Annotated in this window: 47 protein-coding genes and 2 tRNA genes (2 of these 49 running past the window's edge); 23 read left to right on the forward strand and 26 right to left on the reverse strand. The window is 64.3% G+C overall.

What is annotated here, in order from left to right:
* The 3 genes from ntrX to hflX all read left to right on the forward strand — a co-directional run.
* Window positions 1–709, forward strand: partial view of a nitrogen assimilation response regulator NtrX gene (gene ntrX / locus IR187_RS01715; protein WP_194952965.1) — the 3' portion only. It extends 671 nt beyond the left edge of the window; the window shows 709 of its 1,380 coding nt (coding positions 672–1,380); the start codon falls outside the window, past its left edge; it ends in the stop codon at window positions 707–709.
* A gap of 84 nt (window positions 710–793) precedes the next feature.
* Complete coding sequence (gene hfq, locus IR187_RS01720) at window positions 794–1,330, forward strand: RNA chaperone Hfq (RefSeq protein ID WP_194953040.1); 537 nt, start codon at window positions 794–796, stop codon at window positions 1,328–1,330.
* Window positions 1,331–1,338: 8 nt separating this feature from the next.
* The gene (gene hflX / locus IR187_RS01725) at window positions 1,339–2,679 is read left to right on the forward strand and encodes a GTPase HflX (RefSeq protein ID WP_194953041.1); all 1,341 of its coding nucleotides are present in this window, start codon (window positions 1,339–1,341) and stop codon (window positions 2,677–2,679) included.
* Here hflX and mazG read toward each other — a convergent pair.
* The 10 genes from mazG to IR187_RS01775 form a co-directional block, all read right to left on the reverse strand.
* Window positions 2,654–3,382 carry a nucleoside triphosphate pyrophosphohydrolase gene (gene mazG / locus IR187_RS01730; protein ID WP_228765445.1) on the reverse strand — a complete coding sequence of 243 codons (729 nt, stop codon included), beginning with the start codon at window positions 3,380–3,382 and terminating at the stop codon, window positions 2,654–2,656. The two genes, hflX and mazG, sit on opposite strands and share 26 nt — an antisense overlap.
* A gap of 132 nt (window positions 3,383–3,514) precedes the next feature.
* Complete coding sequence (locus IR187_RS01735; protein WP_194952967.1) at window positions 3,515–3,691, reverse strand: hypothetical protein; 177 nt, start codon at window positions 3,689–3,691, stop codon at window positions 3,515–3,517.
* The gene (locus IR187_RS01740) at window positions 3,688–4,452 is read right to left on the reverse strand and encodes an MBL fold metallo-hydrolase (RefSeq protein ID WP_194952968.1); all 765 of its coding nucleotides are present in this window, start codon (window positions 4,450–4,452) and stop codon (window positions 3,688–3,690) included. The genes IR187_RS01735 and IR187_RS01740 overlap by 4 nt, the downstream gene beginning before the upstream one ends.
* A gap of 13 nt (window positions 4,453–4,465) precedes the next feature.
* Window positions 4,466–5,242: a TatD family hydrolase gene (locus IR187_RS01745; RefSeq protein WP_194952969.1), complete on the reverse strand. Its 777-nt coding sequence runs from the start codon at window positions 5,240–5,242 to the stop codon at window positions 4,466–4,468.
* Window positions 5,242–6,819, reverse strand: a complete 1,578-nt coding sequence (gene metG, locus IR187_RS01750) for a methionine--tRNA ligase (RefSeq protein WP_194952970.1) — start codon at window positions 6,817–6,819, stop codon at window positions 5,242–5,244. The genes IR187_RS01745 and metG overlap by 1 nt, the downstream gene beginning before the upstream one ends.
* Window positions 6,820–6,873: 54 nt before the next feature.
* Entirely contained in the window at window positions 6,874–7,860 is a 987-nt protein-coding gene (locus IR187_RS01755; protein WP_228765446.1) for a DNA polymerase III subunit delta', read from the reverse strand.
* Entirely contained in the window at window positions 7,851–8,471 is a 621-nt protein-coding gene (gene tmk, locus IR187_RS01760) for a dTMP kinase (RefSeq protein ID WP_194952971.1), read from the reverse strand. The genes IR187_RS01755 and tmk overlap by 10 nt, the downstream gene beginning before the upstream one ends.
* A gap of 109 nt (window positions 8,472–8,580) precedes the next feature.
* Entirely contained in the window at window positions 8,581–9,459 is an 879-nt protein-coding gene (locus tag IR187_RS01765; protein WP_324187623.1) for a D-alanyl-D-alanine carboxypeptidase family protein, read from the reverse strand.
* Window positions 9,460–9,525: 66 nt separating this feature from the next.
* Window positions 9,526–10,485, reverse strand: a complete 960-nt coding sequence (locus tag IR187_RS01770; protein ID WP_194952973.1) for a septal ring lytic transglycosylase RlpA family protein — start codon at window positions 10,483–10,485, stop codon at window positions 9,526–9,528.
* Window positions 10,469–11,533, reverse strand: a complete 1,065-nt coding sequence (locus IR187_RS01775) for a lytic murein transglycosylase (RefSeq protein WP_194952974.1) — start codon at window positions 11,531–11,533, stop codon at window positions 10,469–10,471. The genes IR187_RS01770 and IR187_RS01775 overlap by 17 nt, the downstream gene beginning before the upstream one ends.
* A 145-nt stretch (window positions 11,534–11,678) precedes the next feature.
* On the opposite strand from IR187_RS01775, the gene IR187_RS01780 reads away from it, so the two are divergent.
* Window positions 11,679–11,768: transfer RNA gene (locus tag IR187_RS01780), tRNA-Ser, on the forward strand.
* 13 nt (window positions 11,769–11,781) lie between these two features.
* On the opposite strand, the gene IR187_RS01785 is transcribed toward IR187_RS01780, so the two are convergent.
* The gene (locus IR187_RS01785; RefSeq protein WP_194952975.1) at window positions 11,782–13,431 is read right to left on the reverse strand and encodes an N-acyl-D-amino-acid deacylase family protein; all 1,650 of its coding nucleotides are present in this window, start codon (window positions 13,429–13,431) and stop codon (window positions 11,782–11,784) included.
* Between the two features lie 241 nt (window positions 13,432–13,672).
* On the opposite strand from IR187_RS01785, the gene IR187_RS01790 reads away from it, so the two are divergent.
* From IR187_RS01790 to dacB, 6 genes are all read left to right on the forward strand, one after another.
* Window positions 13,673–14,557 carry a LysR family transcriptional regulator gene (locus IR187_RS01790; RefSeq protein WP_194952976.1) on the forward strand — a complete coding sequence of 295 codons (885 nt, stop codon included), beginning with the start codon at window positions 13,673–13,675 and terminating at the stop codon, window positions 14,555–14,557.
* 94 nt (window positions 14,558–14,651) lie between these two features.
* Complete coding sequence (dgcN, locus tag IR187_RS01795; protein WP_194952977.1) at window positions 14,652–15,686, forward strand: N-acetyltransferase DgcN; 1,035 nt, start codon at window positions 14,652–14,654, stop codon at window positions 15,684–15,686.
* Window positions 15,687–15,695: 9 nt separating this feature from the next.
* Window positions 15,696–16,688 carry an N-acetyl-D-Glu racemase DgcA gene (dgcA, locus tag IR187_RS01800; protein WP_194952978.1) on the forward strand — a complete coding sequence of 331 codons (993 nt, stop codon included), beginning with the start codon at window positions 15,696–15,698 and terminating at the stop codon, window positions 16,686–16,688.
* A gap of 22 nt (window positions 16,689–16,710) precedes the next feature.
* The gene (locus IR187_RS01805; protein WP_194952979.1) at window positions 16,711–17,976 is read left to right on the forward strand and encodes a dicarboxylate/amino acid:cation symporter; all 1,266 of its coding nucleotides are present in this window, start codon (window positions 16,711–16,713) and stop codon (window positions 17,974–17,976) included.
* Entirely contained in the window at window positions 17,973–19,001 is a 1,029-nt protein-coding gene (locus IR187_RS01810; RefSeq protein ID WP_194952980.1) for a serine hydrolase domain-containing protein, read from the forward strand. Before IR187_RS01805 ends, IR187_RS01810 begins: the two co-directional genes overlap by 4 nt.
* A complete protein-coding gene (gene dacB / locus IR187_RS01815; RefSeq protein WP_228765447.1) occupies window positions 18,998–20,473 on the forward strand; it encodes a D-alanyl-D-alanine carboxypeptidase/D-alanyl-D-alanine endopeptidase in 1,476 nt (491 codons plus the stop codon). Before IR187_RS01810 ends, dacB begins: the two co-directional genes overlap by 4 nt.
* Here the strand turns inward: dacB and IR187_RS01820 are convergent.
* A complete protein-coding gene (locus IR187_RS01820) occupies window positions 20,468–22,762 on the reverse strand; it encodes a penicillin acylase family protein (RefSeq protein WP_324187624.1) in 2,295 nt (764 codons plus the stop codon). The genes dacB and IR187_RS01820 overlap by 6 nt on opposite strands.
* 497 nt (window positions 22,763–23,259) lie before the next feature.
* Here IR187_RS01820 and IR187_RS01825 point away from each other — a divergent pair, with 497 nt between their 5' ends.
* The 5 genes from IR187_RS01825 (at window position 23,260) to IR187_RS01845 (ending at window position 33,897) form a co-directional block, all read left to right on the forward strand.
* Window positions 23,260–26,301 (forward strand): TonB-dependent receptor plug domain-containing protein, encoded by a 3,042-nt coding sequence (locus IR187_RS01825; RefSeq protein ID WP_228765448.1) that lies wholly within the window; start codon window positions 23,260–23,262, stop codon window positions 26,299–26,301.
* A 204-nt stretch (window positions 26,302–26,505) separates the two neighbouring features.
* Entirely contained in the window at window positions 26,506–29,721 is a 3,216-nt protein-coding gene (locus tag IR187_RS01830) for an autotransporter outer membrane beta-barrel domain-containing protein (RefSeq protein ID WP_194952982.1), read from the forward strand.
* A gap of 141 nt (window positions 29,722–29,862) precedes the next feature.
* Window positions 29,863–30,477, forward strand: coding sequence for an RNA polymerase sigma factor (locus tag IR187_RS01835; protein WP_407699059.1), 615 nt, complete (start codon window positions 29,863–29,865; stop codon window positions 30,475–30,477).
* The gene (locus IR187_RS01840; RefSeq protein WP_194952983.1) at window positions 30,467–31,414 is read left to right on the forward strand and encodes a FecR family protein; all 948 of its coding nucleotides are present in this window, start codon (window positions 30,467–30,469) and stop codon (window positions 31,412–31,414) included. The genes IR187_RS01835 and IR187_RS01840 overlap by 11 nt, the downstream gene beginning before the upstream one ends.
* A gap of 2 nt (window positions 31,415–31,416) precedes the next feature.
* Window positions 31,417–33,897 (forward strand): TonB-dependent receptor domain-containing protein, encoded by a 2,481-nt coding sequence (locus IR187_RS01845; RefSeq protein WP_194952984.1) that lies wholly within the window; start codon window positions 31,417–31,419, stop codon window positions 33,895–33,897.
* A 41-nt stretch (window positions 33,898–33,938) separates the two neighbouring features.
* Here IR187_RS01845 and IR187_RS01850 read toward each other — a convergent pair whose 3' ends face one another.
* Window positions 33,939–35,078, reverse strand: coding sequence for an acyl-CoA dehydrogenase family protein (locus IR187_RS01850; RefSeq protein WP_194952985.1), 1,140 nt, complete (start codon window positions 35,076–35,078; stop codon window positions 33,939–33,941).
* Between the two features lie 111 nt (window positions 35,079–35,189).
* On the reverse strand, window positions 35,190–36,383 hold the full coding sequence (locus IR187_RS01855; RefSeq protein WP_194952986.1) for an acyl-CoA dehydrogenase family protein: 1,194 nt from the start codon (window positions 36,381–36,383) through the stop codon (window positions 35,190–35,192).
* A gap of 160 nt (window positions 36,384–36,543) precedes the next feature.
* On the opposite strand from IR187_RS01855, the gene IR187_RS01860 reads away from it, so the two are divergent.
* The gene (locus tag IR187_RS01860) at window positions 36,544–37,620 is read left to right on the forward strand and encodes an MBL fold metallo-hydrolase (protein ID WP_194952987.1); all 1,077 of its coding nucleotides are present in this window, start codon (window positions 36,544–36,546) and stop codon (window positions 37,618–37,620) included.
* Here IR187_RS01860 and IR187_RS01865 read toward each other — a convergent pair.
* From IR187_RS01865 to IR187_RS01885, 5 genes are all read right to left on the reverse strand, one after another.
* Complete coding sequence (locus IR187_RS01865) at window positions 37,617–38,513, reverse strand: PAS domain-containing protein (RefSeq protein WP_194952988.1); 897 nt, start codon at window positions 38,511–38,513, stop codon at window positions 37,617–37,619. The genes IR187_RS01860 and IR187_RS01865 overlap by 4 nt on opposite strands.
* Window positions 38,514–38,610: 97 nt before the next feature.
* Complete coding sequence (locus IR187_RS01870) at window positions 38,611–40,239, reverse strand: TadG family pilus assembly protein (RefSeq protein ID WP_267463745.1); 1,629 nt, start codon at window positions 40,237–40,239, stop codon at window positions 38,611–38,613.
* A gap of 2 nt (window positions 40,240–40,241) precedes the next feature.
* The gene (locus IR187_RS01875; protein WP_228765449.1) at window positions 40,242–40,652 is read right to left on the reverse strand and encodes a TadE/TadG family type IV pilus assembly protein; all 411 of its coding nucleotides are present in this window, start codon (window positions 40,650–40,652) and stop codon (window positions 40,242–40,244) included.
* Window positions 40,653–40,863: 211 nt separating this feature from the next.
* Window positions 40,864–41,739 carry a glutathione-dependent disulfide-bond oxidoreductase gene (gene yghU, locus IR187_RS01880; protein ID WP_194952991.1) on the reverse strand — a complete coding sequence of 292 codons (876 nt, stop codon included), beginning with the start codon at window positions 41,737–41,739 and terminating at the stop codon, window positions 40,864–40,866.
* A 75-nt stretch (window positions 41,740–41,814) separates the two neighbouring features.
* Complete coding sequence (locus IR187_RS01885; protein WP_194952992.1) at window positions 41,815–42,993, reverse strand: CaiB/BaiF CoA transferase family protein; 1,179 nt, start codon at window positions 42,991–42,993, stop codon at window positions 41,815–41,817.
* A gap of 141 nt (window positions 42,994–43,134) precedes the next feature.
* Between IR187_RS01885 and IR187_RS01890 the strand changes: the two genes are divergently transcribed.
* Both IR187_RS01890 and IR187_RS01895 read left to right on the forward strand, forming a co-directional pair.
* Window positions 43,135–46,374: an amidohydrolase family protein gene (locus tag IR187_RS01890; RefSeq protein WP_194952993.1), complete on the forward strand. Its 3,240-nt coding sequence runs from the start codon at window positions 43,135–43,137 to the stop codon at window positions 46,372–46,374.
* 91 nt (window positions 46,375–46,465) lie between these two features.
* A tRNA-Ser gene (locus IR187_RS01895) sits at window positions 46,466–46,555 on the forward strand.
* A 65-nt stretch (window positions 46,556–46,620) separates the two neighbouring features.
* Here the strand turns inward: IR187_RS01895 and IR187_RS01900 are convergent.
* Window positions 46,621–47,256 (reverse strand): Yip1 family protein, encoded by a 636-nt coding sequence (locus tag IR187_RS01900; protein ID WP_194952994.1) that lies wholly within the window; start codon window positions 47,254–47,256, stop codon window positions 46,621–46,623.
* Window positions 47,257–47,435: 179 nt separating this feature from the next.
* Here IR187_RS01900 and hspQ point away from each other — a divergent pair, with 179 nt between their 5' ends.
* Complete coding sequence (gene hspQ, locus IR187_RS01905; protein WP_194952995.1) at window positions 47,436–47,816, forward strand: heat shock protein HspQ; 381 nt, start codon at window positions 47,436–47,438, stop codon at window positions 47,814–47,816.
* A 26-nt stretch (window positions 47,817–47,842) separates the two neighbouring features.
* Here hspQ and IR187_RS01910 read toward each other — a convergent pair whose 3' ends face one another.
* The gene (locus IR187_RS01910; RefSeq protein WP_194952996.1) at window positions 47,843–48,715 is read right to left on the reverse strand and encodes an ABC transporter permease; all 873 of its coding nucleotides are present in this window, start codon (window positions 48,713–48,715) and stop codon (window positions 47,843–47,845) included.
* 118 nt (window positions 48,716–48,833) lie between these two features.
* Between IR187_RS01910 and IR187_RS01915 the strand changes: the two genes are divergently transcribed.
* On the forward strand, window positions 48,834–49,529 hold the full coding sequence (locus tag IR187_RS01915) for a GcrA family cell cycle regulator (protein ID WP_194952997.1): 696 nt from the start codon (window positions 48,834–48,836) through the stop codon (window positions 49,527–49,529).
* Window positions 49,530–49,539: 10 nt separating this feature from the next.
* Window positions 49,540–49,938, forward strand: a complete 399-nt coding sequence (locus IR187_RS01920) for a PaaI family thioesterase (RefSeq protein ID WP_194952998.1) — start codon at window positions 49,540–49,542, stop codon at window positions 49,936–49,938.
* 57 nt (window positions 49,939–49,995) lie between these two features.
* Here the strand turns inward: IR187_RS01920 and IR187_RS01925 are convergent, their stop codons facing one another.
* Window positions 49,996–50,826, reverse strand: a complete 831-nt coding sequence (locus IR187_RS01925; RefSeq protein WP_194952999.1) for an outer membrane protein — start codon at window positions 50,824–50,826, stop codon at window positions 49,996–49,998.
* 168 nt (window positions 50,827–50,994) lie between these two features.
* Between IR187_RS01925 and parE the strand changes: the two genes are divergently transcribed.
* Window positions 50,995–52,974: a DNA topoisomerase IV subunit B gene (gene parE, locus IR187_RS01930; protein WP_194953000.1), complete on the forward strand. Its 1,980-nt coding sequence runs from the start codon at window positions 50,995–50,997 to the stop codon at window positions 52,972–52,974.
* A gap of 29 nt (window positions 52,975–53,003) precedes the next feature.
* On the forward strand, window positions 53,004–54,314 hold the full coding sequence (locus IR187_RS01935; protein ID WP_194953001.1) for a serine hydrolase: 1,311 nt from the start codon (window positions 53,004–53,006) through the stop codon (window positions 54,312–54,314).
* An 18-nt stretch (window positions 54,315–54,332) separates the two neighbouring features.
* Here IR187_RS01935 and IR187_RS01940 read toward each other — a convergent pair whose 3' ends face one another.
* The 4 genes in view from IR187_RS01940 to leuB are tightly spaced (at most 17 nt apart) and all read right to left on the reverse strand, a layout consistent with a single transcriptional unit that may run on beyond the window.
* On the reverse strand, window positions 54,333–55,124 hold the full coding sequence (locus tag IR187_RS01940; protein ID WP_194953002.1) for a LysR family transcriptional regulator: 792 nt from the start codon (window positions 55,122–55,124) through the stop codon (window positions 54,333–54,335).
* On the reverse strand, window positions 55,121–55,522 hold the full coding sequence (gene apaG / locus IR187_RS01945) for a Co2+/Mg2+ efflux protein ApaG (protein WP_194953003.1): 402 nt from the start codon (window positions 55,520–55,522) through the stop codon (window positions 55,121–55,123). The genes IR187_RS01940 and apaG overlap by 4 nt, the downstream gene beginning before the upstream one ends.
* A 17-nt stretch (window positions 55,523–55,539) precedes the next feature.
* A complete protein-coding gene (locus IR187_RS01950) occupies window positions 55,540–56,745 on the reverse strand; it encodes a trans-sulfuration enzyme family protein (protein WP_194953004.1) in 1,206 nt (401 codons plus the stop codon).
* 5 nt (window positions 56,746–56,750) lie between these two features.
* Window positions 56,751–57,671: the 3' portion of a 3-isopropylmalate dehydrogenase gene (gene leuB, locus IR187_RS01955; protein ID WP_194953005.1), read on the reverse strand. Its footprint extends 126 nt past the window's final position; only the last 921 of its 1,047 coding nucleotides appear in the window; its start codon lies off the right edge, out of view; its stop codon occupies window positions 56,751–56,753.

A 57,671-nucleotide genomic window follows, 5' to 3' on the forward strand; every position in this document is an offset into this window, starting at 1 on the left:
ACTGCTCGAACAGGCGCACGGTGGCACGCTTTTCCTCGACGAAGTGGCGGACATGCCGCTGACCACGCAGGGCAAGATCCTGCGCGTCCTGACCGACCAGAGCTTTACCCGCGTCGGCGGCCGCACGATGATTCGCGTCGATGTGCGGATCATTTCGGGCTCGGCGCGCGATCTGATGGCCGAAATCGCCGATGGCCGCTTTCGCGAAGATCTCTATTACCGGCTCAATGTCGTGCCGGTCCATATCCCGCCGCTCCGCGAGCGCCGCGACGACATCGCCAGCCTGTGCGACCATTATGTTCGGCGCTACGCCGCCGACCGCCGCGTGCAACCTCCCGAGATCAGCGCTGAGGCGATGGCGGCGCTGCAGGCGCATGAATGGCCAGGCAATGTCCGCGAATTGCGCAATGTGATCGAACGCGTGATGATCCTCGCACCCAGCGACCGGCTGGCGCGCATCGACGCCGACATGTTGCCCGGCGAGCTCGTAAGGGGCGGCACCGATATTCTGCCCAATTCAGAATCGATCACCGCGATCCCGCTGAAAGAGGCGCGCGAGAATTTCGAGCGCGAATATCTGCGAATCCAGATCAACCGCTTTTCTGGCAACATCTCGCGCACCGCGGCGTTCATCGGCATGGAGCGATCGGCGCTTCACCGTAAGCTGAAACTATTGGGGCTGACCGAGAGTTCGGAGGGGGAAGGGTAAGGCTTTGCGCTAGACGTGCCGCACGCTTTGCCGCATATTGAGGGCGTCACGACGAATTTCGGAGCCGGAAAAACCGGTGCGTAACTGCGGCCCGGCCGCCAAAAACAGGAGGCAAATGTGTCCGATAAGAACCAGAATCTCCAAGATATTTTTTTGAATGCTCTACGCAAGAGCAAAACGCCGGTGACGATGTTCCTCGTCAAGGGGGTCAAGCTTCAGGGTATCATCACCTGGTTTGACAATTTTTCGCTGCTGCTTCGCCGCGACGGCCAGTCGCAGCTCGTGTACAAGCACGCCATTTCGACGGTGATGCCGTCGCATGATTTTGACCTGTCGCTGCTCGGCGGCAATATGCGCGATGCGCCCGCGAGCAAGGGCAAGGCCTTGCAGGACGTCTTCCTCAACGCCGTCCGCCGCTCGGACGAATCGGTCACGATGTTTCTCGTCAACGGTGTGATGTTGCAGGGCGATATTGTTGCTTTCGACCTTTTCTGCATGCTCTTGGAGCGCGAGCGGCAGGTACAGCTGGTCTACAAACATGCGATCTCGACCGTGCAACCGAACGGCCCGATCAACCTCACCGATAACGGCGAGGGTGACGGCGAAGCGGACGACGCCTGATCGCCACGATTATCGACAGCCCGGAAGAGGTGACGCGCGGCGCGGCGGCGCTGATCGTCGTGCCCGAATGGCATAGCCAGCGGTTGCCGCGCGACCTCGATGCGCGCGCGGAGGAGGCGCGCGGGCTCGCATTGGCGATCGGGCTGAACGTCGTGGCCGTCCACACGCTACGTCTGCGCCAAACGCGCGCCGCCACCTTGCTCGGCGTCGGCCAGATCGAGGCGATCACCCCCGATATCGAGAAATTCGGCGTCCAGCTGGTGGTCGTCGACGCGGCGCTCAGTCCGATCCAGCAGCGCAATCTCGAAACCGCCTTTGGTACCAAGGTGATCGACCGGACCGGCCTGATCCTGGAAATTTTCGGAGAGCGCGCGGCGACCGCCGAGGGGCGGTTGCAGGTCGAGCTGGCCCACCTCGATTATCAGGCGGGCCGCCTGGTGCGCAGCTGGACCCACCTCGAGCGCCAACGCGGCGGCTTCGGCTTCCTCGGCGGCCCCGGCGAAACGCAGATCGAGGCCGACCGGCGGATGATCCGTAACCGGATGGCGCGCATTCGCCGTAGCCTTGAAGATGCAAGGCGAACGCGGCAGCTTCAGCGCGCGAAACGACAGCGCGCGCCGTGGCCGGTGATCGCGCTGGTTGGCTATACCAACGCCGGTAAATCAACCTTTTTCAATCGCTTGACAGGAAGTGACGTCATGGCGGAAGACCTGTTGTTCGCCACGCTCGACCCGACGATGCGCGAAATCCGCCTGCCAGGGATCGACAAGGCGATCCTCTCCGACACGGTCGGCTTTGTGTCCGACCTGCCCACCGAGTTGGTGGCGGCGTTTCGCGCCACGCTGGAGGAGGTGACGACTGCGGACCTGATCGTCCATGTCCGCGATATCGTCCATCCGGACAGCGACGCCCAATATGACGACGTCAAGGCGATTTTAGACTCGTTGGGCGTCAACGGCCCGCAGGACGAGGGGGAAGGGGATGCGGCACCGGTTGTGGCGCAGATCGAAATCTGGAACAAGATCGATCTCGCCGACGATGAGCAGCGCGCGGTGATCGAGGAATTGGCGGCCCGCCGCGACGACGTGGCGGTAACCTCCGCCGAGACAGGCGAGGGCGTGGAAGCCGCGCGGACGCTGATGGCGGCCCGGCTGACCGCACTCCACCAGGTGCAGCGAATCTATGTCGCTTATCATGAAGGCGAAGCGGCGGCCTGGCTGCACGCCCGCGGCGAAGTGCTTGCCGACGAACCCGACGGCGACGGGCATGTCCTGACGGTCCGGCTCGACCCTGCCGACGCGGCGCGGTTTGCCCGGCAATGGCCTAGGAAACCGCCTCCGACGCCTTGACCGCGAGCCAATGCGCTTCCTGCTCCTCCAGCGACAGGCCGGCCAGGCTCCCTCCCGCGCGATCCTCCATCGCCGCAAAACGGCGGACGAATTTCATATTGGCATCGCGCAGCGCGCCTTCGGCGTCGATCTTCAAATGGCGAGCGTAGTTGACGACCGCGAACAACAGGTCGCCGACCTCCTCGTGCCGGGCGGCGTCATCGGGTGCCGCCGTGACTTCAGCGATCTCCTCGGCGATCTTGGCGCGCGGACCGTCGGTGTTCGGCCAGTCGAAACCAACGCGCGCGGCGCGCGACTGCAATTTCTGCGCACGCAGCAGGGCGGGCAATGACTGTGCGACGCTCGCCAAGGCGCTTTTCGCCCCGTCCGCGGCCCGTTCGTCGGCCTTGATTTGTTCCCATTGTTGACGAACGTCGTCGGTCGTCTTGTCACCGAAAATATGCGGGTGGCGACGCTCCATCTTGTCGGCGATCGCCGTGGCGACGTCGTCGAAGCCGAACAAGCCTTCGTCGCGGGCAATCTGGCTGTGAAAGACGACCTGCAGCAACAGGTCGCCAAGTTCGTCGCGAATGCCGGCCGGATCGCCGATGGCGATCGCGTCGGCGACCTCATAGGCTTCCTCGATCGTGTAGGGGACGATGCTGGCGAAATCCTGCGCCAGATCCCATTCGCATCCACCGTCGGGGTCACGGAGCCGAGCCATGATAGCGAGCAGGCGGTCGATGGGGGATTGCGGCGGGTTCACGACAGCTATTTATCCGATAATATATATTATGTTAAATTATGAGTCTTATGCAGGGTGGGGGTGATCCCCCGGCAATTGCAGCAAGGCCGATTACGTCACCATCTGCCAGGTCCGGATAACCAGAAACACCAACCCAAAGATCGCCACCCACGCCAGCGCCATCTTGAACCAGTCCGCCATGGGCAATCGCCGCGCGAGCAAGGAGCTCAGCACCAGCGTAAAGGCACCGACGAACCACAGCAATTGAACCGTCGTGTCACCGCTCATAATTGCACCTCCAGCCCGTCATAGCCCGGTTCGACACCCGGCGGCAATTCGGCCGCCAGATCGTCATAATCCATCGTGTTGTCCATGTGGGTGATAATCGCGCGGGGATTGCCGCATTTTTCGAGCGCTTCCAACGTCATCGCCAGATGCGGATGCGTCGGGTGCGGATAGCGGCGCAGCGCATCAATCACGAACAGGTCGACGCCTTGAAAAAAGTCCACCATTTCGTCCGTAAACTTCGAGAAATCAGTGGCATACCCAATTTTATGGACACCGTCGCTAAAGATCAGTCCGCTCGCTTTGATGGGACCGTGCGGCATTTCGATCGCAGAAACCTCGATCGGCCCGATCGATTGGTGATCCAGCAAGTCGATTGGATCGACCAGTGCCGGATAACCGGCATTTCCGGCAAAGGCATAGGTGAACCGCCATTTGAGCGTGTCAAGCACATGGCCGCGGGCATAGGCGGGTACCAGCGAACCGCGCAGGTGCATGATTTGGCGCAAATCGTCGAGACCGTGGCAATGGTCGGCATGCTCGTGCGTCCAGATGATGCCGTCGATGACGCCGACCCGGGCGTCGAGCAGCTGGAGCCGCATGTCGGGGCTGCTGTCGACGAGCAAGCGAAAGCCGCCGAGCGAGATCAGGATCGACGCGCGGCTGCGCAAATTGCGCGGATTGTCGGGGTCGCACTGCCCCCAGTCATTGCCGATGCGCGGAACGCCGGACGACGTCCCGCAGCCGAGAATACGGACCTTCATGGACACGGTGACGTCACGGCGCCGCCTTGTCGAACAGCCGATAGAAGTTTTCGCTGGTCGCCGCCGCCAATGCGCCTTCGTCCTCGCCGCGAAGCGCGGCCAGGTAAGCCAGCGTATCGGCAACGAATGCCGGCTCTCCCGTCTTGCCGCGGTGCGGCACGGGCGCGAGAAAAGGGGAGTCGGTTTCGATCAGCAGCCGCGCTTGCGGCAGCCATTTCGCGGTCGCCTGCAGGTCGGCGGCGCTTTTGAACGTCACAATACCCGACAGTGATATGAACAGACCAAGGTCGAGCGCCTTGCGCGCAAAGTCGTCGCTGGCGGTGAAGCAGTGGATGACCCCGGTAAAGGCCGCCCTCGCCATTTCCTCGCCGAGTATTGCCAGCGTATCGGCCTCGGCATCGCGGGTGTGGACGATGACCGGCAGCCCGGTGGCCTGCGACGCATGGATATGCCGACGAAAGCTGTCCTGTTGCCGCCCGCGGTCGCTCTTGTCGTAATAATAGTCGAGCCCCGTTTCACCGATGCCGACAACCCGCGGGTGCGCCGCGCGTTCGATCAGCTTGGCCGTATCGACGTCGGGATGATGGTCGGCGTCGTGCGGATGGATCCCGACACTCGCCCACACATCCGAATTGGCTTCCGCGGCCGCGAGCACGTCGTCCCATTCGCTTTCGCGTGTGGCGATGTTGAGCATTGCGGTCACACCGCGCGCCCGCGCACGCCCCAGCACCTCATCCTGCTGCTCGGCCAACCCTTTGTAATTGAGGTGACAGTGCGAATCGACGAGCATTACGCCTCCCCCGCTCCTTCGGGCAATTCGAGACGCGGAAACAGCGGGACCGGCTGGCCGACCGTGAAGCCGCTCGCGGCGAGCGCCGCAAACCAGTCCGCCTCCTCCAATGCGTCAAAGTCGCGCGCATCCGGAGCAACCCCCATCTGGTCAAGCAGCTTGTCCGCCGCGGCGGGAACCACCGGACGGATGGCGATCGCCAGCGCGCGCACCGCCTGGAACAGCGTCATCAGCACGGCGCGCATCCGTTCGGGGTCGCTCTTGCGCAGAGCCCAGGGTGCCTGCGTGTCGACATAGTGATTGCAGGCAAAGACGGCGCGCAGCCACTCTTCGATGCCGACCGAGAAAGCGAGCTGTTCGAACTCGCGCGGCAGCAGGGTGCGGCAGGCGTCGTCGACGATCGCCATCAACGCGCGATCATCCTCGTGCGACGCATAATCGCTCGACACAACGCCGTCCAGATTCTTGAAAATCATTGATAAACTGCGTTGCGCCAGATTGCCGAAACTATTGGCAAGGTCGGCATTGGCGGTGCGGACGATCGCTTCGGCGGAATAGGTGCCATCCTGCCCGAAGCTGACCTCGCGCAGCAGATAATAGCGCAGCGGGTCGACCCCGAACTGTTCGGCCAGCGCCATCGGATCGACGACATTGCCGAGCGACTTCGACATTTTTTCGCCGCGATTTAGGAGGAAGCCGTGCCCGAACACTTGCTTTGGCAGCGGCAAGCCGGCGCTCATCAGGAAGGCCGGCCAATACACCGTGTGAAAGCGCACGATATCCTTGCCGATCATGTGGATGTTGGCCGGCCAGAATTTGCCGAAATCGCCGTCCGTATCGGGATAGCCGAGCCCGGAGAGATAGGTCGTCAACGCATCGACCCACACATACATCACGTGACCGGGCGATCCCGGCACCGGCACCCCCCAGTCGAAACTGGTGCGCGAAACGCTGAGATCCTTCAGCCCGCCCTCGACGAACCGCAACACCTCGTTGCGACGGCTTTCGGGGCGGATGAAATCGGGTTGATCGCGGTAAAGCGCGAGCAGCCGGTCCTGATAGACGGACAGGCGAAAGAACCAGCTTTCCTCGACGGTCCATTCGACCGGGGTGCCCTGGGGCGAGAGGCGTATGCCCCCTTCCCCCTCCGCCAGCTCGCTCTCGTCGTAAAAGGCTTCGTCGCGCACCGAATACCAGCCTTCGTAGCGGTCGAGATACAGGTCGCCATTGGCTTCCATCGCGCGCCAGATCGCCTGCGAAGCCGCGTGATGCGCGGCGTCGGACGTCCGCATGAAATTGTCATAGCTGATATTCAGCTTGGCATACATCTCACGGAAATATTCGGACATTTCATCGGCGAGATCGATCGTCGCCCGGCCCTGATCGCGGGCGGTCTGGAACATCTTCAGCCCGTGCTCGTCGGTGCCCGTGACCATCCGGACATCGCGGCCGCGAGAACGCTGGAACCGCGCCATGACGTCGGTGGCGATCGCTTCATAGGCATGGCCGATATGCGGGCGGCCGTTGGGATAGCTGATCGCCGTGGTGATATAGAAGGGAGCTTTGTTTTCGGACATGGCCGCGCCTTAGCCGCTGCAGCGCGGCAGGGGAAGTATTCTCCCCCTCCCCTGTCAGCGCAATGGTTCCCGTGTGCGCGGGGCCAGTTCGGCAAGGCAATTTCCGATCTCGAACCCCACCATCGCTCCGTCATACGAGCCGCGGATCGCATCGCGGACCGTGCGCTGGACGCGCTCCCACTGCGCCAGCACCGGCGCGACATCGCTGGCAGATCGTTCGCGTGCGATGCGGGCAAGCAAGCCCGGGACGATGTCGATGACCAGTTCCAGGCGGGGGCGATTGCTGGTGCCGCCAACCTCGCGCGCCAACGCTTCGCGAAGGCGGTTTTCGGGATCGCCGCTCGCCGCAATCGCGAGCAGCTTCTTTTCCATCGCGGCGACATCGCTGTCGACCAGCGCCAGCGCCTTGCCGGGGACACCCCCTGCCGCCGCGACGATCGCGCGCACGTCGGCGATATCGAGCATCGGCCGCAATGCGTGCAGCCATGCGGTCATGACGTCATGCTCAACGGGTTGAAATCGCAGGATTCGGCATCGCGACCGGATCGTCGGCAACAACCGACCCTGCGAATGGCTGACCAGCAGGAACAGCGTCTTTGCCGGCGGCTCCTCCAGCGTTTTGAGCAACGCGTTGGCAGCGTCGGTTTCCAGATCGTCGATCGCATCGACAATGATAACCCGCCACTCGCCCAGCGACAGCGACAGGTGCAGGCGGCGGATCATTTGCCGCACCTGCTCTATCGTGATGTTACGCGCCAGATCCTTGCCCTTTTCCTTCACTTGCCGCTCGAGACGAAGGATTTCGGGATGGTTGCCGGCATCGACCAGTCGCGCCGCGATTTCGTCGCCGGGATCGTCGAGCGTGGTAACAGCTCCGGCGGCGCCCGCACGATGGGTGACGAGGAAACGCGCCGCGCGCGCGGCAAATGCCGCCTTGCCCATCCCCTGCGGACCCGCGAGCAGCCAGGCATGATGCAGCCGACCGCTGCGCCAGCCGTCGAGAAACGCGGCTTCGGGGCCCTGATGCCCGATCATAGCCATTCGGCCAGCTCCGCCATGATGGCCGCGGTCACGTCTGAGGCCGGCAAATCGGCATCGACCAGCCGCCACCGATCGGGTTCGGCGCGGGCCATTTCGGCAAAGCGGGTGGCCAAACGCTCCTGATAGTCGGCGGGTTTGCTGCCCATCCGGTCGGTTTCGCCGCGTTCGGTGACGCGGCGCGCGGCCTCGGCAGTGCTGACGGTCAGCAAGAACGTCCGGTCGGGGAGCAATCCCTGCGATCCGACACGGTGCAGCGCCATGACATCGGCATCGGTCAATCCGCCGCCGCCGCCCTGATAGGCGCGGCTGGAATCGACGAACCGGTCACACAGCACCCAGGCGCCGCGGGCAAGCGCGGGCACGATCGTGCGCGCCACATGGTCGGCGCGCGCGGCGGCGAAGAGCAACGCTTCGCTACGCGCATTCCAGCGGTCGTCGCTGCCTTCCATGAGCAGTGTACGGATCGCCTCAGCACCGGCGCTGCCGCCCGGCTCGCGCGTTGCCACCACCTCGATGCCGTGCGCCGCGATAGCGGCGGCGAGCGCGCGCAGCTGGGTCGATTTGCCGACCCCTTCTCCGCCCTCCAGCGAAACAAAGCGTCCGCGCGTCACGCCCGAGGCTCCTGCGTAACAGCGTTGGCGTTGATGTGGCGCATGATAGTGCGGTAGCCGCCCCGACGCGCTTTGTCATCACGGCGCCGCGCAGCAGCGCACCGATGCTTTACTTTGCGGCGCTGCGACCCCGGCTCGCCGCCGGGGTCGAAAATCCCCAGCGGAACAGGCGTTCTGCCTCTTCGCGCCGTGCTTTTTCGCTGGGCAGTCCGGCGATGATGACAATCAGTCGGCGGCTGTCGCGTTTGGCGGACCCCAGCAAGCAATAGCCCGCCTCGGCGGTGTAGCCGGTTTTCAGCCCGTCGGCGCCCGCGACACGACCCAGGATCGGATTGCGGTTCGGCTGGACAATCGGCTTGCCGTCGGGCGAAGTCCCGTGTTGGAGCCTTGGCATCCCGAAATAGCGCGCATAATCTGACGGATGGTCGCGAATCAGCCGTTCGGCCAGCAATAGCATATCGTTGGCGCTGACTTTCGTGACTCCCCCGTCCGGCCAGCCGCTGGCGGTCCCGAACCGGCTCGACGTCATCCCCAACCTTGCTGCTATATCGTTCATTCTTTTGACAAAGGCCTGTTCGCTTCCATCGATACCGACGGCGAGCGTCGAGGCCGCGTCATTTCCGGAAACAGTTATCAGCCCTTTCAGCAGGTCATCGACCGAAACCCGCTCCCCCGCGCGAAGGAACATTTTCGAAGCGCGCTCCCGCGCGGACCACGTCTTCCATGTCGCCTCGCTGACCGTGAAACGCCGGTCGCGCGTCAGTTCACCGCGCTTCACCATGTCGAGTACGACATAGGCGGTCATCACCTTGACCATCGAAGCCGGGGCAAACCGTTTGTCGGCACCGCGCGCGAAAAGCACTTCACCCGAACCCATATCTTTGATCATGACCACCGGGGCGTCGGTTACAAAGGATGGAGCGGACGCCGCCGGAGGCTTGTTTGGCGATTGCGCCGAAGCGGCGCCCGATGTCGCGATCGACATCATGACGGCGGCTGCTAACAGCAGGCAGCACGCGGTTGATATTGTGCGTTCTTCAGTCACCCTCGGGCGTTAGCGTTCGCGCTGGAGCATGGCGTCGCGGAAACCCTTGCCACGGGCCTGGGCGAGCGCCGTGCGCGCCTCGGCCTCGCTGGCGAACGGCCCCATGCGAACCCGCCACAGCTTTCCAGCCGGACTTACGGTGCCGCCGACGGTTTGTGCCACGCTATTGGCGCGGGCTTCGCTGCTGAACGCTCCGACCTGAACGGCGAACTTGCCGCCCGCCGCCGGTGCCGCGGGCGGGACTGTTTTCGCCGGTGCTGCGCCGCGAACCTCCATTCGGTCGTCGCCCGGTTTCGCCTTGCCCGATGCCACCGGCGCGGCGGGCTGGTTCGTGACCGGCGCAGCTTCGGCGGATTTGGGTGCCGGCAAAGCCTTGAGCTTGGTGCGCAGGATCGACAGCAGCGAATCGGGCGTCACGATGCGTTCGGGAACCGGACGACCGGCACGCAACTGTGCGCGCTCGGCGGCCGGCGGGTTGGTGCGCCGCACCCGGACGGCCGAGAGCCCCTCGGTCAGCCCAAGCTGTTCGGCGGCGCCGCGCGACAGGTCGATCAGCCGATCGCCGGCCATCGGACCACGGTCGTTGACACGGACGAGGATGGTGCGTCCGGTATCGAGCGCGGTCACTTCGACATAGCTAGGCAGCGGAAGCGTCTTGTGCGCGGCGCTGATGGCATCGGGATTGAAGATTTCGCCGTTTGCAGTCGGTCGCCCGGCGAGCTCGTCGCCGTACCAGCTGGCATAGCCGACATCGTCATAATCGGCGACGTCGGCGGGCGTATAGGTCACGCCGCCGATCGTATAGGGCTCGCCGATCTTGACCGGCGTATCGCTAACCCCGGTGACCGCCTCGGCCGGCGGCGCGGCCGGGACCGCCCGTCCCTCGCCGCGCCCCTCGATACCACCGCAACCGGTCAGGATCAGTGCAGACCCGGCCCAAAGCGCGCTGTTCTTAACGATCGATTTCATCCGCCAGCAGCCCCACTGATAGTGCGTAAAAATTGGAACAATTATAGTCCAATATCGCACGATAGTTACCGGTCAGCAAATAAGCGGTCCGGCCGGGGCCGTCGGGTTCGAGCAGCACGGCCTGAATCTGGCCGTCGGGCCAGCGGCCACCGACGGGCTGGATGCCGTCGGCGCGCCATTCGGCCATCGAGCGCCAGCGACTGTGGCGCGCAAAGACGCGCGGGCAGCGTGTCGGGCTGAGGCGGCTTGCGACGCGGCTGCGGTCGAAACCGCCGGGGACGGTGACGGCCACGCCCCATGGCTGCCCCGCGCGCCAACCGGCGCGGCGGAGATAGGCGCCGATCGATTCGATTGCATCGGCTTCGCTCGACCAGATTTCGGCGCGCCCGTCGCCGTCGCCGTCCTCGGCCACCGCCAGATACACCGAAGGCAGGAACTGCGGATAACCAAAGGCACCGGCCCAGCTGCCCTTCAACACGCTGCGCGGCACGCCCTTTTCGACCATTTCCAGCGTCGCCAGAAATTCGGGTTCGAACAGGCTACGACGGCGTCCTTCATAGGCGAGGGTCGCGAGCGCTTCGGGCAGGTCGAAACTGCCGGTCACTTGGCCATAGGCCGTTTCATGCCCGTATATCGCGATCATGATACTAGTCGGTACGCCGGTCCGCGCCTCGATCCGCGACAGTAGCGGCAACAGCCGGTCATGGACGCGCCGTCCGCCATTGATCCGCGCCGCGTCGACGTGCCGTGCCTTGTACGGCGCAAAATTCGGAATCGGGGTGTCGGCGGTGGGCGGCGTGCCCAGATTGTCGCGGTCCAAGGCAATCACCCGCGGGTTGTAACGCAGTCCCGCCGTCACCCGGTCAAAAGTCTGGCGCGAAACGCCCCGCGCTTGCGCCTTGGGCCACAGCGATTGCACATAGGCATCGAAGCCGCTGTCGCCGCTCTGCGCGTGAAGCGGCGCCGAGGCGGTGAGCAGCCAGGCCGACAGAACCGCAGATGCGACGCCCAAAAGGCGCCCGAATTTAAGTTTGATAGCGTGCGTCATGACCCCACCCATAGGGCGTGTCTCGCACAGATGCGAGCCACTTGGCTAGGATGCGACAAGACGAGCCGAGTCATTCGCGCGGCAGGTCGAGCCGCCAATGTTTTTCTTGCCGCCCGGCGGCAGCGCGCTATGGCGGCGGGGTCGCGGACAGGTGGCCGAGTGGTTTAAGGCAGCGGTCTTGAAAACCGCCGTGGGTGGAAGCTCACCGTGGGTTCGAATCCCACCCTGTCCGCCAGATATCTTGCAACTCACGACGCCGGTACCGGGCAATTGGCGGGGCGCGGACGCAGCAGGGCGCGACCGGCGGCGACGCCCGTTGCCTGCCCGTTTTCAATCGCCGCCTGGCCGTTCACGAACAGGTGGCGAACTCCGACGGTGAGTTCGCGGGGGCGGAGATAATCGGCGCGCGGGGCATAGCCGGCGGGGTCGAATATCACGACATCGGCGTGATAGCCGGGCCGCAGATAGCCGCGGCGGTCGAGTTTGTAGATGTCGGCCGTCCGCCCTGTTGATTGGCGGATGAAGGTCGCAAGGTTTATGACCTGCCGTTCGCGGACATAGCGGACATATTTTTCCGGGAAGCTGGCGAACATGCGCGGGTGACCCGCCGATCCGTCGGACGAGGTCACCATCCAGGGCTGTTGCATGAACAGGTCGACGTCCGCCTGCGCCATGTTGAACGACGCAATGGCGGTGCCACCGCCGCGTTCGCCGCGCAGTTTCTCGTTCACGCTCTGCCGGATGATCCGCAGCGCGGCATCGCGGCTGTCGAGTTTCCATTCGTCGGCGACCTCCTCCAGCGTTTTTCCGACCCAGGGAAATCCCTGGCCGATCAGCAGCAACGCCTTTGCGCCGCCACGTCGCCGCAGATTTTCCTGCATTTCATTGCGGATGCGCGCAAGCATTGCCGGGTCGTCGAGCCGCGCGAGCAGCGCCGCCCCGCCGCCGTCCACCGCCCAGCGCGGCAGCAGTGCGGCGTCGAGATTCGTTCCCGACGCGAGCCACGGATATTGGTCGGCGGTCACCTCGACGCCCTCGGCCCGCGCACGCTCGATTTCGGATATCACCGCTGCGGCCCGGCCGTGAACGTCGATGCCGAGCGCTTTCAGATGCGCGAAATGGACCGGCATGCCGGCCTGGCTGCCGATTTCGATCGCTTCCCTGACCGAACCGAGCAAGCCGATGCTGTAACTCGATTCGTCGCGCTGATGTGTGTCGTAAATGCCGCCGCGGTCCGCGGCTTCGCGCGCGACCGCGATAACTTCGGCGGTCGTCGCAAAGCTTTGCGGCGCATAGAAAAGCCCCGCCGAAAAACCGATCGCGCCCTCGCACATTCCCTTGGCGACCAAGGCCTTCATCTCGCCAAGTTCGGCGTCGGTCGGTGCTCGCGCATCCTGCCCCAGCACGCGCTGCCGCACGGGACCGAAGCCGACGAAAGGAACGACATTGGTGCCGATCCCCGATTGGGTCAGCCGCGCCGCATCGGCGGCAACATCGGGCGTTCCGCCCCCGTCGACCCCGATCATGACCGTGCTGACCCCCTGATAAAGCCACGGCGCGTTCAGCCTTGCCTGTTGCTCCGGTGACCGCAGCAAAGCATCGGCGTGGGTGTGCGGGTCGATAAACCCGGGTGCGACGATCATGCCCGTCGCGTCGATCACGCGCTTGGCCCGCTGGCGGACCGACGGTCCGACCGCGACGATCCGGTCGTCGCGGATCGCCACGTCACCGACGAAAGCGATGCCTTCCCCGCCGTCGTGGATCGTGCCGCCGCGAATGATGACATCGACGGTGTCGCCCGGACTGGCTCCGGCGCCGACCGTGCCCAGAATCGCCGCCAGCGACGACAGAAGAACTAAGGATCGCCTGACGGATGTGGCGTTGAAGGATCTGGGCATTGGCATCACTTTTCGACAAATCGCCGCGTAACAGGGGCACGACCGAATCCGGGCGACCATATTGCCCGTGCATTGCGCGGCCAAGAATGTCCCGAACGACAGGCGGCGGTCCAGACAGGGGTGTTGCCGCGCCCATAACCCGATGGCATAATGTCGGCTGACCGTCACTGTCGGCGGAATTCGTGCGGCGAACGACGAGGTGGGTCGCCACCCGCTCACAGCGATCAGGAACAGCTTTCGAATGAACCTTCGCCAGATCGAGATCTTTCATGCGGTGTTCCTGCACGGGACGGTCAGCGCCGCCGCGCGCGCGCTCAACGTGTCGCAGCCGTCGGTAACGAAGGTGTTGCGTCATGCCGAACGGTCAATCGGGCTGACGCTGTTCGAACGGTCGAAAGGTCGGCTGATCCCGACGCAGGACGCGCACACCTTGTTTGCCGAGGTGTCGGACATTCAGGACCGGGTGCGCTCGCTGCGCCAGGCATGTCAGAATCTGCGGCATGGCCGCGGCGGGTTGCTGCGGATATCGGCGCTGCCTTCGCTCGGCCTTGGAGCGATTCCTGCGGCCGTGGCCCGCTTCCTCGGCGACCATGAAGACGTGATGTTCGATCTGCAGACGTTGCATCACGATGAAATGGTCCGGAAACTCTACGAACATGAAACCGACATCGCGGTCGGGTTCGAAGTGCCGCTGTCGGCGCCCGTCGCGCACCAGGTCATCGGCGAGGGCGAACTGGTCGTCATCTATCGCGAGCTGGACATGCCGGCCGCGCCGCCGCGCCTGCACCTCGACGAGCTGCGCGGTCACAAATTCATCAGTCCGGTTCAGAACGGGCCGATCGGCCGGATGTTGTCGAGCGAGCTCAGCCGGCTGGAAGTCACGCTCGACGAGGTGATCTCGGCGCGTACCTATTATGTCGCTGCCGCGCTCGTCGGGGCCGGCGTCGGCATGGCGATCGTCGATAATTTCACCGCGCATGCCGTGCTGGCGCCAGGTCTGGCGAGCCGCCCGCTTCAGCCTGCGATCACCTTCGACATCAATGCGGTCTATTTGCAGAACCGCCCGCCGTCGAAAACGGCGTCGGCGTTCCTCGACGTGCTGGCGACGGTGATCGAAGGATTATAGCATCAGGCTATAGGATATGAGGCGCTGGATATTGGGCAAGCCGCCGGGCGGGGATAGAAATGGCGCCTTTCCAGTCACGCAGGTTTTGCACGTCATGATTGCTACCCCCTATCTTCTCTATCTGGGCCATTCGACCGATCCCGCCGATATCAAGACTTCGCGCGGGCTCGCGGTGTTTCGGCCGGAAATCTGTGTCGGTGAATATCGGCACGACGATTGTACGCTGACCCTTGACCTGCCGCGCATGGATTTCGCTGCGGCGCGGGCGGCAGGCGCGAAAACGCTCGTGTTGGGGATCGCCAATGCGGGCGGCAAGCTGGGCGATGCGCTGATCGTCGATGCGCTTGCCGCGCTGGAAGCAGGGCTGGACATCGCCTCTGGCCTCCATCAACGCCTGAATGCCGAACCGCGGCTGGCAGAGGCGGCGGCACGGCTGGGCCGCAAGCTGCACGACGTACGCGAACCGCGGCCCGACATTCCGATCGGCAATGGCAAGCCGCGGGCTGGCAGGCGGCTGCTCACGGTCGGCACCGACTGCTCGGTTGGCAAGATGTACACCACGCTCTGCCTTGCCCGCGCGCTCGAAAAACGGGGCGTCACGGCCGATTTCCGCGCGACCGGCCAGACCGGTATCCTGATTGCGGGCGATGGCGTGCCGCTCGACGCGGTGATTGCCGACTTTATCTCGGGCGCGATCGAACAGATTTCGCCCGCGCGCAGCGACGATGGCTGGGATCTGATCGAGGGACAGGGTTCGCTCTATCATCCCTCCTTTGCCGGCGTGTCGATGGGCCTGATCCACGGCGCCCAGCCGGAGGCGCTGGTGCTGTGTCACGACCCCGTGCGGCCGCATATGCGCGGGCTGCCGCACTATAAGCTACCGGGGATCGGCGACTGTATCGAAGCCAATCTTCGTGCGGCGCGGCTCACCAGCGCCAATGTGCGGATGGTCGGAATCGCGCTCAACACATCGGCGATGCCCGAAGCCGAGGCAGCGGCGCTTTGTGCGCGCACCGAGGCCGAGTCCGGGTTGCCAACGAGCGACCCCTATCGTTTCGGTGTCGAGACGATCCTCGACCGGTTGCTGGGCGTCGAAGCCGCGGTGCCCGCCGCTGTGCAAACCGCCTGACGCCTGGCCATGCCCCGCGTCCTTTCGGTATTCGCCGAGACCTTTCCGCTTCATTCGCCCTTCCGTATCTCGCGCGGTACCAAGACGGCTGCCGAGGTGGTGACCGTCATGATTTCGGAGGACGGCGTCATCGGGCGCGGGGAAGGCGTCCCCTACCCGCGCTACGGGGAAAGCGTCGATAGTGCGATCGCAGTCATCGAGGGATTACGGTCGGCGATCGAACGCGGCGCCGATCGGCACGAGATCATGCAATCGATGCCGGCGGGATCGGCGCGCAATGCTGTCGATTGTGCGCTGTGGGATCTGGAATTGCGGCAAGGCGGCGGCGATGTGGCCGCGGCGCTTGATCTGCCGGTGCCGCTCGCTCCCATCGTCACCGCGATGACGGTCGGGCTCGATACGGCGGAAAATATGGCGCGCGCCGCCGCTGCCCTCGCCGCCGCGCCGCTGCTGAAGGTCAAGGTCGACCGCCGCGACCCCGCGTCGCTGATGCGCGCGGTCCGCGCCGCCGCGCCCAAGGCGCGGATGATTGTCGACCCGAACGAAAGCTGGACGATCGACGAGGTCCGCGATCTGCAGCAGTTGATGATCGAGCTCAAAATCGACCTGCTGGAACAGCCGCTGCCCGCCGACGCCGATTGCGATCTCGTCGGCTTTCGGTCCGCGATCCCGATTGCGGCCGATGAAGCGGTGCATGTCGCGACCGATCTCGACGCGCTGCCCGATGGCTATGGCGTGGTGAACATCAAACTCGACAAGACCGGCGGGCTGACCGCGGCGCTCGAACTTGCCGCGGCGGCACGGCAGCGCGGCTTGGGGGTGATGACCGGCTGCATGATCTGTTCGTCGCTGTCGATCGCCCCAGCGTGGGCGGTTGCCGCAAAGAGCGACTTCGTCGACCTTGACGGACCGCTCTGGCTTGCCGAGGATCGGTCGGGCGGCGTCAGGGGTGCCAACGGGCTGTTGTCGCCGCCGCAGCCCGGGTTCTGGGGCGGTATCTGACGACCATGGGAACGGGGGGGCGATGACGGGTTTGATGCGCGGCTGGTTTGCCATTCCGCTTTGGAAGCGGGTGCTGGGCGCGATGGTCATCGGCGTCGCGCTGGGCCTGCTGTGGCCTGCGGCGACCGGCGCCATCGCCTTTATCGGCGACCTGTTCGTCCGCCTGATCCGGATGCTGGTCGTCCCGATCGTGTTCATCAGCATCGCTTCCGGTGTGACCGCGCTTGCCGATCCCCGCAAGCTGGGTTCAGTTGGCGCGCGCACGGTATCGCTGTTCGCGGCCACCACGGCCTGTGCGGTGTCGATCGGCATCGCCGTGGGATTGTTTCTGGAACCGGGCAAAGGAGCTGCGCTCGGCACCGCGGCGCCGCATGCACTGGGCGAGCCCAAATCGCTGTACGACCAACTGATGGGCATCGTCCCGGTCAACATCGTGCAATCGCTGGCCGAAGGGGACATGCTGGCGATCATCTTTTTCGCGATGATGCTCGGGTTCGGCGTCATTCTTGCCGGCGACAAGGGCCGCCCGGTCGCCAATTTGCTGCAATCGGCGGGCGAGGTGATGTTCCACCTCGTCCGTATCATCATGGAAGTCACGCCGTTCGGTGTGCTGGCACTGATCGGCAAGGCCGTCGCCGACAATGGCGTTGCGGTATTTGCCAATGTCGGATGGCTTGCGGTCGGCGTCGCGGCAGGCGTCATTCTCCAGATATTGCTGGTCCACCTCCCCCTCATCGCTTTTGTCGCGCGGCAGCGCGTGCTGCGTTTTTACCGCACCATCGTCGACGCGCTGGCGGTGGCGTTTTCGACTGCGTCGTCCGCCGCCACCTTGCCCGTGGCACTGCGGATCGCCCGCGACGACCTGAAGATCGCGCCGGGCGTCGCCTCGACGGTGCTGCCGATCGGCGCCAGCATCGGCAAGGACGGCACCGCGATGTATGTCGGGCTGCTCAGCATTTTCGGCCTGCAAGCGCTCGGCATCGAACCCGACGCGTCGATGCTCGCGATCGTGCTGCTCACTGGAGCGCTTGCGGCCTTCGGCACCGCACCGATCCCGTCCGCTTCGCTGTTCATGCTCGCCGCGGTACTGGCGTCGGTCGGCGTCTCGCCCGAACAGACCGCCTTGATCGTCGGGTTCATCCTGCCGTTCGACCGGCTACTCGACATGACGCGCACGGTCGCCAGCGCCAGCGCCAACCTGACCGTCACCACGGTGGTCGCGCGCTGGGAAAAGGCGATCGGCGACAGCACCGAGACTGAACCCCTATCGCAGGAGGCGCCACAATGAACCTGCAAGCGGTTTGTGATCGCGGCTTCGAGTCGGCGCTTGCAGCCGTCCAGCGCGGTGACATCCCGGCGGCGGCGCTGGGCGTTGTGACCGCCACGGGCGAGAGTGCCGCATGTCTTGCAGGCATGGCGGCGCTGGAACCCGCGCGCGAGGCACTGACCCGCGACCACTGGTTCGACCTTGCGTCGCTCAGCAAGGTGATCGCAACCACCACGATCATCCTGATGCTGGCCGACCAGGGACGCCTCGACCTTGACCGGCCGCTCACCGACGCGATCCCCGATCTGCGCCAATATGACATTGCGAACGCACCCGAACGGTCGCTGACGTTTCGCGACTGCCTGATGCACCGGACCTTCCTGCCCGCGGTCGAGCCCATCTACACCTATGATGCCGATCCCGCGCGGCTGCGCGCCTTTGTGCTGCAACGCGCATGGCGGCAGGGGCCGCCGGTCTATTCGGACATCAATTTCATCCTGCTCGGGATCGCAATCGAACGCATGACCGGGGTACCGCTCTCCGATTGGCCGCTCGGCAAGGGACTGGGCTATGGTCGCCCGCCCGGCCCGGCGGTTGCGACAGAATTTTGCACTTGGCGCGGCCGCGTCTTGAAGGGCGAGGTCCATGACGAAAACGCCTTTGCGCTCGGCGGTGCAAGCGGTCACGCTGGCGTGTTCGGTACCGTCGACGGGGTGCTGGGCTTTGCGCGCGCGACGCTGGACGGATCACGGCTATCCGAAGCAATGGTGGCCGAAATCCGGACCGCGGGCGAGCGCAACCGGACCTGTGGTTGGCAAAAGGCGTTTTCGGGCTGGCACGGCGGCAGCCGCTGTTCGGCGGAGACTATCGGGCACACGGGCTTTACCGGCACCGGCCTTTGGATCGATTTTGAACGCGGGCTCGCCTGGACGCTGCTGACGAACCGCGTCCACCCGTCGCGGCATCGCGAAAGCGGGATCACGACGCTCCGCCCCGCGGTTGGCGAAGCTCTTGTTGCGGCGTGGGAGGAAACACGAACCACATGACGATGAAATTCCGGCATATCGCCCTTCCCTCACTTTTGGCGCTGTCCTTGTCGCTGGCACCGGCTGCCGCGCGCACCCCCGATACGTCATCGGTTCAGACGATCGCCGAGCAAAAACTGGCCGATCGACCCGCGGGATCGCGCGTCGGTTTGCTGGTGACGACGATGGAGGGCGAAACGCTGGTGTCGATCACCCCCGACCAGCGCTTCATTCCGGCGTCGAACACCAAGATGTTCACGACCGCGATCGGTTACGCGCAGCTCCCCGTGCTTGAAAGCACGGCGAAAGGAACCGGCGTGCGGATCGATCGGTCGAAAAGCGCACCCGACGTCGTGCTCCACGGTCGCGGCGACCCGCGGCTGTCGAGCGCCGACGACTGCGTTCAGAATTGTTTGCAGATGCTCGCCGATGCCATAGCGCGGACCACCCGCCACGTTCGCCACATTATCGGCGACGATAGCTGGCTGCCCGACGAGCGCTGGAGCCCGGGGATGAGCTGGAACAACATCCAGTCGCGATACGGCACCGCGACCTCGGCACTGACGCTCGACGACAATGAACTGGTCGTGATGCTGACCCCCGGCGCCGTCGGTACCGCTCCCCGGCTGGCGTCGTCGGGTTATTATGATATCGAAAACCGCATCGTGACGGTGGCGGGCAAGGACGAGGATGTCGTCGCTGAGCGTATGCCGAACAGCCGGACGCTGCGGCTGACCGGCACGATCGGCGCCGATGCGCCCGCGATGACGCTGCGCTACGGTATCGACGATCCGGCCCATTTTGCCGCCTGGCGACTGCGCGAACTGTTGCGCGCGCGCGGTGTGCGGGTCGATGGCAACATCGACGTGCGCCACCGCCCGCTGACGCCTGCCGACGATCCCAAGCAGCGTGGCACGACCCTGTTCGAGGCTCCGGTCGAACCCGTCATGCTGGCCGAGCTGACGCCGCAACCGCTCGCCGAAAATATGATCCGGATCAACAAGGAGAGCCAGAATCTCCACAGCGAATTGATGCTGCGGCGGGTCGCCCGGCAGAGTGGCAGCGGCTCGATTGCCGACGGGCAGGCGGTGATGCGCCGCGTGATGACCGAGGCAGGGATCGCGGAAACGGGTTATGATTTTTCCGATGGGTCGGGAATGTCAACATACAACCGTATCACGCCGCGCGCGGCGGTCGGCCTGCTGGCCTGGATTGCGCGCCAGCCGTGGGGCGCGGCCTGGCGCGACACGCTGCCGATCGCCGGGCGTGACGGGACCTTGCAGAACCGCTTCAAGGGCACGTTGCTCGAAGGCAAGCTATTCGCCAAGACCGGGTCGCTCAACGCCAGTCGCGCGCTGTCCGGCTATATGGTGACGCGCAGCGGGCGGACGCTGATCTTTTCGGTGCTCGCCAATGATATGCCGAACGGCACCGATAGCCAGGCGACCGCCGCAGTGGACCGGATGCTCGTCGCGATCGCCGAGGCGCTATAGCTTCGGCGTAATCGCCATCCGGCTCACCGCGTGGCGATCGACGGCCGCCTTGCTGAACCACATCGGCTGCATCGCTCCCGCGAGCCACTTTGGGTAGAAGTCGCGATAGCGCGGCGAACGCGGATCGGCCGACTGGCCGGGCAGCAAGAGATACCGGCTGTTGTCCCACGCACCGACGTCGGCGACGAACAGAAAACTCGCGCCGTGCGATACCTGAAAGCCGCGTCGCGAGTTGAAGCCGCGCGCCATCGGCGTGGTACCGTCGCCACCCGACCGGCCGCCTTCGATCTTCGGGAACGCGGCGGCGATCGCTTTGTTCACCGACGCCAGCGGATGCGCGATGTTGACCCGGTGCAGATTGCCCCACTGCCATTTCGCCGGATCATTGCCGCCCAGCTCGACCGCCTTCGCCCAGCCCGCCGCCAGCGCGCCGTCGACCAGCGCATCGCGCGCCGCGGCGGGATCGTCACCGAGGCGCTGGTCGGGTGCCGCGAGGATGCGCAGCATTTCGGACAGATTGACCGTCGGGATCAGGTCGAGCGCCGCGGCGGGCACGATCCGTTCGCGGAAGCTGGCCGATAGCGCCACCATCACCATTTCGAACAACAGCGCCGCGGCGCTGTCGGCCTCGATGCCACAATCCCAGCGGCGCAGCATGGCCGTTGCCGCTGCCGCCGCAGGCGACGGGTTGGCGGGCAGCAGCTGCAAAAGCGCGCGCGCGGGCAGCGACTGGACATCATGTTGCAACGCAATGCTGTCCTCGATCCGGTGCTTCGGCTGGCTTCGCAGCACCTCGGCCACGCGGTTGTAGCGAAAGGGATCGCTCCAGGTGAAACTGATGATCCGCTCGCGGTACGGATAATCGGCGGGCAGGTTCATCTCGTTCGCCGAGGCAAACCAGCCTTCGCGCGGGTTATAGACCGACGGCATATCCTTGACCGGGATCAATCCGGTCCAGTCGTAATCGCCGTCGCCGGGAGCGGGAAACAGACCGTCATGCTTCGATCGACGCGGGGTGAAGCCGATCGTCTGCCAGCCGGTATTGCCGTTGATGTCGGCGTAGTGCAGATTGGTCGGCGACACGTGCAGCTTGAACGCTTCCTGCAATGTCGCCCAGTCCTTGGCCAGATTGATCGCGATGATCGCAAAGCGCTGGTTGGCACCGGGCAACATGCTGACCGTCGCCAGCGCGACGGCGCGGTTGCGCGACGGATCTTGCGAGACGACCGGCCGCCCGTCGGCATAGCGAAACCGTCCGCGCTCGGGCGCCGCCCCTTTGACGGCAATCTCGTCCTCGAAGATTTCGAAGGCCCGCCATTTGCCCTTGTGCCAATATTGGTCGCCATTGCCTTCGCGTGTTTTCAGGACGAACAGGTCGGTCTGGTCGATATGGAAATTGGTGCGGCCAAAGGCAAAGCGGTCGGTGTGCCCCTGCATGATGCCGGGCAGTCCCGGCGCCCCCGCGCCCATCACGTCGAGGCCGGGGGCGGTCAGATGGATCATGTGCCGCGGGCTGGCGCCGCCGATGCCCAAGTGCGGATCGTTGGCCAGGATCGGGCGCCCCGTCGCGCTGCGCGACGCGGCGATCGTCCACGCGTTGCTGCCCAGTGCGAAGCGGTCGCCTTCGGGCTGGTCGGGGCCGGTGCGCGGTTCCTCCAGCGAGTCATAGGGCATCGGCCTGTTTGCCGGGTCGAGCATCCCCAGATCGGCGTCGCGGACCGCGGCGACGTCAAGGCCGTCGGGAACCGAAAAGGACCAGGCGGGACGAAGCGGCATCATCAGCTGTTCGGCGTCGATCAGGCCGCGCGCTTGCAGCTGGGCGCGACGGACCTCGTCATCGGCGTCGCCCATGCCGACGCCGCGGCGCTTGACGAGATCGCGAATGTCCCAGCGGAGCGGTTCAAAACCGAGTATTCCATACTCCAGCGGCATATCCGCCGGATTGTCCGCAAGTTCATCGACCCGCGCATTGACGCCCGCCACATATCCGCGCGCACATTCCAGCACCTCGGCAGGCAGCGCGGCCAATTCGGCGTCGATGTCACCGCGATAGTGGAACAGGCGCGCCGCCCGGTCGGCGGCAACAAATGCTGGTCCGAAAGCTTCCGCCATCCGGCCCATTTCGCGGCGATGGTCGATGTCGAGCTGAAACAGCCGGTCGCGCGCCACCAGATAGCCCTGTGCAAAGAAGGCGTCATGCTTGGACGCTGCGCGCACATGCGGGACCCCCAGTTCGTCCTCGACGATCTCGATCGGCGCCCGCGCTCCCTCCAGTGCGATTCTTTTCACTCCGCCCCGGATCCGGGGCTGGGCCATCAGGCTGCCCGGCAATGCAACAAGTGCGGCGGAGGCGAGCAGGAATGCGCGGCGCTGGATCAAAGGGGCTTCTCCAAGTTGCGACAGGGATATCAAAGCCTATCGCAGCCCATCCGCGTGCCGTTATAACAAGCGCGGTACGCCCTATAAACTCAGGCTATTCGGCGCTCGCCGGACGCGCGCTCCGCTCCATGCCTTATGGCTATAGGTCCATATCGTCAGGGTCAGCGCCAAGCGGTTGACCCCCCGCAGCCACCCTGTAACCTCAATGTCACGGATCGAGCCGTGTGCAGGCAATGCAGGCGAACGGCCGGACCGGCGAAGATCGAAAGTATCAGAACATAATGAGTGCGCCAAAAGGCCACCATCACATCAGGCGGGACGAAACGGGACAGCCAAGCAGCGGATCGACGCTGGTATGCCATCAGGTGATAGGCGGCTGGTCTTTGGCAACGAAGGGGATTGTAACAATGCGTAGAAATGGTCGTAACGGTCGGTTGCTTGGTGGCAAGGCCGGTATCGGAATGGCGATGACCGCTTTGGCGCTGGTTCACAGCGCCCCCGCAATGGCGCAGGACGACAGCGTCAGGCCGACGACGACCAGCGAGTCGTCCTCCGGCGAAACGATTGTCGTGACCGGTACGCGTATTGTTCGCGACGGGTTTCAGGCTCCGACCCCGCTCACCGTTCTCGGCGAAGCGGACATCGACAACAGTTCGCCGACGAACAACATCGCCGACTTCGTCAACACCTTGCCGTCGCTGGCCGGTTCGACCCGTCCGTCGAACTCGCGCCTCAACATCTCGAGCGGCCAGGCGGGCATCAACGCGCTCAACCTTCGCAACCTCGGCGCGGAACGAACGCTGATCCTTGTCAACGGCAAGCGGTCGGTGGGGTCGACGATCACCGGACTGGTCGACATCAACACGATCCCGCAGGCGCTGATTTCGCGGGTCGAGGTCGTAACGGGCGGCGCGTCGGCGGCTTACGGCTCGGACGCGGTTGCCGGCGTCGTGAACTTCATCCTGAACAACAAATATGAAGGGCTGAAGGTCGAGGGGGATGCCGGCATCACCCAGGAAGGCGATGGTTTCAACTATTCGGCCAGCGTCGCGCTCGGTAAGTCGTTCGCGGGCGGACGCGGTCACATCCTGCTCAGCGGTGAACTCGCACACCGTGACGGCATCTTTCAGGTCGATCGCGACTGGAACCAGATCGGCTTCCTTCGCTTCGAGAACCCGGCCTATCTGGCGAACGCCAACTCGGGTGCGCCGCAGTATATTTTCGTGCGCGGTGCGGGGCCGACCAACTCGACCCCCGGCAGCATCATCACCAACTCGGCGGGTGGCACGGCCAACCGGCTGCGCGGCCTTTATTTCGGCGATGGCGGGTCGGTGAACCAGTTTGTCTGGGGCGATCTGACCTTTCCAGCGGTGAGCGGAGCTGCGGTGCCGCTCCGTACCCGCGGCGGCGACTGGCGGGTTAATGACTCGGGGCGCAACATTGGCCTTGATCCACGCGATGACCGTTACGGACTGTTCGGCCGCCTCAGCTACGAGGTCAGCGACAACGTCCAAATCTTCGCCGAAGCCGCGTATAACCGGCAAGAGGTGCTGTTCAATGCGGGGCCCAACTTGCAAACGGGTATCGTGCTGAATGCGACGGGTTGTACGCAGACGCCGGTACCGATCACCTGTAACGCCTTCCTGCTCAACACGCTCGGGGCAGAGGCACTGCAGGGGATCACCAGCGTCACGATCGCCACGACGTCGGCCGACCTGCCGTTCCGCGGCATCAACAACAAGCGCCGGGTGCAACGCTACCTGATCGGAGCGGAAGGTGAATTCGACGCGTTCGGCAAGACGGCACGCTGGGATATCTACGGGCAATATGGCCGCGCCGACCTGCGCGAACAATTGCGTGACATCCAGAACATCGCCCGCATCAACGCCGCGCGCGATGCCGCCTTTGCGCCGGCAGGCAGCGGCTTTCCGACCGGATCGATCCAGTGCCTGATCAACGTCGACGCCAACCCGAACAATAATGACCCGGCGTGCGTTCCGTTGAACCGCCTGGGCCTTGGTGTCGCCGACCCGGCGGCGATCGACTATGTGCTCGGCGATCCCTATCGCAAGCAGGTGCTCGAACAGATGGTTTTCGGCGCGAACTTCTCGTTCACGCCGTTCGCAACCTGGGCGGGCGATGTCAGCATCGCGGTCGGCGGCGAATATCGCAAGGAAGAGATCAAGGGCTTCGTCCCCGACGAATTCCAGCCCGTGCCGACCCGCGACACGAACGGCAACATCATTGGTGCCACCAACCGGTGGTCGGTGGGCAACTATTTGCCGAGCTTTGGCTCCTATAACGTCAAGGAAGCCTATCTGGAAACCGTCGTGCCGCTGGGATTCGGCCTTGAATTCAACGGCGCGGTCCGTGCCACCGATTATTCGCAGGCGGGCTATGTCACCACATGGAAAGCCGGTGCAACCTGGCAGCCCATCGACGACATCCGCCTGCGCGTCACCCGGTCGCGCGATATCCGCGCGCCCAACCTGAACGACCTGTTCCAGGCGGGCACGGCGAACAGCGATTCGGTCAGCAATCCGGGTTTCATCACCGGAACCAGCCCGTCGTTCGTTCCGGCGGGCCAGCCCCCGCAGGCGGGTTACAGCTACTCCGGCTTCGCGACCGGCAATACCGAGCTGGTTCCGGAGAAGTCCGACCAGTGGAATGTCGGTGCAGTTCTAACGCCGCGGTTCCTGCCGGGGTTCAACCTTGCGGTCGACTACTTCGATATCCGGTTGAAGGGCGGGATCGGGTCGTTCACGGCGCAGCAGATCGTCAACCTTTGTTTCCTGGGCGAACAGACCTTCTGTAACGCGATCAGCGTCGATGCCGCGCGGACCCAGAACCCTGCGCAACCTTATCTGGTCATCCTGACGCGTCCTTTCAACGCCGCGAGCCAGAAGAGCCGCGGGATCGACATTGACGCGTCCTATCGGATTCCGATGGCGCAGGGTAATGGGGCGTTTACACTACGCGGCCTTGCTACCCGGTATCTGGAAAACCGGTTCAACAGCGGTGTCCCCAACACGGTCGTACTAAATACCGTTGGTGTGAATGGTGGTCAGTTCAGCACGCCGAAATGGATCTACCGGGTCAGCGCAGCCTATGACGACGATGACTTCAGCCTCACGGCCGTGGGCCGTGGAGTCAGCGCCGGCAAATATGTCGCAAACGGTATCGAATGCCAGACCACCTGCCCGGTATCGACCGTCAACGCGCCGACCTATGAACGAAACCGCGTCAAGGGCGCCTTCTACGTCGACCTGAATTTCACGCAGAAATTCTCGGCATTCAGCGAAGGCAGCGGCGAGTTCTTCATCAATGTGACGAACCTGCTGAACGGCAATCCGATCCTGCTGCCCGAAACCGGCCTGGCCGCGAACAGCACCTATTCGGACCTGCTCGGCCGCAGCTTCCGTTTCGGGGTCCGCATCAAGACCCGCTGACGCGCCGGATCAAGGCGAAAGGAAAGGAGGGTCGGGAACGGCCCTCCTTTTTCTTTGAGCGCCCGGGCCGTGACGTGGGCCTGACCGACGCTCGTACGCACTTTTTTTAACAAAAGTGCGGATCGGGCCAAGGCTGCGCGAGACCCGTTCCGTCTTGTGATTGTCGTCGGGGTGAACCCCGGCTGTGATGACAAGAGGATCCCGATGCGCAAGACCCTGCTGGCCACCACCTGCGTGGCCGCCCTGCTTCCCGTAACCGTTCAAGCCGAAACCACGATCAGCACCGCGATCACGACGCCGGTGCGAACCTCGACGGTTAAATCGGGTACGCCCGACAATATCAAGATCACATCCGCCGGGTCGGTCAAACCCGCAGGCGGCACGGCGGTCACCGTCGACAGCAATCACAGCGTCATCAACGAAGGCGCGATCGAGATCCGCAACGCGGACGGCGCACGCGGAATTGTCGCGGAGGCCGGAACAAGCGGGTCGATCACCAACGCAGCGACGGGCAAGATCATCATCGACGAAAGCTATGCTCCGACCGATATCGACAATGACGGCGATCTGGACGGCCCTTTCGCCATCGGCAGCAACCGTATCGGCATCGCGACCAGCGGTGCCTTTACCGGCAACATCCTCAACAGCGGCACGATCACGATCAAGGGCAATGATTCCGCCGGCATCCGCCTGGGCGGGCCGCTGACCGGCAAATTCACGACCGACGGGACGATCAGCGTTCTCGGCGACCGCGCGGTGGGCGTTGGCTTGCAGGATGTGAACGGCAATGTCCGGCTTGCCGGAACGATTGCGGCAACCGGCGTGGATGCCATCGGCGCGCGGTTGACCGGCAATATCAACGGCGCGCTGGAGATACAGGGAGCGCTGACGGCAACAGGCTATCGCTACACGACGCCTCCCGCCGACCCCTCGAAGCTCGACGCCGACGATCTGTTGCTCGGCGGCCCGGCGCTGTCGGTGGAGGGCAATGTGACCGGAGGCATCATTCTGGCGGTGCCGCCGAAAGACAGCAATCCGAACGACAATGACGAGGACAAGGACGGCATACCCGACGACAAGGAAGGCAGCGCTGCGGTGCGTTCCTTCGGCTCGGCGGCGGCGGTGCGCATCGGTTCGGCCACGCAAAGCGTCACGATCGGGCCGGTAGCAGGGACCGGCACGGGGCTGGGCCTGATCATCGACGGCTCGGTCGTCGGTAATGGCCTTTATGCCGGCAAAGACGGTAACGGCCTGCAAGTCGGTGGCCTCGGCGGCGCGGTTACCATCGCGGGCGGGATCGGCATCGGCGCAAGCGGCAGCGTGGCCGCGCTGTCAAAGGATGTCGCGGCAACCGCGATCCGGATCGGCAGCGGCGCCACGACCCCGGAACTGCGCAACGCGGGCAAGATCGAGGCGACGAGCGCCGGGAATGTTTCCGGCTCGGTCGCTACCGCGGTGCTGGTCGAGGCAGGCGGCAACGTTCCCCTGATCCGCAACAGCGGTACTATCGCGGCAAAGACGGGCGGTGACAATGGCACTGCCCGTGCCATTGTCGATCTGTCGGGGAATGTCGACACGGTCGAGAATAGCGGGACGATCAGCGCCACCGGCGCGCTCGCCAGCTCGGACCGCAATGTCGCGATCGACCTTTCGGCGAACGCGAACGGCGCGACCGTCAAGCAGACCGCGGTCGCCGCAGGCATCGCCGCCCCTGCTATCGTCGGCGACGTTCGCTTCGGCGCTGGCAACGATGTCTTCGACATCGCCGATGGGACGGTCAAAGGGAACAGCTTCTTCGGCGAGGGCAACAACCGCCTCGCGCTGTCGGGGAAGGGCGCCTACACCGGCAATGTTCGCTTTGGCTCCGGCAATGACAGCATGACACTCGCCGGAACGTCGAAGTTCACCGGAGCGGTTGATTTCGGCGGCGGCGCCAATACGCTCAGCATCGGCGGCACCTCGGTATTTTCCGGAACATTGAGCAACGCCCAGGGCTTGGCCGTCGCGGTCAGCGGTGGCACCTTTGACATATCGGGCGCTGCAACCATCGGTTCGCTGGCGGTTACCGACAAGGGTACGCTTGGGGTGCTGCTCGACAAAGGCAATACGGGCACCGCGTTGCAGGTGACCGGCAACGCAAGTTTCGGCGCCGAGTCAAAACTCGCGCTGCGGCTGAACAGCATCGCACAGGCGGAAGGGCGACACATTGTCCTGACCGCGGGATCACTGACCGGAGCGACCAATCTTACGGCATCGCAGACCTTGTTGCCCTTTCTTTACAAGGGCACGCTTTCTTCCAATGCGACCCAGCTCATCGTCGATGTGTCGCGCAAAACGACCGGCGAGCTTGGTCTGAACCGGTCGGAAGCGGGTGCCTTCGATGCCGTGTTCAAAGCGATCCCTGCCGACCAGAAGGTGGAGAAGGTCTTTCTGGGCATCACCGACGGCGAGGCGTTCCGAACCCAATTGGGCCAGATGCTGCCCGAGCATGAAGGCGGCGTCTTCGAAACGGTGACCTCGGGCTCGCGCGCGCTGTCGCGTTATTTGCAGGACCCCAACGCGCCGTTCCAGGACGAAGGCAAATGGGGTTACTGGGTCAACCAGGCGGTATGGGGAACGTCGAAGAGCATCGGCGACACCGCCAGCTATGATGTGAGCGGTTGGGGCATCGGCCTCGGCGCCGAGATCAAGAGCGACATCGGCAGTTTCGGCGGTTCGGTCGCCTTCCTCAGCGGCAAGGACGGAAATGGCAGCAACGCCAACGAGGTGTCGACCAGCCAGTTCGAAGGCGCGCTGCACTGGCGGCTTCGTTCCGACGGGTTCATGGCCAACGCGCGCGTCTCCGGCGCGCCGGTGAAGCTCAAGGGAACACGCGTTTTCCAGGCCAAGGACGGCGCCGACACGATCGAAAAGACGATGAAGGGCAAGTGGGACGGCACTTTATGGTCCGCATCGGGCTCGCTCGCCTATGATGTCGTCAGTGACAGCGGATTGTCGCTTCGCCCGATGATCGCGGTCGATTATTACAAGCTGAAGGAAGACGGCTATCAGGAAACCGGCGGCGGTGATGCGCTCGACCTGACCGTGCTCGGCCGTAACAGCGACGAACTTGCGGTGTCGGGAACCGTCACCGTCGGCCTCGATTTCGGCGGCCGCGACCAATATGACGGCTGGACCCGGTTCGAAATCGAAGGCGGTCGCCGCCAGATTGTTGGCGGTACGCTGGGCGCCACAACCGCCTCGTTCAAGGACGGTACGCCGTTCACCCTTGTTCCCGAAGATCGCACGAGCGGCTGGGTCGGCCGTCTCCGTGGCATCGCTGGCAATTCGGCCTTTCAGGTCGCCGGCGAAGTGTCCGCGGAGGAACAGCAAAGCCGTATCGGCTGGGCGTTCCGTGCGAGCCTGCGGGTCGGCCTCTAGCCCCCCGGCCGATCCCGCGTGCAAGGGGGAAGCGACCTCCCTACCCTCGCTTCCCCCTTGCTTAGCCCGAGTTGAATGACGCACGATATGACCGCCCTGTCCCTTTCCCCTTTTCCGGCACCGCGGTTGCACCGCAGGGGCATGGCGCTATATGACGACAGCATCACAGGGACCTTCCTTACGCGCCGCGGCGGCGCCGCCCGGCGAGACATGGCGTTCCAGAGCAACCAGTTCATGACCCGTTCGACCGATCGAGCCGACCCAGCGCAGGGCATCGAAGGGGTGTTGCTGGCCAACCGCGACCGCATCATCCGCTTCCTGCAGGTGCGCGGTGCCGGCGAGAGCGCTGAAGACCTGTTTCAGGATCTGTGGATGCGGCTCACCGAACGCGCGACCGGTCCGATCGCCGATCCTTTGTCCTATGCGATGCGGGCCGCGAACAATCTGATGCTCGACCGCTATCGTTCGGCGCGCCAGCGCGAACTGCGCGACAAGGCGTGGGGTGAAGCGAGCGACGGCCACGAGCCGTCCGCCGAAGCGTCGCTGATCTCGCGCCAGCAACTCAAACAGGTGCAAGCTGCGATCGCCGCCACCGGCGAACGACCCGCGCATATCTTCCGCCGCTTCCGGGTCGACGGAGCCAGCCAGCGCGATATCGCGCAGGAAATGGGGCTCAGCCTGAGCACGATCGAGGCCGATCTGCGGAAAGTCTATGCGGCGCTCGCCGCGTTGCGGAGGCAATTCGATGCCGGCTGACGCAAATGCCATCGAAGCGCGCGCGATCGACTGGCTGATCCGCCAGCGCGATCCCGATTTCGACGATTGGGACGGCTTTGCCGACTGGTTGGCCGAAGACGGCGAACATGCTGCGGTGTACGATGCGCTGGCCAGCCTCGATCGCGATCTGGGTGCCCTTCCGCGCGACCGCGGCAATGTCCGGATCGCTCCGGCCGCGCCGTCGGATTCCCCCGCTCCGCGGCGACCGTCGCGACGCGCCTGGTTTGGCGGCGCGATGGCGGCCGCGCTGGTCGCCGTCATCGGGGTGTCGACGCTGAATCCTTTCGGCAATGGCACCCGGATCGAAACCGCTGCGGGCGAGCACCGTACCGTTGCGCTCGCCGACGGATCGCTGATCGAGATCAACGGCGGCTCGGTGGTCGAAATCGATCCCGAGCGACCGCGTTTCGCGCGGCTGGAAAGCGGCGAGGCCATGTTCCATGTCGTTCACCGCGAAAAGGATCCGTTCGTGGTCGAGACGGGCGATGCGCGGATTGTCGATCTGGGTACGGCGTTCAACGTGGTCCGCCGCGCGCGGCAGACGTCGGTGGCGGTGTCCGAAGGGATCGTGCTGTACAATCCCGATCGCGACAAGGTGCGCTTGGTCGCGGGGCAGGCCATCGATGCCGGCGACGACGATCGCCGCCCTCCCGCGGTTCGGAGCATCGACGTTAGCAGCGTTGGCGGATGGCGCAGCGGCCTGCTCGTCTACAACGAAGCGCCGCTTGCACTGGTCGCGGAAGACCTGAAACGCACAGCGGGAATCGACGTGCGCATCGCACCTGCGGCGGCCAGCCTGTCGTTTCGCGGCGCGCTGATCATCGATCCCGACCGCAACCGGACGGTTTCCGATCTCGCCGCCCTGTCCGGGACAACAGCCAGGCGGCAAGACAATGGCTGGATATTGACGCGCTGACCATGTTCCCGCGCCTTGCCTTCGCCGCATCAGCGATTGCGCTGAGCCTGCCCGCGCCGGTTCTGGCGGCGGAGGAGCGCGTGTTCGACGTCCCCAAAGGCAGTCTTTCGACGGTCCTGCCGGTGCTGAGCCGCCAGGCCGGGGTCAGCATCAGCGTTACCGACGCGAAACTTTGGCCTGCCCGCGTCAAGCCCGTCCGCGGGCGGATGAGTGTCGAGCAGGCGATCAACCGGCTACTGGGCGGCACCGAAGCCCGCGCGGTCCGCGTCAGCGCAACAAGCTGGCGCATCGAGCACCGTCCGGCGGCGGTACGCGTTGCCCAGCGCCCCCCGCCGCGCACCGTTCCACAACCGCGCGCACGCGAACCGTCGCACAACTATGTCGCCGGGGCGCAGGACGAGATCATCGTCACCGCGTCAAAGGCCGATACCCCCTATTCCCACTTTGCCGGCGTCGTCACCCAGCTGGGTGGCGACGATCTGGCGTTTGGCGGCGAACGCGGGATGGAATCGATCCTGTCGCGCACCGCGACCGTCTCCTCGACCCATCTGGGCTCGGGCCGCAACAAGCTGTTCATCCGCGGCATTGCCGATTCCAGCTTCACCGGCCCCACCCAGTCGACCGTCGGCCAGTATCTCGGCGACGTCCGGCTGAGTTACAACGCGCCCGACCCGGACCTCCGCCTTTACGACATCGACAATGTCGAAATACTCGAAGGACCACAGGGGACGCTGTATGGCGCCGGCTCGCTTGGCGGCATCATCCGCGTGGTGCCGAAAGCGCCCGATCCGCGGGCGATTTCGATCCAGGCGATCGCCGGCGTATCGCTGACCCAGCACGGCGCCCCGGGCGGCGACATCGCCGCCATCGCCAACCTTCCCGTGGGCAACGATGGCTACGCTTTGCGGCTGGTCGGCTATATGCTGACCGACGGCGGCTATATCGACAATCCCTTGCGTGGTCAGAACAACGTGAACCGCATCCATGTCCGCGGCGGCCGCGCGACGATTCGGCTGGAACCCGGCAACGGCTGGACCATCGATCTGGGCGGCGTGTACCAGGCCGTGATATCCGACGACGCGCAATATGCCGATCGCAATGCGCCGCCGCTGACCCGCCGCTCGATGGTCGAGCAGAATGCGTCGACGCGTTACGGGCTGGGTACGGTCGTCGTCATGAAGCGATGGGACGACCTGTTTTTCCAGTCGTCCAACGCCGTCATCGACCACCGGCTGTTCGAACGCTTCGATGCCAGCCTGCCCGCACGGCAACCCGGCAGCGCCGGAGAGGCGGCGGGCAATGTCGATGTCGAACGATTGTTCGCCCCGGTTCCGATTATTCCGCTGAACGATATTCCGCGCGTTCTCGACCAACGCAATGCGACGCGGATGCTGGTGAGCGAGAATCGCCTCTCGCGTCCCTACCACAACGGGCTTGGCTGGGTCGCCGGGCTGGTCGTCACCCGCAATCGGGCGCGGCAGAATCGTGATTATCTTTATGGCTCGCTGAGCACCGCCCTGCCCGGCGTGACCAACCGGGTCACCGAGATTACCGGCTATGCCGAAGCGACCGCAGAAATCCTGCCTGACCTTGTCGCATCGGGCGGACTGCGGCTGTCGCATATGCGGCTGGGCGGCGAGGCGCAGGACGTGGCTTTCGCGCTAGCGCAAGCCGGACGCGCGACGACGGCGTCGCGGCACGAAACCGACCTGCTGCCTTCTCTCTCCCTGCTCGCAACCCCGATCGACAATGTCCGCGTTTATGCCCGGTATCAGGAAGGCTTCCGTCCCGGCGGCCTTGCTGTCGATGGGAATTTCGTGCGGCGGTTCCGCAACGATCAGGTCCAGACTTGGGAAGCAGGGGTCAGACTCGGCGATCGCAACCGGAACCTGTTCGATGCCAGCGTCGCATTGTCGCACAGCCGGTGGCGCAATATCCAGGCCGATTTTATCGACAGCAACGGCTTCCCTACGACCGCGAATATCGGCGATGGCCGGATCACCAGCCTGTCGGGTGCGCTGGCCATGCGGCCGAGCGATGCGCTAACCCTGGAACTCGGCGCAGTTTACAACCACAGCCGCGTTGACGATCTGGCCCTCGAAATTCTGCCGGTGTTCGCTGCGGCGCCCGAGCGGCTGGGCCGAATACCGAATGTCGCCAGCCATGCGGTGCGCGGTTCGGTCAACTATGCCACGATGGTCGGCGACCAGGATGTCCGCATCAACGGCTGGGCCAATTATGTCGGCCCTTCGCGCCTCGGGATCGGGCCGGTGCTCGGCGAAAGCCAGGGCGATTATATCGACACGGGACTGGCGATGCGGATCGGCAGCGACCGGCGCGGCCTGTCGCTTACTGTGACCAACCTGTTCGATTCGCGTGGCAACCGCTTTTCGCTCGGCACGCCTTATGTCGAGGGCAACGCCGGTTTCATGACACCGCTACGTCCCCGCACGATCCGTATCGCGGTCGACGTCGCCTATTGACGGGGCACCTTTCGTCCGAATGACAAAGGGTGCCCTGCCGCTCATTCGGCCAGTGCGAGCCGTTCGTAGCGGTCCATATGATAGTCGGCGGTGCCGAACTGGCCTTCGATCATCGTCGCGCGCTTGAAATAATGGCCGATCGCCAGTTCCTGCGTGATGCCGATGCCGCCGTGGGTCTGGATCGCATTCTGGCCCACGAACTTGGCGCCGCGCGCCACCTTGTTCTTTGCCGCCGATACTGCCGCCATGCGTTCGGTCGCGGGCAGGCCCAGCTTGAGCGTCGCCATGATCGTCATCGAGCGCGCCTGTTCGACCTCCATGAACATGTCGACCATGCGATGCTGGAGCACTTGGAACTTGGCGATCGGCACGCCGAACTGCTTGCGCTGCTGCGTATACTCGAGCGTGCCTTCGTGCAGTTTCTGCATCACGCCCGTGGCTTCGGCGCAGGTGGCCACGGTCGCTTCGTCGACAACCCGTTCGATCAGCGGCAGCGCCGCCCCCTCGCCACCGAGTAGCGCATCGGCGGGGATGGCGACATTTTCGAAATAGATTTCCGACGCGCGGCTGCCGTCGACGGTCGGATAATCGCGGCGGACGATGCCCGGCAGCTTTGCGTCGATCAGGAACAGCGACACGCCGTCGGCGTCGCGCTGTCCGCCGCCCGTGCGCGCGGTGACGAGCAGGTGGGTCGCCCAGGGGGCGACGTAAACAACGCTCTTGTGACCGTTCAGGACATAGCCGCCGCCGTCCTTCTTCGCGCTCGTCTTGAGGTTCGCGAGGTCGTAGCGGCCCTGCGGCTCGGCATAGGCAAAGGCGATGATCGCGTTGCCCGCGATGATTTCGGGGATCATCGCGTCGGCCTGCGCCCCCCCGACGGCCTTGAGCGCGCCGCCCGCGATGACGACGGTCGGCAGATAGGGCTCGATCCCGATGACCTTGCCCATTTCCTCCATGACAATCGCATTTTCGAGCGCGCCGCCGCCGAGACCGCCATGCTCTTCGGCAAAGGCCGCGCCGAGCATGCCCAGTTCCTGCGCCAGCGCGGTCCAGATCGCCGGATCGCGGCCTTCGTCATTGTTGATGAATTTCTGGCGCGTCTCGAAATCATAGGTGTCGGCCAGGAAGCGCGCCAGCGTGTCGCGGATCATGTCCTGCGTTTCAGTGTAGGTGAAATCCATTATCGTAATCCTGATTTTAGTCGTCATCCCGGCGAAGGCCGGGATCTCAACCTCTCGCAAAGAAGCGGCGGCGAGATCCCGGCCTTCGCCGGGATGACGTCAATTATGTGATTAAAGGCCGAGCACCATCTTCGCGATGATGTTGCGCTGAATCTCGTTCGATCCGCCATAGATCGTCGTCTTGCGCATGTTGAAATAGGTCGGCGCAGCACGGTGGGCATAGTCGGGCCCGATCGGATGCTCGTTGTCGCCCTCACCAAACCCACGGAAATAAGGCGCGCCATAGTGACCGACGGCCTCCAGCGTCAGCTCGGTCAACCGCTGCTGGATTTCGCTGCCCTTGATCTTGAGCAGGCTCGATTCCGGTCCCGGCCCCTTGCCTGCATTGGCGCCGGCCAGGCTGCGCAATTCGGTAAATTCAAGCGCGGTCAGATCGACCTCCAGCTCGGCGAGCTTGCGCTTGAAAAAGGCGTTGGCGAGCAGCGGCTTGTCGCCGTCGAGTTCGGTGCGCGCAATCGCCTTCACTTTCTCGATCCCGCGTTTCGACGCGGCGACCCCGGCGATGCCGGTGCGTTCGTGCGCCAGCAAGAACTTCGCGCAGGTCCAGCCCTTGTTTTCCTCGTAAACGCGGTTGGCTACGGGAACGCGGACATCCTCCAGCCATACCTCGTTCACCTCATGCTCGCCGCCCAAGGTAATGATGGGTCGCACCGTGATGCCGGGCGATTTCATGTCGATGAGGAGAAAGCTGATGCCTTCCTGCTGCTTGGCGTCCTTGTCGGTGCGGACGAGGAAGAAGCCCCAGTCGGCATGCTGCGCCAGCGTCGTCCAGGTCTTTTGCCCGTTGACGATATAATCGTCGCCGTCGCGCACCGCCGTCGTGCGCAGCGAGGCAAGGTCGGACCCCGAACCGGGTTCCGAATAACCCTGGCACCACCAATCCTCTCCCGACAGGATGCGGGGAAGGAAATGGGCTTTCTGTTCGGGCGTGCCGAAGGTGTAGATGACGGGACCGACCATCGCGAGGCCGAAGGGCATCAGGCGGATGCAGTCGGCGCGCGCGGTTTCCTCCGACCAGATAAAGCGCTGCGTCGGCGTCCAGCCGGTGCCGCCATATTCGACCGGCCAAGCGGGCGCGATCCAGCCTTTCTTATACAGAATCTTGTGCCAGGCGAGGAAATCCTCCTTAGACAGTTCTTCGCCCTCGTCCTGCTTCCCGCGCAGCTCGGCGGGGTAATTTTCGGCGATGAAATCGCGCACTTCCTGCTGGAAGGCGAGATCTTCGGGGCTGAATTCCATGTCCATCACGAATCTCCCATCGGATAATGGCGCGCTTATACTGCGCGCTCACCTTTACGTAAACGGCAAGTTGCGATTGACAACTTTCCTCGGCGTAATGATTGCGCGTAACTATGCGGCTTGTCCAGCGCGCGCAGCCGCGGCGGACAAAATGGGAGGAAGATCGATGACATGGGCAAAACGGACAGTTCTGTCGGTGGCGGGAGTCTTGGGTGTCGCCGTGGTGGCCGCTTGGATATTCCAGCGGCCAATCGGCCTGTGGCTGTTCGAACGCGCGGTCGAACGCGCCGCGGCGCGCGATACGCTCAAGGATCTGCCCGATGGATTGCACGTCGGTCTGTGCGGCACGGGCTCGCCCCTGCCCAGTCGCGAGCGCGCCGCGTCCTGTACCGTCGTGATCGCAGGCAAGGCGATGTTTGTCGTCGATGCCGGTGAAGGGGCGGCGCGCAATATAGCGCAGATGGGCCTGCCCAATGGCCGCATCAAGGCGATGTTCCTCACCCATTTTCATTCGGACCATATCGACGGCATGGGCCCGATGATGCTGCTCCGCTGGACCGCCAGCGGCAACAGCAGCCCCCTGCCCGTTTATGGGCCACCGGGCGTCGAGCAGGTAATCGTCGGGTTCAATTCCGCCTACGCACTCGATAACGGCTATCGCACCGCGCACCATGGTCAGGCGATAACCCCGCCTGCCGCCGCGGGCGCCACCGCAATGCCCTTCGCGATCCCCGCTGCGCCAACGGTCGTCTATGAAGACGATGGTTTGCGCGTCACCGCGTTTCCTGTCGATCACCGCCCGGTGCAACCGTCGGTCGGCTACCGTTTCGACTATAAGGGACGCAGCGTCGTCGTCAGCGGCGATACGGCGCCGTCAAAATCCCTGGAAGCGGCATCCAAAGGCGCCGACCTGCTGATCCACGAGGCGCTAAACCCCGCGATGGTCAAGACGCTCGCCGCCAATCTCGACAAGGCGGGCCGCGAACAGACCGCACAGATCATGCGCGACATCCTCGATTATCATGCCAGCCCCGCGCAAGCCGCCGACAGCGCGCGTGTTGCCGGGGTTCGGATGTTGGTGTTCAGCCACGTTGTGCCGTCGATGCCCTCCGCCTACCTCAACGCGGCGTTTCTCGACGGCGCCGAAGATCGTTTCGACGGGCCAGTGATCATCGGCGAGGATGGACAATATTTCTCCCTCCCCGCGGGCAGCAAGGCGATCGAACGCGGCAGCTGGTTTTAGGCAGCGCGTCCGGTGACCAGTACGACCGCCCCATCGCTAACGTAAGGTCCGCGCACTTCGGTGATCGTCAGTGTGACTGCGATCGCGTCGCCGTCGCGCGTGACGATTTGCGATGCCAGCTGTACCGGCTGACCCGATCGGAACAGTTCTTCCAGTCCTTCGGCAAAGGCTGCGCGATAGCCGATCGCCAGCAACGCCGAAAAGCGTACCCGCCGGATTGCGGCGGCATCGACCCCGATCATTTCTAGCAGCGTATCGTTCGCCGCTTCGACCGCTTCGCGCACCGAGATACGGGCGTGGCCGATTTCGCCTTGCGCCTCGACGGCGGCAAGCAGCGCTTGCCGGGCGTCGTTTGCGGCAAAGCCGCTCAGCGCGTCACTCACGTCGCGCAGGATCAACGCTCCACCGACCGGCGCGGGAAGCAGGTCGACGCGCAGCCATTGGCGCGGGCGCAAAACGTCGGGCACGTCGCCCGCGAAACGCTCGCGATGATCGATCAGGCGGACGATATGATGCGCCAGCAAACTGCCCTCGATCCGCGGTGCGGCAGTCATCAGGGGAGCGCCGATCAAGTCGGCGCATGGTCTTTCCAGCATGTCACAGGCCGCTGGATTGGCCGCGACGATCCGCAATTGCCGATCGATCAGGATCACACCATCGCGGATCGATTCAGCCAGTCCGGCAAGCGACTGCTGCAGGCGGTCCGTCGCGCCAGCCACATCCACCGCATCACCATCAAGCCGCCGGTAATCATCAAGCGATATCAGCACATGCGCGTCCTTGCCGTGATGCGTCACGACAACCGGAGAGCGCGCCGATTGCAGCCGCCAGTTGGCGAAGCCGCGAATGAAGTCCGCGGCGGATACGCGATGGGGTTCTTGGACGGTCGCCATGCAGACCTCTTCGATAACCAAAGCCTGATATCATTATGGACCGCGGGTGCCGGACTTGGCCGAAAGATGCGTCCGCGGTGACGCCAAATCGGCGCGATCATACCAGCCTCGCCCTGCCGCACCGCAAGGCATTGACCCGCGCATCGGCCTGACCGACCGAAAGGCCGAGCGTTCCGGTGATATCGGCTAGGACGGTGTCGAGTACCGGTGCGGCCAGCGTCACTGCCCCTGCCGTGGCCGTGCGCAAGGCGTTGAGGTTGAGCCCAAGTCCCAGCACTCTGACGCTCAAGTCCATGCGATCGGACAGCGATTTCGCAGCGCCGGCGACCCACCCGCTGCTGCTGACCGTCTTCACTCTGCCCTCGTCGATGTCGGCGCGACTGAAGATTGCCGGCTTTTCGGCAAGATCGGACAAGACCAATTCCGCTTCCGCGTCAATGCTGACCAGCGGAAGCCGGACGAGCGAGGCGGGCGCCGGGTCGAGCGCGCGCGTCATATCCTGAAATTCGGCGTTGCTGACGCTGCCGATTGCCAGCGTCGCCGGTGCTGTAACAACGCCCAGCGACACCGCCGCATTGCTGCCTGCCCGGCAATCGATCTCCGATATCTGCGCCGCGGCGGAGCCGAGTTCGACAAGCACGGGAATATGGATGCTAGCCAATGGCGTTTGTACGCGCGTGTCGAGCTTGAGCCGCACTTGCGCGGTGCGGACGATGACGTCGTTCGTGTCGGTGACCGCGATCAGCGGCGACTGCGCGGGCGGTTCGCCGATCAGCAACGCGATGTCGATGCCCGATCCGCCGGGCAGGTTGCTGGCGACCGACAGATCCACTTGGCGATTGGCGCTACCGAGCAGCAGCATGGTCCGCAGCAGGCCGAGTGCGTTGACCTTGACCGGGTTCGCCGCGTCGACCCGGATACTCGACGCGCGCGGACCAAGATCGATGGCGCGCGACGGCAGCAAGGTGCGCGGCAGCGCCCGGTTGGCGATATGCTCCAGCGCCTGGGCGGCCCGCCCGTCCGATGCCTGCGCCAGCGCAGCCAAGACCTGCGGCAGGGTGACCTGGGTGTCGAGCGTCTGGCCAAAGGTCAGTACCTCGGCGTCGATTTCGCTTCGCAATGCCTCGGAAAAGGCGAGCAGGTCGATGTCGGTGCTGGCGAGCGCGTTATAGTCCATCAGCGACAGGCTGACCTGGCTGCCGGTCAATCCGGACAACAGCGCGTTGGGCAGACCGCCGTTCACCGCTGCCACCCGCGACCCCAGCGAGAAGGCGGCGTACCCCCGGCGGGCGCCGGTTGCGCTGGCGGCGATGACGCTTTGGTTTCGACCGGTCAGTGCGCGGCCGAAATAGAGCGGGCGGTCGCGGTGCAGAACGATGCGAACCGCGTTAGGCGACGCGCCGCCGGGGGTGAAGCGCCGGTCGGCGGCAATCGTCCGGTCGGCCGCATAATGACCGGTCGCAAGTTCGGCGATGCGGATCGCGCAATTGCAGTTGGCGGCGATGATCCGTTCGACCGCGGCGCGCTCCTCGCCCGGCTGTCCGGCGGCGGCGAGCGCTGCGGCATCGGCAATTCCCTGTAACTTGCGGCGGTCGAGGTAGAGCGAGCCGACGTCGACCGCGAGCGCTGCGGCACCGATCAACATGGTCATCGCAAAGGCCGAAGCGATGCTGATCCCCGCCTTGCAATCGCGGATGAGCTCGCAAAGGCGATGCCGCGCCGACATGCTCAATCGACCGGCAGTTCAAAGGTGGCGCGCGTGCGGATGACCCGGCCCGGCGAAGGGACCAGCGCCGAGTGCACAAAAGCGCCGTCGGCTGCGGTGAACCCAACCGCGACCGTCACCGCATCGCCGGTTTCGGATACAGCGACGCTATGCGTTCCATCGACCCCTTGCAGACTGCGGGCGACGGCAGCTTCGGCAATCGTCCGGCGATCCTCGCCGTCCAGTCCGACGATCGCCGCGCGGGCGCCATCGTTCGCGGCTTGCTGGACGCTGTGTGCCAACAGGAAATAATGACCGTAGACGAGCATTCCCATCAGCAGCACGAGCAACATTGGCAGGACCAGCGCCATCTCCACAATGGCGGCGCCACGCTGTTCGCGACGCAGCCTGCGTGCCAGCGCGGTGCGGTGCATAGGGGCAAGAACCGGAGGTTTCACAGCAATCATGCGCACAGAATGGCGCAGGCGTATGAAAACGGCGTCGACACGCGCCGACGCCGTTTTTGCGTAATTTACATATCGGGTGGCACAGTTTCCGCCGAACCATTGGCGGATTTTCGGCCAGCCAGCCAGTCCGTTGCCACCGGGTTAAAGGCCGGCTCCGGGCGTTTGACCGAAAATATGTTTATTCGGTCGGTTCCAGCTTGTCCTGGGTGCGATGTTCGAAATCGGAGGCGTCGTGACGTTCGCGAAGCTGGCTGGCGGGATCGCCGGTCACGCGATTGACCATCCGCCCCCGCTTCACCGCGGGTCGTTTGGCAAGTTGATCGGTCCAGCGCTGGACATTCGTGTAATCCTGCACCTGCAAAAACTCGCCGGCATCATAGACCAGCCCCTTGGCGAGTGCGCCATACCAGGGCCAGATCGCCATATCGGCAATCGTGTAATCGGCACCGGCGATATATTCGCTTTCCGCCAGTCGCCGGTCGAGCACGTCCATCTGCCGTTTCACTTCCATTGCGTAGCGGTTGATCGGATATTCCTGCTTGGTCGGCGCGTAAGCGTAAAAATGCCCGAAGCCGCCCCCCAGAAACGGCGCGCTGCCCATCTGCCACATCAACCACGACAAAGTTTCGGCGCGTTTCGCCGGTTCGGTCGGCAGGAATGCGCCGAATTTTTCGGCGAGATGGATCAGGATCGCGCCCGATTCGAACACCCGGATCGGTTCCGCGCCGCTGCGGTCGACGAGCGCGGGAATCTTGCTGTTGGGGTTGGCGCCGACAAAGCCGCTGGAAAACTGGTCGCCTTCGCCGATATTGATCAACCAGGCGTCATATTCGGCACCGGCATGGCCCGACGCCAGCAGCTCCTCGAGCATGACCGTGACCTTCACGCCGTTGGGGGTGCCGAGCGAATAAAGCTGGAGCGGATGTTCGCCGACCGGCAAGTCCTTGTCGTGCGTCGGCCCAGCGATCGGGCGATTGATGTTGGCGAAGCGCCCGCCGCTATCCTTGTCCCAGGTCCAGATTTTCGGCGGCTCATATTCGGTTTGATTGCTCATTTCGATGCTCCGCATTGGAATTTCATACTGATCGGTATTTAAACATTGATGGGGAGGACGTCCAGCCCTGCCGCATCAAATAATGCTATCCGCCCTGAAAGCCGCGATGGCGTCGTCGCTATAACCCAGCTCGTGCAGGATAGCGTCGCTGTGCTCGCCGACGCACGGCGCGCGCGCCGCGGCGGCCTTGGGGCTTGCCGACAGGTCGACGGGCGCGCGGATCACCGGGGCGGGTGCCGGCGTGCCGGGATAGTCGACCGGCTCGACGATCTCCATCGCCGCGACCTGCGGCTGCGCCAGCGCTTCGCCGGGCCGCAGCACCGGCGCCGCCGGAACCCGTGCCGCGCCAAGCTCGGCAATCGCGTCGGCGCTGGTCCGCTCGATGCACCAGCGCTGCATGATCGCGCTGAGCTCTGCACCATTGTCGCCGCGCAAGATGTCGCTGGCGTACAGCGGGTCGTCAACCAGCTCGGCCCGCCCGACCAAATTGGCCCAGCGGGCAAAGATGCCGCCCCCGACGATCTGGGTGACGATCCACCCGTCGCGGGTGCGGAAGATGTCGGTCGGTCCCGAACTGAAGCTGCGATTGCCGATCGGCTGCCGTTCGATCCCGTTCAGCGCATGATCGATCGCGAGCGAGTTGGAGAAAGCCAGCGCGGTGCCGAGCAGCGATCCCGACACGCACTGCCCCTTCCCTGTCGTCTCGCGCTCGCGCAGCGCCAGCATGACCCCGAACGCAAGGTGCAGCGCCGTTCCGAAATCGACATAATTGACCTGCGCGCGATAGGGCTGATCGGGCGTCCCGGTCAGGTGGACTGCGCCCGACATGGCCTGCCCCACCGCGTCGAAGCCGACATTGCGCGCCAGCGGCCCTTGGCTGCCGAAAGCCGAAGCCGTCGCCAATATGATGCGCGGATTGATCGCCGACACGCTGTCGTAATCGAGCTCCAGCTTGACCAGCGCGTCGTGCGGCAGATTGGCGACGACAACATCGGCGCTCGCAACCAGGCGGCGCACGATGTCGCGGCCTTGCGGGCTGCCCGGCTTCAACGTCAGACACCGCTTGCCGCGGTTCATTTGCAGGAACATCGCGCCCGAACCATCGTCCGCGACCGGCACCGTATAACGGTCGTCGTTGCCACCCGGTGCCTCGATGCGGATCACGTCGGCGCCATAATCGGCAAGCAGTGCCGCGCAATAGGGGCCGGCGATATAGCGACCAAAGTCGATTACGCGAATTCCCGTCAACGGCACGCCTTGCCCTCCCCAGACATTGTTTCTGCGCGGGCTAGCAGGCGCCCGTCGAGCGGACCAGCGCCTTTGTCGAAACACGGCGCTTGCGCTGGATCGCCAAAGCCATAAGGTCGGCAGATTATTTCAAACGGGGACAATATCATGGCGCGGTTCGCACTGGCCCTTGGGGCGGTTTTGGCTTGTTCGACTTCGGTTTTTGCACAAGCACCGGCCTCGCCGGCGCCCGCCGATGCCAAGCCCGAAAAGTGGGACGTCAACGCGCCGCCCGGCATGGCGACGCGCAAGGTACCGATTGCCGTCGATGAAGGCAGCTGGATGAATGTCGATGTGTCGCCCGATGGTCGCACGATCGCCTTTGATCTGCTCGGCGACATTTACACGATGCCGATCGACGGCGGCACCCCGACGCGCATCGCCGAAGGGCTGGCGTTCGAGCATCAGCCGCGATTTTCGCCCGACGGCAAGCGGATCGCCTATGTGTCGGATGCGGGTGGCGGCGACAATATCTGGCTGATGAACCGTGACGGCAGCGGCAAGGTGCAATTGAGCAAGGAAGATTTCCGCCTCCTCAACCAGCCCAGCTGGAGCCCCGACGGGCAGTTCATCGTTGCCAAGAAGCATTTCACCACCGGCCGCTCGCTCGGCACCGGCGAGGTGTGGATGTATCATGTGTCGGGCGGCGCGGGGGTTCCGCTCGTAAAGCGACCGAACGAACGGCATCAGAAAGAACTTGGCGAACCCGTCTATGCTGCCGACGGCAAGAGCGTCTTCTACACCCGCAACGTCACCCCCGGCCCGATCTTTGAATATGCGCAGGACAGCAACACCGGCCTGTTCGCAATCGAACGCTATGACCTCAACGAGGCGAAGGTCAGCACCGCCGCTTCGGGAGCGGGCGGCGCCGTGCGGCCTACCCCCTCGCCCGATGGCAAGCTGCTTGCCTTTGTCCGCCGCGAGGCGACCCAGTCCAAGCTGTATGTGAAAGATCTGGCATCGGGCATCGAACGCAAGCTTTACGACGCGCTCGATCAGGATGTGCAGGAAACCTGGGCCGTCACCGGCGTCTATCCGAACATGGCGTGGACGCCCGACAGCCGCGACATTATTTTCTGGGCCGGCGGCAAGCTCCGCCGCGTCGGCAAGGATGGCGGCGAAGCACGGATCATTCCGTTCAGCATCAACGACGACCGCGTCATTATCGACGCCACCCATCCGGCGGTCGAGGTCGCGCCCGACAGCTTCACCACCCGGATGCCGCGCTGGGCCGAAGTATCGCCCGACGGGCGCAGCATCGTGTTCGAAACGCTTGGCAAATTATATGTGAAACCGGCTGCGGGCGGTTCACCGCGGCGACTGACCGCGGGCAGCGACAATGCGATGGAGGCGTGGCCAAGCTGGTCGCGCGACGGCAAGTCGCTGGTATTTGTGCGCTGGACCGACAGCGGCATGGGTGAAATCCATACGGTCGGCGCAGGTGGCGGTACGTCGCGCAAGGTAACGAGCGTTCCCGGCCGCTATGCCGAACCGCGCTTTTCGCCCGACGGCAAGACAATCATTTTTGAAAAGCGCCGTGGCGGCGGGCTGACCTCGACGCGGTGGAGCGAGGAGCCTGGCGTCTATCGAATCGCGGTCGCGGGCGGCAAAGCCGAGCGGGTGAGCGCCGACGGTACGAAACCGCAATATGGCGCGACCGGCGATCGCATCTTCATGATCACCGCTGCCGACGGCAAGAGCCAGCTGGTGAGCACCGACCTCAACGGGCAGGACAAGCGCAGCCACGCCAATGGCGAGTTGGTCAGCGACTACGAAATCTCCCCCGACGGTCGCACGCTGGCCTTCCGCCAGAACTACGACGCCTATGTGACGCCGCTGATGCCCGGCGGACAGGATGTTGCGCTGGGGACCAAAAGCGGTGCGTTGCCGGTCACGCGCGTCAGCGGCAGCGGCGCCGAATACATCCACTGGTCGGATGGCGGTCGCCGCCTGCATTGGAGCCGCGGCGCGACGTTGTTCAGCGCCGATCTGGGGCAGCTGCTCGCAAGCGCCCCCGGGGACGACAAGGCGGTGAAATTTGCGCCACCGACCGACGGCATATCGCTGGCGATGACGCAACGGGCCGCCAAGCCGCGCGGTACGGTCGTCATCACCGGCGCGAAAATCCTGACCATGGCGAACGTTAGCGGCGGGGTGATCGACAATGGCGCAATCGTGATCGAGAATGATCGCATCACGGCGGTCGGCCCGCTGGCGGCGATCAGCGTTCCGGCAGGCGCGACGACAATCGACGCGACCGGCAAGACGATCGTCCCCGGCTTCGTCGATGCGCACGCGCACGGACCGCATGGTGACGACGAACTCATCCCGCAGCAAAACTGGTCGGAAATCACCAATCTCGCGATGGGCACGACGACAAGCCACAATCCGTCGTCGCGCGCGTCGGAAATCTTTGTGTCATCCGAAATGCAGCGCGCCGGACTGATCCTCGCTCCGCGCATCTTTTCTACCGGCGAGATCATTTACGGCGCCAAGGCAGCGGGTATCTATGCCGAGATCAACGGTTATGACGACGCGCTCGCCCATATCCGGCGATTGAAGGCGCAGGGTGCGCACAGCGTCAAAAACTACAACCAGCCGCGCCGCGACCAGCGTCAGATGGTGGTCAAGGCCGCGCAAGCAGAAAATATGCTCGTCGTGCCCGAGGGCGGCTCGCTTTACACGATGAATGTCTCGCTGATCCAGGACGGCAATTCGACCGTCGAGCACAATATCCCGCTGCATGTCTTCTACAAGGATCTGGTCCAGCTGTGGGGTCAGACGCAGGTCGATTATACCCCGACGCTCGTGGTCACCTATGGCGGCCCGGCGGGCGATCCCTATTGGCGGGCGCATACCAATGTCTGGGAACATCCGATCCTGACCCGGCATATTCCGCCGACGCAGCTTGCGGCGAACAACAAACGGCGCACGATTGCTCCCGAAAGCGACTATGTCGACGATGACGCCGCGCGCCAGGCAGGGAAGATTGCTGCCACCGGGCGCATGGTGTCGATCGGTGCGCACGGACAGCAGGCCGGGCTCGGCGCGCATTGGGAAATCTGGTCATTCGTGCGCGGCGGGTGGAGCAATATCGACGCGCTGCGCGCCGCGACGATCATGCCCGCGACTTCGCTGGGCTATGGCAAGGATGTCGGATCGCTCGAGGCCGGCAAGCTTGCCGACTTGCTCATCCTCGATGCCGATCCGACGCAGGATATCCGCAACACCGAACGTATCCATCGCGTGATGCTCGGCGGGCGGCTTTATGACCCGCTGACGATGAACGAAGTCGCGACGGGCAATCGCACGCGGGCACCCTATTGGTGGGAGGCCGAAAAGCCCTGATTGATGCCCCGTCGGACGGCGGGCGCGCGAAATTGTGACGAGAGGGTTGCAAGTCGCGCGAGCCGCCGCTAGGGGCGTCACCTCTCAGCGAGGAGAGTTGGCTGAGTGGTCGAAAGCGTCGCACTCGAAATGCGAAGTGCCGGCAACGGTACCGAGGGTTCGAATCCCTCACTCTCCTCCATTTACCCCCCGATTTGACCACTGGCACAGCCGCCCCGGCGCGAACGCCGGGACAACTGGCAGCGCTTACATCCTGATACCGGGCAGCGTCGGGGCGGTCAGCGATGCGACGATCGCGCCGACGATCAGGAACAGCACGACCGCGACGATAACCACCACAACCGTGTACCCGATTGCCTTGTCCTGTGGCACTTTCATCAGCACCGGCAGTCCAAGGTAGAGTAAATAGAGGCTGTAGAGGCCCAGCAGCCCGAGAATGGCCAGCGCTGGAACAATGCCGAATATGCCGGCGAGCCAACCCGCAGTTGCGGAATAGGCCGCGACCTTCAACGCCTGAACCTGATTCTTCTGGCCGCCGAAATTTGGCGCCAGTCCATCGATCACCAGCGACAGCGCGAACACCGTCGCCAGCGCGAGGCCGTAGGACAGGATGGCCGAAACGAGCGCGGTGCCGATCGGCGGGTGAAAGCTGATGCCAAAGGCGCCATAGCCGAACACCTGCCCGCCGATGAACTGGGCAATCGGCCCGATGGCGGCCAGCACCAGCACATAAGGCACATAGATCGATTGCACCGTGGCTGGTTCGGTGTCGATCGCTGCCCATGTTTCGCGGGGTTTGAGCAGGATATTCTTGGCGCGCTCCACAATGCCCGATGGCGGGCTATGAGGCGGTGGTGGGCTGCTTGTCGGATTGTCGTTCATGCTATGCCTTTCCCTGTTGCATTCAACACGGCCCGCAATCCTCCCGGACACGCCGCGCACGACCCTGACATAGTTCCACATGCTCGGCCGTCTGTTGCGCGCGTCACAGGCCGGATTCGACCGACCGGCGGGCCCCGGAAGTGTAACAGGGTTGAAACGACATGGAATAGCCATAGATTATGAGCATGCAGACCGAATCCGCCTCCCCGACCAACTCGATCGTCACCGCACCGCTGGTCGGTGCCGCCAGCTTTGCGCCCGGCGATATCGTGCGCCATCGCATGTTCGATTTTCGCGGCGTCGTGTTCGACATCGACCCGGTATTTGCCAACACCGAAGAATGGTATGAAGCGATCCCGGAGGAAATCCGGCCATCGAAAGAGCAGCCTTTTTACCATCTGCTCGCCGAAAACGGCGACTCATCCTATATCGCCTATGTCAGCCAGCAGAATTTGATTCCCGACGCCGACGGCGGTCCGGTCGATCATCCGCAGATCGACGCGATGTTCGATGGCCTCGATCAGGGACGTTATCGGGTGCGCGCTATCCACCGGCACTGACCGGTCTCTGATGCGCGGCAGTGGTATCAGGCTTTCAGCTTCCAACCCGACGCCAGCAAACGGTAGGTCACCAGCCCCAGAACTATATTTGCCGCGACCAGCACCGCGATCGCGGTTTGGACGGGATGGGCAATCGTCGAGTCGACCGTGCCGATAAATCCGTAGCGGAAACCCATGATCGCGTAATAGACGGGATTGGCGTGCGCGATCGTCTGGAACCATGGCGCGAGCCGGTCGACCGAATAGAAGGTGCCGGACAAGAGCGCGAGCGGCGTGACAACAAAATTGGTGACCGCGGCGGCATGATCGAACTTCTCCGCCCACACCGAGGTAATCAGCCCGAGAAAGCCCAGCATCATCGCGCCGAGGATCGCAAACAGCGCGACCGCCCACAGATGATCGGCGCCGACATGAACGCCGGGCCAAAACGACATCGCCAGCCACAGCGCGGAGCCCACCAGCATCGCCCGGGTGATCGCGGCGCCCACCAGCGCGATCATCAACTCGCCGACCGCGAGCGGCGGCATCAGATAGTCGACGATCGTCCCCTGAATCTTGCCGACCAGCAGCGAGAAGCTGGAATTGGCGAAGCTGTTCTGCAGCATCGCCATCATGATCAGCCCCGGGGCGATGAAATCGGCGAACGGTACGCCGATCACTTGTCGCCCCGCACCGCCCAGCGCGACCGTGAAAATCACCAGGAACAAGAGCGTGGTAATCGCCGGTGCCCAGATTGTTTGCAGCTGGACCTTGAAAAACCGCCGCACCTCCTTGACATAGAGGGCCAGCATCCCCGGCACATTCAGCGCGCGGATATGCGGCACGCCCGGCTCTGCAAAGGGGCGCGTGGCCGCGGATTCGGTCGAGTCGGGGCTTAAAAATTGGGGCTGGTCGTTCATGGCGTTCTCGCCTATCGCCTCCCCGATCCTACCGCAAGCTGGGCAATGGCACCGATCCCGACGGGTCGGCTATCGCGCCGCCGGATTGCCCGCTGCGTGGAATGACGAGGAACAGATTATGTCATGGACCGACGAGCGCATCGAAAGCCTGCGCACCATGTGGGAAAAGGGGCTGACCGCCAGCCAGATCGCCGATGAACTGGGCGGCGTCAGCCGCAACGCGGTGATCGGCAAGGCGCACCGGCTCGGGCTGAAATCGCGACCGTCGCCGGTAAAGGCAACCGACAAGGTCAAGCCCAGCAAGCCGGCGGCTACTGCGGCACCGAAGGCACCTGCCCCCGTCGCTGCGCCGCGCGCCGCGGCGCCGGTCGCGCCGCGTCCGGTTGCCCCTGCGGCGCCCAAGGCGGAGGCGCGTCCAGCGGTCGAAACCCCGACCGCCGACGGGTCGATCGGCGAACAGCTGCCGAAAGCGGACCAGCCGCGCATCGTCTCGATCGGCCCGGGCGGCTTTATCCGCCAGGGGCCGGGCGACCAGCAGGCGCCGATTCCACCCGCCCCGCCGCGCCGCCTCGTTCCGGCGAAGCCGAGCCCGGAGATCGCAGACAAGACCAGCCTGCTCGATCTAAACGATCGTATCTGTCGCTGGCCGATGGGGCATCCGGGCGAGCCCGACTTCCACTTCTGCGGCGCCCCGGTCAATCCGGGCTTCCCCTATTGCGTCGAGCATTGCGGCCGCGCCTATCAGGCGCAACTGCCTCGCGGCACCCGCCGTCCGCCGCCGCCGCCGCCGTTCGGGGGGCCGCGCGTTCGGTGAGGCAGGTTCGGTGAGACCGTTCACGCCGGATTTCGAGTTTGCGCGCGCGCTCGGCCTGCAGATGGTCGAGCGCGGCGACGGTCGCTGCGTGATGGCGATCGACGTCGAGCCGCTGCGTCATTTCAGTCCGCAGGGCGTCGCCCATGGTGGCGTCGCCTATTCGCTGGCTGACACCGCAATGGGCGGTGCGCTGACCAGCCTGCTCGGCGACGATCAATGGTGCGCGACACTTGAGATAAAGTTCAACTATCACGTCCGCGTCGGCGAAGGTCGCCTGACCTGCGAGGCGGAAGTGCTGCATCGCGGCAAGCGCGTGGCCAACATCGACGCGCGGCTGTATCAGGACGGCCGACTGGTCAGCAGCGCCAACGGCAATTTTGCGATCTTTGCGGCACCACCACGCTCGTAACGAGAAGGCGCCGGATCGTTGCCGACCCGACGCCTTCCCCGATTATTTTTCCGTAGCTTAGAAACGGAAGCTCAGCGTCCCGCGAACGCTGTGCGTGCGGAAATGCGGATCGCTGCGCTGGATGTCCGTCCCGCCACCGTTCAACAGGAACGGGTTGGTCGCAGGCGCGGTTCCCGGACCGACATTGACGACATAATCCTTGTCCTTCAGATCGGTGTAGAGATACTCGAGGCCGACGGCGATATTGTTCGTCACCATCACTTCTGCGCCACCGCCGGCTGCATAGCCCCAGGCGTTGGTACGGCCATTGTCGGCAAAGCTGTTAGCCGCGTTATTGGTCGTGAAGCGGTTGTCGAGCTTCGCATAGGCACCGCCGCCGGTGACATAGAACAGCGCGCCGCCGCCGGGGGTATAACCGGCGCGCAGACGGGCGCCCGCCTGGTAGTCGGCTTCGCGGCTCATGGTGTAAAAGGCCGGGGTCGTCGAAAAAGCACTGACGCTGTCGCGCGCATGGCTGCGACCGCCTTCGAGCACCAGGCCGACGACGAAGTTGCCCATCCGCTTGTCATAGCCCAGGCGCGCAAAATATTCGGGACCGTCTTTGTCGTTGCGGCAACCGAGGTTGGCCGCGCTGGTCGCCGCCCCGTTACAGAAGCCGGGCGAAAAGGCATCGGCAGCGGCAACGGTCGTCACAGTGTCGCCATAGGTGCCGTCGCGATTGGTATCGAACACCAATGTTTCACCGCGGTCATTGCCCTGCAACGTGCCGCCCCCGACAATGCTGATGTAGGGACCATTGAAATCGTTCGATGTGTCGCGATCCTGCGCAAACGCCGGAAAAGCAAAGGTGCTGGCCGCGAGTACGGCGAGGAGAGAGAGGTTTTTCATTATTTGCTCCACTTTTTGAATGACTTTCCAGTCCACCGCAAAACCCGCGCTGCTGAGCCAAAGTTCCGTTGCAAGCCGAAAACGCGATGAACCGAACGCTCCCAAGGCCAAGCTGGACCGCAAAACCCGCGCTTGCCAGCGCCCTTCCCCGCCCCGTATAGCCGGGCCATGAGTCACGATTTGTTCGACGCCGCGACCCCTGCCACCGACAGCTACAATGCGTCGCAGATCGAGGTGCTGGAGGGGCTGGAACCCGTCCGGCGGCGGCCCGGGATGTATATCGGCGGCACCGACGAGCGCGCCCTGCACCACCTTGCCGCCGAAGTGATCGACAACAGCATGGACGAAGCGGTGGCGGGCCATGCCAACCGTATCGAAGTGACCCTAGATGTCGGCAACCGGCTGACTGTGACCGACAATGGCCGCGGCATCCCGATCGACCCGCATCCCAAATTTCCGGGCAAATCGGCGCTGGAGGTGATTCTCACCACGCTCCATTCGGGCGGCAAGTTCGAGGGCAAGGCCTATGCAACGTCGGGCGGGCTGCACGGCGTTGGGGTCAGCGTCGTCAATGCGCTGTCGATCGACACCGAGGTCGAGGTCGCGCGCGGCAAGCAACTCTATCGCCAGCGCTTTGCGCGCGGCACCCCGGTCGGCGGGCTCGAGGAACTCGGCTCCACCCCCAACCGCCGCGGGACCAGCGTATCCTTCATTCCCGACCCCGAAATCTTCGGCGATCACGGGCGGTTCAAGCCGCAGCGTCTCTACCGGATGGCGCGGTCCAAGGCCTATTTGTTCGCGGGCGTCGAAATCCGGTGGAAATGCGCGCCCGAATTGATCGGCGACGACACCCCCGCCGAAGCCACCTTCCAGTTTCCCGGCGGGCTTGCCGACCATCTGAAGGAGCAGATCGGGACGAGGGAATGTGCGACCGCCGAGCCTTTCATCGGGCGCCAGGATTTTCCGGGCGACCAGGGCCGCGCCGAATGGGCGATCGCCTGGCCCTTATGGTCCGACGGATCGTACAGTTGGTACTGCAACACCATCCCGACACCGGCGGGCGGCACGCACGAGGCCGGCTTGCGATCGGCGCTGACCAAGGGGTTGCGTAGTTTCGGCGAACTGATCGGGCAGAAGAAAGCGGCGCAGATCACCGCCGAGGACGTGTTCAACGGCGGCGAAATGATGCTGTCGGTGTTTATTCGCGACCCGCAGTTTCAAAGCCAGACCAAGGACCGGCTGAGCAGCCCGGAGGCGGCCCGCCTGACCGAAAACGCCGTGCGCGATCATTTCGATCACTTCCTGTCGGACAATATGGACCGCGGCCGCGCGCTGCTCGGGCTCGTTCTCGACCGCATGGATGAACGGCTGAAGCGCAAAGCCGAGCGCGAGGTCAAGCGCAAGACCGCAACGAGCGGCCGCAAGCTGCGGCTGCCCGGCAAGCTCACAGACTGCGCTAATGACGGGCCGGAAGGCACGGAATTATTTATCGTCGAAGGCGACAGCGCCGGTGGCAGCGCCAAACAGGCGCGCGACCGCAAGACGCAGGCGATCCTGCCGATTCGCGGTAAAATCCTGAACGTCGCCAGCGCCAGCGCCGACAAGATCCGCGCCAATCAGGAAATCGCCGACCTGGCGCTCGCTCTGGGCTGCGGAATGCGCAAGGATTGCGACGCCGACCGGCTACGCTACGAGAAAATCGTGATTATGACCGATGCCGATGTCGACGGCGCGCATATCGCGACGTTGCTGATGACCTTTTTCTTTCAGGAAATGCCCGACATCGTGCGCCGCGGCCATGTCTATCTGGCGCAGCCGCCGCTGTATCGCCTCACCGCCGGCAGCATGTCAGCCTATGCGCGCGACGATGCCCATCGTGCCGAACTCGAAGCAACCCTGTTCAAGGGCAAGAAGGTCGAGGTCGGCCGCTTCAAAGGGTTGGGAGAAATGAATCCTAACCAGTTGAAAGAAACGACGATGGATCCCGCGACGCGCGCGATGCTGCGTGTCACGCTGCCGCAGGAGTATGAGGAGCGGCATCTGGTCAAGGATCTGGTCGACCGGTTGATGGGCAAGCACCCCGAACATCGTTTCCAGTTCATCCAGGCGAACGCCGCAAGCCTCGACGAAGCGGCAATCGACGCCTAATACCACGGCGATTCCCGAGGGAGCCGTCGATGATCCGCGCGCCTGTCCTTGCCGCCATTCTGCTGGCATTGCCGTTGACGGCCGCCAGCGCCGCCGCACAGGCGCCCGAAATCCAGGCCACGGCCGACTCGGCCTTCGAACGGCGCGCAGCCCAGCTTGTCGATGTGCTCAACGGCTCGGTCGCGTTCGCCGACTATTTCGACCCGAGCTTTCAAGCCGCGTTGCCCGAGGCGCAATTCAAGGCGATGACCGCCAGCCTGATCGCGCAATATGGCAAGCCGATTGCGGTCGAGAAGCTGGTATCGACCGACGGTCGTTCGGGTTCGCTGTCGCTGCGGTTCGAGAAGGGCGTCGGGGCGGTGCTGCTCGACGTGGGCGCCGATCCCGATGCACGCGTGATCGGCGTGCGCTTGACCGGCTTTGACATGGCGAACGACAGCTTCGACACGGTCGCCGCCGAAATCGTCGCGTTGCCGGGGTCGACCGGCTTCCTCGTCGCCGAGGTCACCGGCGATACCATTCGTCCGCTCGCCTCGGCCAACCCCGACCAGCAATTTGCCGTTGGATCGACGTTCAAACTTTATATTCTGAGCGAACTGGCGGCTCAAGTCGCCGCGAAGAAGCGTCGCTGGTCCGATGTGGTGCCGCTGTCGCACCTCAGTTTTTCGTCGATAGGGACCGCGAACTGGCCGAAAGACACGCCGGTGACGCTGCAAAGCCTGGCGAACTGGATGATTTCGGTCAGCGACAACAGCGCGACAGACACGTTGATCCACCTCCTCGGCCGCGAGGTGATTGAGGCGCGGATGCGCGCGGCGGGCCACAGCGATCCGTCGCGCAACATTCCGTTTCTGACGACGGTTGAGGCGTTTGCGCTGAAGGGCAACAACTTTGAAAGCGAGCGCGCCGCTTTCACCGCGGGGGATGATAAGGCGCAGCGCCAGCTGCTCGATGCAAACCGCGACCGGCTCATCCTCGCCAATGTTGATGGTGTCAGCTTTGCCGGCGTTCCGCGCTTTATCGATAGTCTGGAATGGTTCGCCAGCCCCAACGACGTCGCGCGGCTGATGATCGACTTGCGCAACCGGCAATCGCCGACCGCCATGTCGGTGATGGCGATCAACCCGGGGGTCAATCCGGGCGCGACCAAGGATTGGAGCTGGCTCGGCTACAAGGGTGGCTCCGAACTCGGGGTGATTTCGATGAGCTTGCTCGGGCAGCGGAAATCGGACGGAAAATGGTTCGTCGTCACCGCAAGCTGGAACAACCCCGACGCGCCGGTGTCCACCGAAACGATGGTCAGCCTGGTCACCCGGCTGCTGGCGCTAGCCGCCAAATAGCGGCCCGATGCACGATGTTTACGCCGTCAACGCGGCAACCAGCGCCTTGACCTTGGCCTGCCGCCATTGCGGGGTCGGCGCGACGAGCCAGTAACCGCGCTTCACCGACACCACATCGCCGATCTGGCGCACACGGCCCGATGCAATATCCGCCTCAGCCAGCATGGCGGGAACATTGGCCTGACCCAGCCCGTTCGCGGCGGCGTCGATCGCCAGCCCGGCGTCACCCAGACGCAGCGCAGGCTCCCCCTCGGCGACCGGGCAGCCCGGCCAGGCGATCCGCGTGTCGCTGCTACTGCCCGGACCGGCGACGGTCACCATCAGCGGATCGGCGAGCGCGACGCCCTCATGATCGCCCGCGCCATCGGTCCAGAAAATCGCCAGATCGAGGTTGGCTTCGGTGAAGTCGATCCCGCTGTCGGCGGACACCAACGTGAAACGCACGTCGGGCGCCTGCTGGCTGTAGCGCGCCAGCCGCGGCGCGAGCCATTTCGCAGTCAGGTCGCGCGGCGCCGCGATCGTCAAGGACTGCGACGATTGCCCGGCCTGCATCGCACGCACCGATTCCTCGAATTGGAGGAAGCCCTGGCGCAGCGCGTCAAGCCCTGCTTCCGCCTCGCCGGTCAGCTCCAGCCCCTTCGGGGTGCGGCGGAACAGCACCACGCCGAGCATATCCTCTAGCGCGCGGATTTGCTGGCCAACCGCCGCGGGGGTCACCGCCAGTTCGTCGGCGGCGCGGGTAAAGCTCAAATGCCGGGCCGCGGCATCGAATACGCGCAAGGCGTTCAGCGGCAGGTGCGTGCGCTTCATGCCGCGGTCGCAGGCGCCACGAGCGGGAAATGGGGGATGGCGACGAGCATCTGCGACCCGTCGCCGATTTCCATCGCATAGCTGCCGACCATCGACCCCTCGGGGGTCGGCAATGGACAGCCCGACACATAATCATAGGCGCCGCCCGGCGCGATCAGCGGCTGTTCGCCGACAACCCCCTCGCCCTCGACTTCGCTGATCTGCCCGCGCCCGTCGCTGATCCGCCAGTGGCGGTTAATCAACTGGACCGCAACATCGCCATGATTCTCGATCCGGACATGATAGGCCCAGAACCAGCGCCCCAGCGCCGGATGTGACTGTTCCGGCAGATAGCTGACCGACACGCGTACCGTGACCGGCCCGGTCGTCGCGGCAAAGGGAAAGAAGGAGTCGATCATCGTGCCGCCAAATTCCACTAAAGCCCAACGCGGGTCAATGCCTGGTCCAGATCGGCGATCAGATCACGCGGATCTTCCAGCCCGATATTGATCCGCAGCATGCCGTCGACCACCCCCATGTCGGCGCGTACTTCGGCGCTGACGCTGTAGTGGGTGGTCGACGCGGGGTGGCAGCACAGGCTGCGCGAATCGCCGATATTGTTCGAAATATCGACGAGTTCGAGCGCGTTGAGCAGCGCCATCGCCTGTTTACGGTCTTCGAGGATGAACGAGAAGATCGGCCCGCACGCCTCCATCTGGCTCATTGCCAGATTATGCTGCGGGTGGCTGGCGAGGCCGGGGTGCAGGATCTTGGGCACGCGTGTTTCGACAAACTTGCCGACCGCCAGCGCGTTCTCTGACTGGCGCCGTGCGCGCAGATCGAGCGTTTCGAGGCCTTTCAGCACCACCCACGCGTTGAACGGCGACAGGTTAGGGCCGGTGTTGCGCTGAAACGGCAGCAGCACGTCGTTGATGAACTTCTCGGTGCCACAAACGGCGCCGGCGAGGACGCGCCCCTGCCCTTCCATCAGCTTCGTTGCCGAATAGGCGACGACATCGGCGCCATAGTCCATCGGGCGCTGGAGCACTGCGGTTGCGAACGCATTGTCGACGACCGACGTAATGCCATGGGCTTTGGCGACACCGCAGACATGTTTCATATCGACGATATCCATCGTCGGATTGGCCGGGGTTTCGAAGAAGAACACCTTGGTGTTCGGCTGGATCGCGCGTTCCCACGCATCATTGTCGCGCCCGTCGATCACCGTCGTCTCGATCCCGAAGCGCGGACACAGTTGATCGACCAGCCAGCGGCACGATCCGAACGCCGCCTTGGCTGCAACAATATGATCGCCCGCCGACAGCTGGCAAAGCAACGCCGTCGTCATCGCCGCCATGCCCGTCGCCTGTGTCCGGCACGCCTCGGCACCTTCCATCAACGCGATGCGCTCTTCGAGCATCGCCACGGTCGGGTTCTGGAGCCGCGAATAGGTCATGCCCGTTTCTTCGCCGGCAAATCGCGCCGCGACGGTCTCAGCATCGTCGTAGGTATAACCCGACGTCAGGAACAGCGCCTCCGACGTCTCGCCATGCTCGCTGCGCCACGTCCCGCCGCGCACTGCTTGTGTTGCGGGGTGCCAGTTTCGCGTAATGTTGCGATCGAAGCCCGTGGTTTTCTTCATTCCATCTATCCGTTCAAAACCGAAACAACCGCATCACCCAGCGCCGTCGTTCCCATCGTACCGCCCAGATCGGTGCCGCGGCACCCGTCGCTCAGCACCTTGGCTACCGCCGCTTCGATCCGCGCCGCGCTCGCCTCGTCACCGCCCGAATGGCGCAGAAGCATCGCGAGCGAAAGGATCATGGCGAGCGGGTTGGCGACGCCCTGCCCGGCAATGTCGGGCGCGCTGCCGTGGATCGGCTCATACAGCCCCTGTTTGCCTTCGCTCAGCGATGCCGAGGCGAGCAGGCCGATCGACCCGACGCACATCGACGCCTGATCGGACAGGATGTCGCCGAACAGATTGCCGGTGACGACCACGTCGAACTGGCCGGGGTTGCGAACCAGCTGCATCGCGGCGTTGTCGACATACATATGACTGAGCGCCACGTCGGGATAGTCCGCCGCCACCTCGATCACCACATCGCGCCACAACTGCGAGGTTTCGAGCACATTCGCCTTGTCGACCGAGCAAAGTCGCCCCCGCCGCCCCTGCGCCGCACGGAACGCGACATGTGCGATACGCCGCACCTCGCTTTCGCTGTACGCCATGATGTCATAGCCTTCGCGCTGGCCATCGGCGGTGGTGCGCGTACCCTTTTCGCCGAAATAGACGTCGCCGTTGAGCTCGCGCACGATCAGCAGGTCGATCGCCGACGCGACTTCGGGGCGCAGCGCCGAGCTGTCCTCCAGCCCGGCGAACAGCTTGGCCGGGCGCAGATTGGCGAACAGGCCGAGCTCCGACCGCAGGCCGAGGATCGCTTGCTCCGGACGCAGATGCCGTTCGACATTGTCGAAGCGCGGATCGCCGACCGCGCCGAAGAGGATCGCATCCGCGGCCTTGGCCTTCGCCAGCGTCTCGGGCGGCAGCGGGTGGCCGGTTGCTTC

It is taken from the genome of Sphingopyxis solisilvae (assembly GCF_015475875.1).
Taxonomy (GTDB): Bacteria; Pseudomonadota; Alphaproteobacteria; order Sphingomonadales; family Sphingomonadaceae; genus Sphingopyxis; species Sphingopyxis solisilvae.

Coding starts and splice junctions, on each gene's coding strand:
- mazG (WP_228765445.1), bottom strand. CDS start 3,382: ATGGCTCGGCTCCGTGACCCCGACGGTGGATGCGAATGGGATCTGGCG.
- IR187_RS01735 (WP_194952967.1), bottom strand. CDS start 3,691: ATGAGCGGTGACACGACGGTTCAATTGCTGTGGTTCGTCGGTGCCTTT.
- IR187_RS01740 (WP_194952968.1), bottom strand. CDS start 4,452: ATGAAGGTCCGTATTCTCGGCTGCGGGACGTCGTCCGGCGTTCCGCGC.
- IR187_RS01745 (WP_194952969.1), bottom strand. CDS start 5,242: ATGCTCGTCGATTCGCACTGTCACCTCAATTACAAAGGGTTGGCCGAG.
- metG (WP_194952970.1), bottom strand. CDS start 6,819: ATGTCCGAAAACAAAGCTCCCTTCTATATCACCACGGCGATCAGCTAT.
- IR187_RS01755 (WP_228765446.1), bottom strand. CDS start 7,860: ATGGCTATGATCGGGCATCAGGGCCCCGAAGCCGCGTTTCTCGACGGC.
- IR187_RS01765 (WP_324187623.1), bottom strand. CDS start 9,459: ATGATGTCGATCGCGACATCGGGCGCCGCTTCGGCGCAATCGCCAAAC.
- IR187_RS01770 (WP_194952973.1), bottom strand. CDS start 10,485: ATGAAATCGATCGTTAAGAACAGCGCGCTTTGGGCCGGGTCTGCACTG.
- IR187_RS01775 (WP_194952974.1), bottom strand. CDS start 11,533: ATGACGCACGCTATCAAACTTAAATTCGGGCGCCTTTTGGGCGTCGCA.
- IR187_RS01785 (WP_194952975.1), bottom strand. CDS start 13,431: ATGCCCAGATCCTTCAACGCCACATCCGTCAGGCGATCCTTAGTTCTT.
- IR187_RS01790 (WP_194952976.1), top strand. CDS start 13,673: ATGAACCTTCGCCAGATCGAGATCTTTCATGCGGTGTTCCTGCACGGG.
- dgcN (WP_194952977.1), top strand. CDS start 14,652: ATGATTGCTACCCCCTATCTTCTCTATCTGGGCCATTCGACCGATCCC.
- dgcA (WP_194952978.1), top strand. CDS start 15,696: ATGCCCCGCGTCCTTTCGGTATTCGCCGAGACCTTTCCGCTTCATTCG.
- IR187_RS01805 (WP_194952979.1), top strand. CDS start 16,711: ATGACGGGTTTGATGCGCGGCTGGTTTGCCATTCCGCTTTGGAAGCGG.
- IR187_RS01810 (WP_194952980.1), top strand. CDS start 17,973: ATGAACCTGCAAGCGGTTTGTGATCGCGGCTTCGAGTCGGCGCTTGCA.
- dacB (WP_228765447.1), top strand. CDS start 18,998: ATGACGATGAAATTCCGGCATATCGCCCTTCCCTCACTTTTGGCGCTG.
- IR187_RS01825 (WP_228765448.1), top strand. CDS start 23,260: ATGCGTAGAAATGGTCGTAACGGTCGGTTGCTTGGTGGCAAGGCCGGT.
- IR187_RS01830 (WP_194952982.1), top strand. CDS start 26,506: ATGCGCAAGACCCTGCTGGCCACCACCTGCGTGGCCGCCCTGCTTCCC.
- IR187_RS01835 (WP_407699059.1), top strand. CDS start 29,863: ATGGCGCTATATGACGACAGCATCACAGGGACCTTCCTTACGCGCCGC.
- IR187_RS01840 (WP_194952983.1), top strand. CDS start 30,467: ATGCCGGCTGACGCAAATGCCATCGAAGCGCGCGCGATCGACTGGCTG.
- IR187_RS01845 (WP_194952984.1), top strand. CDS start 31,417: ATGTTCCCGCGCCTTGCCTTCGCCGCATCAGCGATTGCGCTGAGCCTG.
- IR187_RS01850 (WP_194952985.1), bottom strand. CDS start 35,078: ATGGATTTCACCTACACTGAAACGCAGGACATGATCCGCGACACGCTG.
- IR187_RS01855 (WP_194952986.1), bottom strand. CDS start 36,383: ATGGACATGGAATTCAGCCCCGAAGATCTCGCCTTCCAGCAGGAAGTG.
- IR187_RS01860 (WP_194952987.1), top strand. CDS start 36,544: ATGACATGGGCAAAACGGACAGTTCTGTCGGTGGCGGGAGTCTTGGGT.
- IR187_RS01865 (WP_194952988.1), bottom strand. CDS start 38,513: ATGGCGACCGTCCAAGAACCCCATCGCGTATCCGCCGCGGACTTCATT.
- IR187_RS01870 (WP_267463745.1), bottom strand. CDS start 40,239: ATGTCGGCGCGGCATCGCCTTTGCGAGCTCATCCGCGATTGCAAGGCG.
- IR187_RS01875 (WP_228765449.1), bottom strand. CDS start 40,652: ATGCACCGCACCGCGCTGGCACGCAGGCTGCGTCGCGAACAGCGTGGC.
- yghU (WP_194952991.1), bottom strand. CDS start 41,739: ATGAGCAATCAAACCGAATATGAGCCGCCGAAAATCTGGACCTGGGAC.
- IR187_RS01890 (WP_194952993.1), top strand. CDS start 43,135: ATGGCGCGGTTCGCACTGGCCCTTGGGGCGGTTTTGGCTTGTTCGACT.
- IR187_RS01900 (WP_194952994.1), bottom strand. CDS start 47,256: ATGAACGACAATCCGACAAGCAGCCCACCACCGCCTCATAGCCCGCCA.
- hspQ (WP_194952995.1), top strand. CDS start 47,436: ATGAGCATGCAGACCGAATCCGCCTCCCCGACCAACTCGATCGTCACC.
- IR187_RS01910 (WP_194952996.1), bottom strand. CDS start 48,715: ATGAACGACCAGCCCCAATTTTTAAGCCCCGACTCGACCGAATCCGCG.
- IR187_RS01915 (WP_194952997.1), top strand. CDS start 48,834: ATGTCATGGACCGACGAGCGCATCGAAAGCCTGCGCACCATGTGGGAA.
- IR187_RS01925 (WP_194952999.1), bottom strand. CDS start 50,826: ATGAAAAACCTCTCTCTCCTCGCCGTACTCGCGGCCAGCACCTTTGCT.
- parE (WP_194953000.1), top strand. CDS start 50,995: ATGAGTCACGATTTGTTCGACGCCGCGACCCCTGCCACCGACAGCTAC.
- IR187_RS01935 (WP_194953001.1), top strand. CDS start 53,004: ATGATCCGCGCGCCTGTCCTTGCCGCCATTCTGCTGGCATTGCCGTTG.
- IR187_RS01940 (WP_194953002.1), bottom strand. CDS start 55,124: ATGAAGCGCACGCACCTGCCGCTGAACGCCTTGCGCGTATTCGATGCC.
- apaG (WP_194953003.1), bottom strand. CDS start 55,522: ATGATCGACTCCTTCTTTCCCTTTGCCGCGACGACCGGGCCGGTCACG.
- IR187_RS01950 (WP_194953004.1), bottom strand. CDS start 56,745: ATGAAGAAAACCACGGGCTTCGATCGCAACATTACGCGAAACTGGCAC.